Source organism: Maribacter sp. MAR_2009_72, from assembly GCF_007827235.1.
GTDB classification, from domain to species: domain Bacteria; phylum Bacteroidota; class Bacteroidia; order Flavobacteriales; family Flavobacteriaceae; genus Maribacter; species Maribacter sedimenticola.
This window is the reverse complement of the sequence record NZ_VISB01000001.1, coordinates 1-57671: the sequence shown is the minus strand read 5'-3', so window position 1 is coordinate 57671 and position 57671 is coordinate 1. Positions and strand designations below refer to the sequence as shown.

The following is a 57671-nucleotide window of genomic DNA, read 5'->3' as shown; positions in this document are numbered from 1 at the left end:
TATCAAGATCCGCATGAAACAGAAAGAAATTTTGTGCTTCATTATGGGGATATGACAGATAGTACTAACCTAATTAGACTTATACAGGAAATTCAGCCAGACGAGATTTATAATTTGGCAGCTATGAGCCATGTAGCAGTATCTTTTGAAACACCAGAATATACAGGTAATGCAGATGGTCTTGGAACACTAAGGATATTAGATGCCGTAAGGTTATTGGGATTAACTGAAAAAACTCGTATATACCAAGCTTCAACTTCTGAATTATATGGTAAGGTTCAGGAAGTACCACAAAGTGAAACAACACCATTTTACCCACGTAGTCCTTATGCAGTAGCAAAAATGTATGCCTATTGGATTACCGTGAATTATCGTGAGGCTTATGGAATGTATGCTTGTAACGGTATTTTATTCAATCATGAGTCACCTATTAGAGGAGAAACTTTCGTTACTCGTAAAATTACAAGAGCAACTTCTAGAATAGCATTGGGACTTCAAGATAAAATGTACCTAGGTAACTTAGATGCACAAAGAGATTGGGGACACGCAAAGGATTATGTTAGGATGATGTGGATGATATTGCAAGCAGATGAAGCAGAGGATTGGGTTATCGCTACAGGTAAAACTACACCAGTAAGGGATTTCGTAAGAATGTGCTTTAGCGAAGTTGGTATAGAATTGGAATTTAAGGGAACGGGAGTTGATGAAAAGGCATATGTTGCCAAATGTAACAACCCAGATTATCAATTAGAAATTGGTAAAGAAGTATTGGCCGTAGATCCTAAATATTTTAGGCCCACAGAGGTAGATCTATTGATTGGTGATCCTAGCAAAGCAAATAATAAGTTAGGTTGGAAACCAGAATATGATTTAGTAGACCTTGTTAAGGATATGATGCAAAGTGATGTAAAATTGATGCAGAAAGATCAATATTTAAAAGATGGTGGATACCGTATCCTAAATTATTTCGAATAGAGACGATGGAGAAAAACTCGAAAATTTATGTAGCAGGTCATCGAGGATTAGTTGGAAGTGCCTTAGTATTAAAGCTAAAGGAAAGTGGCTATACCAACTTAATTTTTCGTACGCATGCGGAACTTGATTTAACAAATACGGAAGCAGTAGCTGGTTTTTTCGCAAAGGAAAAACCAGACTACGTTTTTCTTGCCGCCGCAAAAGTGGGCGGCATTGTTGCAAATAATACGTATAGGGCAGATTTTATTTATGCGAATTTGATGATACAAAATAACGTTGTACATCAAAGTTACCTTAACAAGGTTAAAAAATTAATGTTTTTAGGTAGTACATGCATTTATCCAAAATCCTGTCCACAACCAATGGATGAATCGTACTTGCTTACTGATGTACTAGAGTATACCAATGAGCCATATGCTATAGCGAAAATTGCTGGGATTAAGTTATGTGAGAGCTATAACTTACAATACGGGACAAATTATATATCTGTAATGCCAACAAATCTTTATGGCCCCAACGATAATTTTGATTTAGAAAAATCGCATGTTTTACCGGCATTGATTAGAAAAATTCATTTGGGAAAGGCCTTGGAACAAAATGATTGGGCAACTATAGACAAGGATTTGGCCAACTTACCTATTGAGGGAGTTTCCTCTAATGATAGTATAGTGGACAAAACAGCCATACTTAACAAATATGGGATTTCAAAAAATGATTCTGGAGAAGTTACCGTAGAAATTTGGGGCAGCGGAAAACCTATGAGAGAATTCTTATGGTCGGAGGATATGGCAGATGCCTGTGTATTTTTAATGGAGAATAGAGATTTTGTTGACACGTATTCAATAGATTCCAAAGAAATTCGAAATACTCATATAAATATAGGTACAGGAAAAGATATCAGCATCCATGACTTGGCAAATACCATCAAAGAAAAAATCGGCTTTAATGGTAGTTTTTATTTTAATGCAAATAAGCCAGATGGAACTTTAAAAAAACTTACCAGTGTTAAAAAATTAAATGCTTTGGGCTGGAAACATAAAATAGAATTGGAAGAAGGTATACTTAATATTTACAATTGGTATTTAAGTAAAAACAGTTAAATAATTACTGTATAATTTTTGGCAATTATATGATTTTATAATTGTTCTACCTTTTCATGCTATTTAAATTTTAATAATGACCAAATCAAAATCAGCTGCATTTATATGGAATAGTATTGAAAAATTTGGTAATGAAGGTGTACAGTTTTGTATAGGCATAATTTTAGCAAGAATTTTAAGCCCCAGTGATTATGGTGTTGTCGGTATTTTATTAGTTTTTACTGCCATAGCCCAAATTTTAATTGACTCCGGATTTACAAAGGCTTTAATTCAAAAGAATGATAAGTCCAAAGATGATATAAGTACAGTTTTTACCTTTAATTTGGTAATAGCCTCAAGTATATATATAGTTTTATGGTTCTGTGCCCCTTATATTAGTTCATTTTATGGAGAACCTAGTTTGGTCTCTCTTCTAAGAGTTCTTTCTTTAGTCTTGATTTCAAATGCTTTATTTGCAATACCAAATACGTTACTAAGTATAGACTTAGATTTTAAAACTATTGCAAAAATTAATTCCAGTGCAATAATTTTAAGTGGCCTATTTGCTATTTTTTTAGCATATAACGGTTTTGGTGTATGGGCATTGGTATTTCAATACTTATCAAGATCAGTATTAATGTTGTTATTTTTTACTATAAGTAACACCTATAAATATAGAATATACTTTTCTAAATCATCTTTTAAAAATCTGTTTAAATTTGGCTCAAACCTAATGGTTTCCAACTTATTAAATGTTGTTGTAGGCAAATTTTCATCATTATTTATCGCTAAAGTGGTAAGTACTGCAGATTTAGGGTTTTATACACGGGGAATGCAATTTCCTGATGTTGCAATTGGTACGCTGGGTTCTGTTTTAGATAATGTTCTCCTGCCCTCTCTGGCTAAAAACAAGGATAACAAGAGTTTAAGGTCTGAATTTGAAAGGGTAATGAAACTATTGCATTTAATTACATTACCAATTACAATTATTCTTGCAGTTTTGGCAGAACCTATTGTGCTTTTATTATTGACAGATAAATGGATTGCGGTAGTGCCCATTTTACAACTTTTCTGTTTGTCTAGATATTTTAATAATTTAATAAGTGTCAACATTAATATTTTATATGTTCTTAATAAGACGAACTTGGTTCTTAGACAACATTACATTAAAATTATAATAAGAGTTGTTTTAATTATTGCCGCGTTACCTTTTGGTATTATTTACATTGCAGCTGCAGAGGCCGTTACTTCAATTATCCATTTTATAATCAATGCATATTATCCAGGTAAATTTTTAGGCTATGGAATTAAGAAACAACTATCGGGTCTATATACATATTTAATTATTGCTCTTGTTATTTTCTTAGCCTTGACATATATAAATTCCAATATTAATTCGTTATATTTTAAAATCATATTTGCCACGCTAGTAGGAACATTATCATTTTATTCCTTAGCCTATTTAACCAAAAAAAATGATTTTAATTATTTGAAGAATTTCATCATAAACAGATTGGGCAAAAAGTAAAGAATGGAAATTATATTAAAAATATTCAGGAAATTATATTCTTATTTTGCCAGTAATACGCAAGATTTCAAAATTGATTATGAGGGGCAAAATGCATCTGACCAAATTTATAATTTGTTATCCTCCAACAAACCCTTTTTAGTGGCAAGGATCGGTGCAGTAGAATTTGAATGTATCTCTGCGTTTTTAAACACCAATAAAGGAATAAGTAAATATTTTGATTATGTATTAGGAAGAACCAATAATCTTGAAATAAACAATAATGTAATTCAACAAGCACATGTAAATGCTGGTATATTTCCTGCATATAAGGAAACTATAGAAAATTTTGCAAAACAGGCGCTTATAGATATTGAGCAGATAGACATTTTAGGCGTGTGGCTAAAGGAACAACATCTGCTTAAAGAGACAATTAAAAACCGTATAAAAATTCCACTTAAGGACATTGAACCTTATTATCATGCTAATCCTTGGAGCAAAGCTCTTACAGGGAAAAAAGTTCTCGTAATCCATCCTTTTGAAGAAAGCATAATAAGTCAATATTCAAAGAATGATGAATTATTTGAAAACCCGGAAATATTACCAAATTTTGAATTAAAAACAATCAAAGCAGTCCAAACGATTGCAGGACAACCAAGTGAGTTCAATACTTGGTTTGAGGCATTGGATTACATGAAAGAGCAAATGGACCAAATTGACTATGATGTTGCCATTATTGGTTGTGGAGCATATGGTTTATCTCTTGGAGCACACGCCAAAAGAATGGGTAAACAAGCTATTCACATGGGGGGTGCAACCCAAATTTTATTTGGAATAAAAGGTTCCCGTTGGGATAATCATCCAGAAATTTCAAAACTATATAACAATCATTGGAGCCGTCCTTTAATAAGCGAGACCCCCGCTAAAAAAGATGCTGTCGAAGACGGTTGCTATTGGTAATTAATATGAATTATATTTTAAATATTTACTGGAAAATTTACGCATTAAAAAATCTTATTTTTAATAAGATAACTTTTAAACGTAAGGATATTATTTATACTGATTTTCCTAAAATATCCGGTATAATTTTAATTACAGGCCAGGGTAGATTGGAATTAGGAACCCAAGTAAAATTTAATTCATCAAGAAGATCGAACCCAATTGGTGGAGATACAAAAATGATTATTGATTTAGGAGTTACGGGAAATTTGAAAATCGGCAATTATACGGGAATATCGAATGCAACAATAATTGCACACGACAATGTAGTTATTGGAGAAAACGTAAAAATTGGAGGTAGTGTTAAAATATACGACACAGACTTTCATTCCTTACAGCCAACTTTAAGGAAAAAATCAGAAACAGATATTCCTAATACGAAGTCAATTCATATTAAAAATAATACCTTTATTGGAGCCCATAGTATTATACTAAAAGGTGTAACTATTGGTGAAAATTCAATAATTGGAGCAGGTTCAGTTGTAACCAAATCAATACCGGACAATGAAATATGGGGTGGTAACCCAGCAAAATTTATAAAGAAAATTGAATTATTACATACATAGATTAGGGTCTTCCTTGTACCAATTTTGGATGAAGAAATCTTTATCTAAAAAAAAGAACATTTACTTTGGTATAAATTGTGAATTTTCAAAAAATTCTATTTTTGAAGGTCACAACCTGCTATCTACCCGGGCCGCACTAATAAACAGTAAACTTGGGTTTGCCTCTTATTTAGGAAGGGATACCATTTTAATGAATGCAAAAATTGGAAAATTTTCTTCAATAGGACCAGATGTAAAATGTGTTTTTGGAAATCATCCAACACATACTTTTGTAAGCACCCATCCTTCTTTTTTTTCCACTAGGAAACAAGTTGGTTTCAGTTTTACCCAAAAACAATTGTTTCCTGAGTTCCCTACTCCAACTGAAGGAAATGAACCCTATACTATACTAATTGGAAACGATGTCTGGATCGGGGCTAACGTAACGCTTTTGGACGGCATTACAATTGGTGATGGAGCAATTATTGCCACCGGCGCAACCGTCACTAAAAATGTACCTCCTTATGCCATTGTAGGTGGCGTACCAGCCAAAATCATAAAATTTAGATTTCCTGAGCCACAAATTAAGTATTTATTAGACTTTAAATGGTGGAATAAGGATTTTGAATGGATAAAAGAGAACGCCCACTTATTTACGGATATTGATTATTTTATGAAAAAACTGAATTAAAAATTCAGCCATATAATTAATGCCTAAACAATAATTTCTTTTTTTCCTCCAATATCAGCTGCTGTTTGGCTAAATGAACTTTGGTGCGAACCATAAATCTTATTTGTCTTTGACAAACAGAACAAATCCACAACTGCATCCTGTATGGCCAATGAATTATTTCTATCATAAGAATTTACATCATTGGTAATTATCTTGTTAGGATATGCTTTGATAAAATCATCTTTAAATACAGGGTCATCTGTAGAAAGATAAAACTTTACGTCAGCATTATTTTCTATTTCAGCATCTACAACCTTTTTAAACTTATCATTGGAACTAATAGCTTTAGAGGCTACATGGTCAGTTCTACGAACATGTAGGCCTATCATGTTTTCTCCAAAATTTTTAGAAATGCTATTAATTTTATTACCAATACTGTCAATTGGCCTTAAATAATCATAATTGGATTTTAATTCCGCAACACGATAACAACAATTAATATATAATTTATTGCTGTTATTGACCGCATCTGAAATAATAGGGGTAATTCTATCTATAAAATTTTGGTCCAAAACCCTAATATTCGTTTCCAAACTGGAATTTTGAAGATAAACTTTATCCAAGTTTTCATTACGGATAACGGCGTTAAAACCCAACTTCTTTATCTCTGCTAAAATTTTCCTATGTTCTAGTGATAAATTTTTAGTGGTAATTAACTTCTTTATGTAATTTTTTACAGGATTACTGTTTTTATTTAAATCAATGGCAAAATCCCCAGTACTAGACTTGCCAATTTTCATCAAATTCCTCTCTGGAAATCCATCAGGGCAATTAATAATTGTCACCTTAATATCATTAAATGATATTGGATCAAACAGACTGTCAAACGTTGAATTAAGTGTTACGTCCGTTGTCCATAAAACTTCCAGATCAAAATTATATTTCTTGCATATCTCAAAAAATGAATCTAACGCCCTAAGTCGGTTACAAAGTCCGCCAACAGGTCTAAGAATTATTTTCTTTTTGATTTCCATTCGTTTTATTTTAAAATACCTAACTAAAAAAAAATCGTAATATTGTAAGCGTAAATATAAACTTCCCCTATAAATCTATTAGGTATATATGCATTTAATTAAAAAGATGGGTCTAGTCCCATTTATTCTACTTAGTGGTTACATGATAGACCCAATGCATTATGGTTTTATATTTGGGTATTTTCTTTTAATTTATCTAGTTTTTTTAGGCAAAGATATATTTCAACTAACCGATAAATCTAGTACAGTATTATTATTGTTTTCGTTAATCTACGCAACATTTTATGCTTTTGACCCAACTAGCGGTATTCAATATATAGGAATATATGCCGTATTCCCATTTTCTTTTTACCTTTTGGGAAAGCATATTTCATCAAAATTCAAAGATAGTAATGATCTTAGTAACCTTTTTTTAATTATTGCCGTTATTTATTCAAGTATTGCGCTAATATCCGTATTGTCAAACATAATTAACTATGGTTTTATAGCATTGGATAGGGATGTGCCCTCCATTTGGGGAAATACGCAAAATGCAACAGGTACCGCAGTGTATTTATTTGCTAATATGTGTATACCGGCAATATTATTATTTTCTTTTAAAACAAGAAAAAAGCTATATAACATTATACTTATTGCCATTTATATAGCCTCAATAGCTTGTGTTTTGCGATTAGGGAGTAGAACTCAAATTATAATAAGTTTACTTACCCTTATCGCTAGTATTTTATTTTTATTTACTTCAGTATCGGCAAAGAATAAAATATTGATTGTAATTGGGGTATTGGTAATTACAAATGTGATGATTTCATATTTAAACTTGGATTTCAATTCCGATCTTTTAAGTGCATATGCCGGTAGGATGGAAAGTAAAGAGTATGGGGCTGCCACGGCAGGTGGACGTACTCAAAGATGGGCATTATCCATAGAATATTTATTTAAAGAACCTTTAGGGTGGAATGTTAAAGAATTTGGATTATCTCATAATTTATGGTTAGATGTAGCCAGAACAGGAACAATAATTTCATTTATATTACTAATAATATATACAATAATATCCCTTAAAAACACATTTAGTCTATTACAGAATAAATTAGAAAATTTAGCGTTTAAAAATCAAGTTTTAGTTTACACCATGGGTTTTATGTTACAATTCTTCGTAGAACCAATTATGGAGGGTTCTTTAGAATTATTTACTTTTTTCTGTATGTTTCAAGGAGCTATAAATGGTAGAATCAAAACTTTGGAATCTATTACAACAGATGATCACACTATTTGATTTTTATGCAAAATATAGCAGTATTACTTACTTGTTTTAACAGGAAGGAAAAAACTCTAAAATCTTTAGAAGCCCTTTATACAGCCTATAACGGTTATGAACAAAAATTTTCTCTAAGTATATATTTAACGGACGATGGTTCCACAGATGGCACTGCGGAAAGTGTTAAAAGTAAATATCCAGAAGCTACTATTTTACTAGGCAATGGCCAATTATACTGGGCCGGCGGAATGAGAAATTCTTGGAACGAAGCATTAAAAAAAGATTATGATATATTTTTTCTTCTAAACGATGATACCATAGTTAATACAAAATTATTTAGCAATTTATTGGATACGCACCAAGAAGTAATTAATAAATATGGTATTGGAGGCATATATCTAGGGTCTACTATGGACCCACATACAAATAAACTCACGTATGGTGGAGCTAAATTGTTGAATAAGTTCATGTTAAAATATCAACATCTTATACCAAACGGCAATATACAGGAATGTGAATTGGGCAATGCAAATATTATGTTTGTTTCCAATAATGTAGTCAAGCAGATTGGCATTTTATCTACTGACTATATTCACGGTGTAGCAGATTATGATTATACTTTAAGGGCGGTCAAGAAAAAATTACCGGTAGTTATTATGCCAAATTTTTGTGGTGTTTGCGAGAATGAACATGTTTACCTTTATGAAGGCTTCGCGAAAATGTCATTTAAAAAGCGGTTAAGGCATCTGAACAATCCTACGGGTATAGACTCTAGGTCTAATTTAAATTTAATGAAAAATCATTTTCCAATACGAGTTCCCTTCTTTATTACTTCAAGTCTTATAAAATTAGTTTTTCCTGCATTGTACACAAAATTTCATAAAAGCAGGTAATTTTTAATCAATAAGGCTTTGAATATAAATTTTAGAAAGAAACAAATAAATGTTTCTCTGAAATTTGAACTTACTAGAAAATTTGATGCATTGAGGTATTAAAACAAAATTGCATTTCAAACGTTAAATCTTGAAACTAATCTATTTTGAAAAATAAAATAATTTCCACTTGGGTATATTTGGATAGTGAAGAAGAGAAATCTAAATATCCAAACAACAGTGTAAAAGCAGCAAGTAACTCGCCAGAATTTCAAGCCATTTATTGGCGATGCGTGATTGTTTTCTTTAAGACATCTTTGTTATTCCATAAAGAACACAAGCATATTTTGTTCACCAATACTGCCAATTTACCATTGGTTAATGGCTTTAATATTGAAACTTTTTTTCAAGAAAATAATATAGAGGTAGTTACAGTCAAAAATAAATATCCCCTGCCCAACGGTTACTTCAACACCTTTAGAAACCAATTTTTTGAATTTTCCATAATTGAGGAATTATCAAAAAGTATTGGTGATACGGATAATTTTTTAATGCTAGATTCTGATTGTATATTCCGCGAATCCTGTGATTTTTTATTTGAAAAATTGGACAAAAATGGAATGGCGCTAACCTATGTTGTCAATAGAGATTTAAAATATAGCATAAACGGTCTTAATGGATATCAATTAAAAGAATTATTCAATGAATTTGGAATTTCCAGCACTGAACCACCCTATTATTCTGGTGGTGAAGTATTATTGTGCAGCGGAAAATTCGTTAAAAAAGTAGCTCAAGATTTTCCGGCTTTGTTTCAACAATTAATTACAAGGTTCAAAAATGACGAACTTAGGTTTAATGAAGAAGCCCATGTACTGTCCTATTTTTATTACAAATACAAAGCATTAATAGGAGGTCTCGATGAACATATTAAACGTATGTGGACAAACCACAACTATTATAGAAATATAGATCCAAAAGATGTTCACAGAACGATTTGGCATTTACCTAATGAAAAAGGTTTAGGTTTTGAAAGAATGTTCAATGCAATTGTAAACAATAAATTTGAATTTGAAAATCATGAGGACTACGTTTCCTATGCTGAAAATATGATGCTAAACCCTAAAAATCATAAAACGGAATATATTAAAAAAATTAAGCAGAGCCTTTTAAGGGTTGCGACTAAAATTGGGGTTAAAAAATGATTGACCATTAACATTACCGAAACTAATTTTTAGCTAACAACCACAACTCATTTTACAAAATGAAAATTATACAGCAGAGTAATAGGGAAATCATTCATTTTGCAGAACAAGACACCTTAATCTCCTCCAGATACAGAACTATATATATAAAAACAGACGAAAAGGAAGTAAGCTTCAAACTACCTGAAAAAAATATTTTTAAAAGAGTTTTTGGGCTGTTTAGAATTACACGAAGACTGTTAAGACTGGATAAATGCAATGTTTTTTATCATAAGAACAACTTAATACTTATTAGACAAGGTGTTGTTTATCACTATAACAGTAGCACCAAAGCTTTAAGAGAAACCCTTAAATTAAGGAACTGTAGAAATGTAATGCACCAATCTATAAATAGTACTCCAGAAGGATATATCTATTTTGGCGAATATGGTGCAAATAATGAAAGGACAACGGTACCTGTTTACCGAAGTATTGATGGCGGGCTATCATGGAAAGAAATTTATACATTTCCAGAAAAAAGTATAAAACATGTACATGGCTGTTATTACGATGAGTATACTGACAAAATATGGGTTTGTACCGGAGATTTCAAGGATGAAAGTTGGCTGTTAGTAGCCAATAAAGATTTCACAGAAGTAAAAAAGATTGGTGACGGACAACAAAAATACAGAACATGTAGTATAATATTCACCAAGGAAAAGGTCCATTGGCTAATGGATAGTCCAATAGAACCGTCTCATCATATTATTTTCGACAGGAAGACAGAAACCATTGAAATTGGTCAAAAACTAATGGGACCCGCATGGTATACAAAAAAGATAGACGATACTACCTATCTTGCCACAACAACAAGAGAAATTGGCCCCGGTGTTCTGGATAATAATGCACACTTATATATTACAAAAGATTTAAAGAATTGGGTATCTATCAAACAATTTGAAAAAGACAATTGGACTATGAAATATTTCAAATTTGGAATCATTGGTTTTGCAGATGGAAAGCAATCTTTAGATGCCGTTCATATTTTTTTGGAAGCCGTAAAAAAATATGATGGTAAATCCCTATTGTGCGACCTAAGTTAACCTGCTTATTAAACACGGTAAGACTTACTTTTCAATCCTTAAAATAATTCATACTATTACTTAGGTTCATCCGTTTAGTATATAATTACGATCAAAATGCACTACATAACCAAACTAGAAGAATTACAAAATTACTGGGCGCAGTCCAAAAAAGCTCAATTAAGAAGTTTTGCCCGTAATGTAGCATTAAATATCATTTCTTTAAAAGAACGCAATGTAGATTTTGAGGAGGTATTTAAAACTCCAAGAGTACATTTTTTATACATACATCATATTTTTGAGGATGAGGAAACCAATTTTGACCAACTTTTAAAATTACTTTCAAAACAGCACACTTTTTTATCACATACTGATGCTATTAAAAAAGTACTTTCCGGCAATATTGACAAACCCTATATTTCCTTTAGCTCAGATGATGGTCTTAAAAGTAATTTGAAAGCTGCGGAAATTTTGAATAATTATGGAGCCAAAGCCTGTTTTTTCGTAAATCCCAATTCTATTGGCATTGATTCGGTAAGCAAGGCAGCTGAATTTTGCAAGACTAGATTGGATATGCCACCTGTAGAGTTTTTAAGTTGGAAAGACCTGGATACCCTATTGAAACAAGGTCATGAAATTGGAGCACATACAATGAACCATGAAGATGTTGCTAAATTGACTTTAAACGAATTCGAGGACAACTTAAACCAATGTAAATCTATATTGACCGCTTCTTGTGGAGACATCCCTCATTTTGCATATACCTACGGAGGGTTTTCCAACTTTACCAAAGATGCTTATGATATGGTATTTAAAACTGGATACCATTCTTGTTCATCTGGCGTAAGAGGTGCTCACATAAGTGATGGGAGTATTATAAAGGAAAATGAATTTATTCCACGGAGAGACCATATTATTGGTGGGTGGAAATTAAACCACATCAAACATTTTATGAAAAAAAGTATTGATGGGGCCAATGTTCAAAATAATTTCCTTCCAGCAATTTGGAAATAACTAGAAAATTATAGTTTCTAAGAAATGAATTCAAAACCTACCATACACTTTATAAATAACATAGCTCCGCATTATATGGAGCCTATGATATATCAATTATTAAAAAGTGAGGAGTTCAACTTGTTTTTTTCATGTGGGGAAAATCAAAATCTTGGAATTAAAACAGTAGATTTTAGTACTGAAAAATATAAGCCATACAAAAACCATATTGATGTTAACATAAAGAACATTTGGATAAAAAGTAAATACTTGGTTTGGCAAAAAGGTATTATTTCAAAATGCATGCTAAAAAAGAAACCCGATTTGATAGTTCTTTTGGGAGAATTTTTGATTATCTCTAATTGGATCGGTGCAATAATATGTAGGCTTAGAGGAATCCCGGTAGCTTTTAGAGGCCACGGCCTCTATGGAAATGAAGGAACAATTAAACGGTTTATAAGGGTATTGTTTTATAAGCTAGCCAATTCTCAATTAGTTTATGAAAGAAGATCCAAAGGTTTATTGATTAACAATGGACTAAAACCATCTACTATTCATGTACTATTTAATTCATTAACTTATGATTATCATAAAAGCCAGAGGGAGCAATTAAAAAATTTATCCAAAGAAGAAGTTTTTCCTTTTTTTAAATCTACCAAAATTCCCACATTAGTGTTTACCGGTAGACTTACAAAAATTAAAAGATTGGATACGTTGTTGACCACCGTTAAAAGGTTACAGCAAGAAATAGAATTAAATCTTTTAATAATCGGTGATGGTACAGAACGAGAAGATTTGGAAAATTTGGCCCAAAATATACTCAAAGATGGTACATATCATTTTTATGGTAGTTGCTATGATGAAAATATTATGGGTAGGTTGTTAAGCAAATCCGATCTTTGTGTTTCTCCTGGTAATGTTGGTTTAACCGCTATACATTCATTAAGTTATGGAACTCCTGTTTGTACCCATATGAATTACGCAAATCAAATGCCAGAAGCAGAAGCTATTGAAAATGGTATGAACGGGTGTTTGTTTGAAGAAAATAATCTTGATGATATGTATCTACAAATAAAAACTTGGTTAATTAAACATCCACTAAAAACAGATGAAATTGCAATTAATTGCTATAAAATTATAGATGAGTATTATAACCCATATTTTCAGGAAAAGGTGTTTTTAGACCTAGCCCAACAAAATGCGCCAATTGTTTAATTTATTTAAATGAAAAAAATTCTACAAATAAATACAACTATTGGTTATGCCTCTCCTGGTAAAATTGCCAATGATATTGGTGATTTAATAATGGAATCTGGCAATGAAAGCTATATTGCCTATGGCAGGCAGCCAGAAAGTAAAAGTAATTCATCGGTCATAAGAATTGGGAATAACCTAGATATTTATACCCATGTTTTATCAACACGGTTATTTGACGACCATTGCTTTTCCTCAAAAAAAGCGACTCAAAAATTAGTATCCCAAATCAAGGAAATTAAGCCCGATCTAATTCAAATACATAACCTTCATGGTTATTATATAAATATTGAGGTACTTTTTAGTTTTTTAAAAGATGCTGACATTCCCGTAGTATGGACATTTCATGATGCATGGGCAATAACGGGTCATTGTACGCATTTTGAACATGTGGGCTGCACCAAATGGTTAACGCAATGTCACTCGTGCCCACAAACCAACACATATCCCAATTCGGTTTTATTAGACCGATCAAAACAAAATTACAAGGATAAAAAAAGATTGTTCAATTATCCAAAAGACTTGACCATTGTTACTCCATCTAGTTGGTTGGCCAACTTGGTAAACCAATCATTTCTGAAGGAACACACGATTAAAGTAATTCCAAATGGAGTTTCCCAAGAAATATTTAAACCTAGAAAAAATCCGGAACTGGAAAAAACATTGAATTTAAAAAATAAATTCGTTGTTTTAGGAGTTTGTAGTGTGTGGGATAAAGGCAAAGGGTTTTGTGATTTCATAGATTTGGCAAAAATGCTTTCCAATGAGTATGCTATTGTAATGGTCGGTGTCACGAAAAAGCAGGCAGAAATGCTACCTGATAATGTGATTGCCATTCCTAGAACAAGCAATGTAGAGGAACTTGCAGAGTTATATACTTTGGCAGATGTCTATGTAAATTTAACATATGCCGATACCTTTCCTACCACAAATTTAGAGGCTTTGTCCTGTGGCACGCCAATTATAACCTATAAGACCGGAGGTAGCGTTGAATCCGTTACTCAACAAACAGGTATGGTCGTCGAACAAGGCAATCTCAAAGAAGCAGTAAGTGCTATAACACAGGTTAAGGATTTAGGTAAATCTCATTTTGAAGAACATTGTGTTACAATGGCGGTAGATAAATTTAATAAGCAAAAACAATATTTAGAATATATTAAACTATACCAACCCTTATTGGGCAATTAAAAATACTTTTATGTTTAAAGACAAAACTTTATTGATTACTGGTGGTACAGGTTCTTTTGGAAACGCTGTTCTAAACCGTTTTTTAGAAACCGATATTAAAGAAATTAGAATCTTTAGTAGAGATGAAAAAAAGCAGGATGATATGAGAAACACCCTTAAGAACAATAAAATAAAGTTCTATATAGGTGATGTAAGGGATTATAATAGTATTTATAACGCCATGAGCGGTGTAGACTATGTTTTTCATGCCGCTGCATTAAAACAGGTTCCTTCTTGTGAGTTTTTTCCACTTGAAGCTACAAAGACCAATGTATTTGGAACCCAAAATACTATTGATGCCGCAATAGCCCATAAAGTAAAACGCATTATTTGCTTAAGTACAGATAAAGCGGCATATCCAATCAACGCAATGGGTATCAGTAAGGCATTGATGGAAAAAGTTGCCGTTGCCGCATCTAGGAATATTCCAAATAACGAAACCATTGTTTGTCTTACAAGATATGGTAACGTAATGGCTTCAAGAGGTTCGGTCATTCCATTATTTGTAAAACAAATTGAAGAAAACCTGCCGCTGACCATTACAGACCCTAAAATGACACGTTTTCTAATGTCCCTTGAAGATGCCGTAGATTTGGTTCTTTTTGCGTTTACCAATGGTAATCAAGGTGATCTTTTTGTAAATAAGGCTCCTGCCAGTACGATCGGTGACTTGGCACAGTCCATAAAGGAAATATTCAATGCGGACAATCCAATAAAAATTATAGGTACTAGGCATGGTGAAAAATTATATGAAACCTTGTGTACCAGGGAAGAAATGCAGAAAGCGGAAGATATGGGAGAATTTTACAGGATTCCGGCAGATAACAGAGATCTAAATTACAGCAGATATTTCTCTGAAGGTGAAACCGATGTTAGTACTATTGAAGATTATCATTCACATAATACCGATCAATTGACCAATGATTCATTGAAAAACTTATTATTGAATCTTAGTTATATAAAAGAACAGTTATAGTTCATGGAACATACTATATATGATGGTGCAATACATACGGACGAAAGGGGAACCATAAAGTTCTTCAATAGTCTTGATATGGCAGAAATTGTCAGAATGTATGAAATTTGCCCAGCCTCAACAGAATTGATAAGGGCATGGCAAGGACATCAATTTGAAAAAAAATGGTTTTATTGCAATCAAGGTAGTTTTAACATCAACATTGTTAAAGTAGCTGATTTTAAGGCCTCTTCTCCCCTATTGGTACCTCAAAAAATAGTCTTGGAAAATAGTAAACCATGCTTTTTAGCTTTACCTGGTGGTTATGCAACAGGTATTAGGGCATTAGAGAAAAATTCCAAGATTACCGTATTTTCAAATTACAGTTTAGAGGATTCTAAAAATGACGATTATAGATTTCCGGTAGAACATTGGACATTTATAAATTAAAAGAGAGAAAATGAAGACAATTGGTATTACAGGTCAGAACGGATTTGTTGGAAATCATTTATTTACAACATTATCATTAAGTGACAAGATAAAATTAATTCCGTTTCAACGCTCCTATTTTGAAAACACAAAGGATTTAGAAAATTTTGTATCGCAATGTGATACTATTGTTCATTTATCCGCTATGAACCGTCATGACGACCAACAAGTAATTTATGATACCAATATAGAATTGGTTGAAAAGTTGATAGCCGCTTGCGTTAATACCGATCATGAGCCACATATTTTGTTTTCTTCATCTACGCAAGAATCCAAGGACAATCTTTATGGTAAATCCAAGAAAGAAGGCAAAAATAGACTAATGGAATGGGCCAATAAAGGTCAAGGAAAATTAACCTCGCTCACTATACCCAATGTATTTGGACCCTTTGGAAAACCAAATTACAATTCTGTAGTTGCTACTTTTTGTTATAAGGTAACACACGGGGAGCAACCACAAATAATAAATGATGGAGAGGTATCCTTAATTTATGTCAACGAATTAGTTCAAATTATAATAGACGGTATCCATTCTGATGAGAAAAAGAAAAAAATTGGTGCCAACAGTTATGAGCTGAACATTGAACCAACAAGCAAGAAAAAAGTTTCTGAACTACTATCCTTGATTACTGGTTTTAAGAACAACTATATGGAAAAAGGCATCTTTCCTAATTTGGAAGATGAATTTGAAAAAGCCTTGTTCAACACCTTTAGGTGCTATGTTCCTATAGATCATTATCCTGTAAAATATACAAAACATACCGATCCAAGGGGAAGTTTTGTGGAAATAGCAAAAACCAATACCAGCGGTCAATTTTCATTCTCCACTACCGTTCCCGGCATTACAAGGGGAAATCATTTTCACACAAGAAAGGCGGAACGCTTTGCGGTGATAAGTGGAAAAGCATTGATACAACTAAGAAAAATTGGCACGGATGAAGTTATTGATTACTATCTGGACGGAACAGAACCTGCTTATGTAGATATGCCCATTTGGTATACCCATAACATAAAAAATATAGGGGACGAAGAATTGATTACACTATTTTGGATCAATGAACCATATGACCCGGAAGATGCCGATACCTATTTTGAAAACGTTTAAAAATATAAACATACAATTTTGGAAAAACTAAAAGTACTTACCGTAGTAGGCACAAGACCTGAAATAATTAGACTAGCCTGTGTTTTGAATGCATTGGATGCTAGTGATGCCATTGAACATATTTTAGTTCATACCGGTCAAAATTATGATTACGAGTTAAATGAAATTTTCTTTGAAGACCTTGAAATTAGGAAACCTGATCATTTTTTGAATGCCGCTGGAAAAAATGCAACGGAAACGGTAGGTAATATCCTTATTAAGATCGACCCTTTGCTCGAAGAAATTAAACCAGATGCATTTTTGGTATTGGGAGATACCAACTCCTGCCTTTGTGCCATACCCGCCAAGAAAAGACAGATACCTGTCTTTCATATGGAAGCCGGCAATAGATGTTTTGACCAACGGGTACCGGAGGAAACCAATAGAAAGATCGTTGATCATGTTGCTGACGTAAACTTAACTTACAGTGACATTGCTAGAGAATATCTTTTAAGGGAAGGGCTTCCTGCAGATCGTATTATAAAGACCGGAAGTCCTATGTACGAGGTACTTACCCAATTTACACCCAAGATCGAAGCTTCCAAAGTATTGGAAAAACTTAAGCTTGAAAAAGATAAATATTTTGTGGTATCTGCGCATAGGGAAGAAAATATAAGTAACCCAAAGAATTTTGAGGGGTTAATTACTTCCTTGAATCAAATTGCGGAAAAATATCAATATCCCATCATAGTTTCTACCCACCCAAGGACTAGAAACATGTTAGACGCAAAACAATTGGAAACCCATAAACTTATTCAATTTTTAAAACCATTAGGATTTTCTGATTATAATGCTCTACAGTTGAACTCATACGCGGTTCTGTCTGATAGTGGAACCATTTCCGAAGAATCATCGATTTTGAATTTTAGGGCCCTTAATATTAGAGAGGCCCATGAAAGACCGGAAGCTATGGAAGAAGGTTCGGTAATGATGGTAGGCCTTGAGCCTAAACGAATTATGCAAGGCTTGGCCGCATTGAACAAACAACAACGTAATCCTAATAGAAATTTTAGACAGGTAAGTGATTATTCCATGCCCAATGTTTCGGAAAAAATGGTACGAATAATAATTTCATATACAGGTTATGTCAATAGAGTTGTCTGGTCAAAATAAACAACTATTTGTAGTTTCTGAGCTTTTTTACCCTGAAACAATATCTACAGGGTATATTATGACAGAAATTGCTAAGGAACTTGCCAAAACCAACAAGGTAACCGTAATAGCCGGTCCTGAATTCTATGAGGAAAAAGAATATAAGGCCACCGCGAATTTGGAAGATATTCAAATCATAAGGGGTAATTACGTTAACTATAACAAGAATAATTTTTTCTCTAGAATTTATGGTGTCTTTTCCACTAGTTGGAAAATGATGCGATTGATGAAAAAACATATTCCGGCCAATAGTGAAATATTAATGGTCACCAATCCTTTGATTCTCTTTGTTCTATCAAGTTTTTACATTAGAAAAAAATCATGGAACATTAAACTTTTGGTCCATGATGTTTTTCCTGAAAATTTAATCATTGCAGGGGTACTGAAATCAAATACATCTATTGTCTATAAGTTGTTAAGATCCATTTTTAAAAAAGCGTATTTAAAAATGGATACATTGATTGTTCTGGGCAGGGACATGAAAAAGTTATTTTTGGAAAAAACTAAAGGAGCTTCAAAAATTACAATAATTGAAAATTGGGCAGATACCGTTAATATCCAAAAAAATGATTTGCCAAATACAATTCCAAATTTTCTTTTTGCAGGTAATTTAGGAAGGTTACAAGGATTAGATGTACTGCTCAATGCACTATTGGCCACAAAAAACTATAATTACAGCTTTACATTTATAGGTTCGGGGGCTGTAGAAAAATCCATCGCGGATTTTATATCATCACACACGCTAAATCATGTTCGGAAATTGGGATGGCTACCTAGAGAGCAACAAAATGAGTTTATGGCAAAAGCTACAATTGGCGTTATATCATTAACGGAGCATATGTTTGGATTGGGTGTTCCTTCCAAATGCTATAACTTATTGGCAGCAGGAAAACCAATATTATATATTGGCGACCCTAATTCAGAAATTCACCAATTGATATCAGAACACAATATAGGTTGGTTTGCACAAGCGGGTAATACCAAGGAAATAGAACAAGTAATTATTGAAATAGTGAATAGCGGCACTGGAGATTATCAATTAAAAAGTGATAAAGCACGTATATTGGCAGAAGAACTTTATGCCAAGGAAATAATACTGAATAAATTCAGTAAACTTTTTTAATAGGAACGGTATGAATGTATTATTGACCGGAGCTACAGGATTTTTAGGTGCTAACATTTTGCAACATTTTACAAATATGGGCCACCATGTAGAAACAATAGGACGTTCTCAAGAAAATGACATAATTGCAGATTTGGCAACTTTCAATAAGCCTTTGAATACCAAATATGATCTTGTAATTCATGCCGCCGGTAAAGCCCATGTAATACCAAAAACTCACGCAGAAGAAAAGCTGTTCTATGATGTTAACCTTGAGGGCACAAAAAACCTTTTAAAAAATCTGGTTATGCCGCCAAAGAATCTAATTTTCATAAGTACGGTAGCTGTATACGGTCTTGACCATGGGCAGGGTATTGATGAAGACTATCCTTTAAAAGCCACTACACCTTATGGAAAAAGTAAGGTAATGGCAGAAAATGAAATACTTGCTTGGGCAAAGATAAACGAGGTAGGTGCCACCATACTGAGATTGCCATTAATTATAGGTAGAAATCCAAAGGGAAATTTAAAAAGTATGATTCATGGAATACAAAAAGGATTTTACTTTAATATAGGAAAAGGTAATGCTAAAAAATCTATGGTTTTGGTTGATGATATTTCAATGGCATTGCCCATATTAATAAAACAACCTAACATTTATCATTTAACTGATGGCCATGACCCGTCTTTTAAAGAACTTTCTGGAGTTATTGCAAAAGAATACGGAGTAAAAAAAATATACGCTATACCATATTACGTGATAAAACCCATTGCCTTATGCGGTGATATTATTAAAAAGTTATTTTCAATATCCCCGCCAATTGATAGTTTAAAACTGGATAAAATCAATAAAAGTTTAACCTTTAATGATTCAAAAGCTAGAACCGCTGGCTATAGTTCTAGACAAATTTTAGACAATAAACAGTATTGGCTTAACTAAGCTCAATTATAACACAGACCATGAATATAACCCCATACATAATCCTAGGAATAATTCTTCTTGCTTTAGAGTTGATATACCTTAAAATAGCGGACAAATTCAATATTGTTGATAAACCTAATAATAGAAGTTCCCATGTAACCCCTACCATAAGAGGTGGTGGTATAATTATATTTTTTGCGTTTATACTTTATGCCATTTGGTTTAAACAATTGAATCCGCCGTTTACATATGTATTGGCTGCCATTAGTTTGGTGGCTATTATTAGTTTTATAGATGACATGATCAGTCTGTCCTCTAAGGTGCGTATATTGGTCCATATTCTTGCTTTTAGCCTTGTCTTCTACTCGCTTGAACTTTTTAGTCTTTACTCCCTGCTTACCATTATAGGTGTATATATATTCTCAATAGGGTTTTTGAACATTTATAATTTTATGGATGGTATAAATGGAATTACTTTTTTAAATACATTGGTAACCTACGGTATACTTTTAATTCTGAATATCTTTTACATACCTTTTGTGCAAACGGAGTTACTAGTAATATTAAGCATAGCTACTCTAGTATTCGGTATTTTTAACTATAGAAAAAAACCTAAATGCTTTGCTGGTGATATAGGAAGTATAAGCATAGGACTTTCCATTATATATTTTGTTTTAAGTTTTTATCTTAAAACAAATAACCCACTCATATTCTTGATTTTAGCTATGTATATCATAGATGGTGGACTTACAATTATTGAACGATTGATAAGAAAGGAGAATATTTTTAAGCCTCATAAAAGACATTTATATCAAGTATTGGCCAATGACCACGGTATGAACCATTTAGTAGTTTCAACATCCTATTTTGTAATGCAATTGATTTTTAACTTAATAGCCTATCTATTGATATCAAATGGCTATTCATCTTTTCTTTTGTTTATGCTTCCGGTGGCAATAGTATCCATTATTTATATAATCGTTAAACAAAAATTAAACACGAAAGCTAAACACCTATAAATCTTGTTGTTATAGGGTTAAACATACTTATTAATACAGAACTTTTTTAGTCATTAAACTTTTGGTGAATGAGCTAATATTGTAATATCTTGCGGGTCCTTAATCACACAAGTAGATTATTGGTTTTTAATTATGATCCAAAACTTATAAGTGAGCGTATATATTACAACCCCCAACTAAGTTTAATGAAAAATTGTTTTTCAAGTTATATAGGAATTTTAGTTTTATTTTTTGTTGTTAAGATAAATGCTCAAGTTTCTTATCAAGAAGCTTTTACCAATCTAAATTTTAATTTTCCGGTAGAGATCCAGAACAGTAACGATGGTACAAATCGTTTATTTGTTGTGGAACAGCCGGGTATCATAAAAGTGTTCCCTAACAGGGCCAATGTATCCGCAGGCGAACTATCCACGTTTTTAGATGTCAGTTCCATTGTTACTTATAGTGTTGGTCAAGAAATAGGACTTTTAGGTCTTGCATTTCATCCAAATTATGCATCTAACGGATATATCTATATTTACTATATAGACCGTCCCAGCAATTATAGAATTAACATAGCACGCTATCAAGTCGATAGCTCCAACCCAAATAGAATTAATCCAAATTCAGGTTTGGTACTTGCCCAGTACACCAAAAATCAAGGTGATTCTAACCATAATGGAGGTAAAATTGCTTTTGGTCCTGACGGTTATCTTTATATTTCCGTTGGCGATGGTGGTGGCGCCGCTGATCCACAAGGAAACAGCCAGAATTTAAATTCTGCTTTTGGTAAAATATTGCGCATAGATGTTGATATAGATGGTAACAACACCCAATCTCCCAATGGTAGCTATGAGATACCCTCAAACAATCCAAGAGTAGGTCAATCAGGGTTAGATGAGCTCTATGCATGGGGTATACGGAATACATGGAAATTTTCATTTGATGATAACGGCAGATTATGGGGTGCGGATGTTGGTCAAAATTCCTATGAAGAGATAAATTTGATTACGAGTGGCGGCAATTATGGTTGGAACAAGTTTGAGGCCAATTCAGAACCAAGTTATGGAAGAACGACCACTTTATCCACATCACCAGATATTAAACCTATATTTTTCTACGACCATAGTGCCTCTGATGTTTCAATAACAGGAGGGTACGTGTATAATGGTTCACTAACAAGCGCAAGTCTTCAAAATAAATACATCTATGCCGATTATATTTCCGGAAGGGTTTGGGCACTAAGTTATAATGCTAGTAATGGGAGTACAAGTAATGAATTGTTGTTCCAGACCAGTGGACAATACATATCCAGTTTTGGAGAAGATGAAGCAGGTGAACTGTACTTTTCGGATTATGGATCCAGCGTAAAAGTTTATAAATTAACGGAAACGGTTACGGGACCTGTAACCACACCGGTTAATGGTATTGGCGAATGGAAATCAATCACCTCCGGTACAAACGGCATAGTGGAAACAATTGCAGAATCCCCAGCGGAAATGAAATATGTGGGAGGTAATTTTAGTACAGCAGGTGGAATTGGTGTTAATAACCTGGCCGTACTTAACGCTTCAGATGAATGGCAAGCATCCATAAATGGTAGTAACGGTATAATTTACTCCATAGATGTGGCACCGGATGGTACGGTTTATGCCGCTGGTGACTTTACGACAATAGGGGGAATATCCGCCAATAATATTGCCAGATGGAACGGTTCATCCTGGGCTGCGGTAGGAACGGGCACCAATGGACCTATCCTAAAAATAAAGACAGATGCAACAGGTGCCCTTTATGCAGGCGGTACCTTTACAGATGCTGGAGGACTTACCGCCAACAATATTGCCAAATGGGAAAATAATGTTTGGAGTACGTTGGTCGATGCTTCTACAGGTATTGCAGGAACCAATAATGAAATTAGGTCTATTACATTTGACGATAACAATATGATGTACGTTGGTGGTAATTTTGACACGGCCGGTGGGGTTTCTGCGGCAAGAATTGCCCAGTGGAATGGCACTAACTGGTCTGCTCTTGGTACGGGTACCAGTGGATTTGTGCAAGCAATCGAATCATCTGGCAATTATTTATATGTTGGTGGAAACTTTTCTATTGCTGGTGGTAATACGGTCAACAGAATTGCCAGGTACAATAAGACCAACCAATCTTGGGAAGCGCTTGGTAACGGTTTAAGCGGTAATGTTAATGCTATTGTATCCAATGGCTCCTATGTTTATGTAGGCGGAACTTTTGACACTGCAAGTGATAACGGAAACGTAGATAAAATAGTGAACAACCTCTCTAGATGGAGTGCAGCAAACGGGTGGGAAGCATTAGGACCCAATACCGATGTGGGTGTAGATGTTAGGGTAAATTCTTTGGCATTTACCAACAATGGCTCTGAGCTCATCGTTGGTGGAAATTTTGGCACGGCCGGAAATTTAAGTACCAACAATATTGCGATCTGGAGTGAGTATTTTTGTACTGAAGATAGTATTATACCTGAATATAGGGTAAACGGAGTGTTTGATAGTGGCAGCAATTCAATTACGGTCAATGAAGGCGATGAATTACTTTTAAGCATATTACCAAATGGTGTAAACTTCACCATTTTATTGCCAAATGGCACCACAGTTAATGGGGATTATGATTTAGGCTCTATGAACACTGCACTTTCCGGATCATATACCTTCGAGACCGAGCAAGGCTGTACGGAAAATTTAGAAATTATAGTTCAGGGCACAACGTCAAATGATACGGACAACGATGGTGTCATAGACGCAAATGACAATTGCCCCAATACACCAAATGGTGAAACCGTAAACGCCAATGGTTGTTCACAGAGCCAATTGGACGACGATAATGATGGGGTTGCCAATATTGATGATTTATGTTTAAATACCCCAGATGGTGAAGCTGTGGATGTCAATGGATGTTCTTCTAGTCAATTAGATAGTGATAATGATGGGGTGTTCAATAATGTAGATACGTGTCCTAATACCCCGGAAGGAAATACGGTAGATGAAAATGGATGCTCCTTAAACCAATTAGATAGTGATAATGATGGTGTAAATGATGCAAACGACGATTGCCCCAATACTCCATCCGGAGATGTAGTGGATGAAAATGGCTGCACCGTTCAAACTCCTTTAGATAGTGATAATGATGGTGTAATAGATGTCAATGATGGATGTCCGGATACCCCTGAAGGAGAACCAGTAGATTCTAATGGATGCCCAATACCGCCGCTTGATGGAGATAATGATGGCATTAATGACGATGTTGATCAATGTCCAAATACACCGGCAGGTGCAACGGTAGATGAAAACGGATGTTCGCTTTCCAACTATGACAACGATCAATTTAGAATAACTACCAATGGGGCCACCTGTATAGATTTAAATAACGGTTCCTTAATTATACAATCCAAAAACACAGATAATTTCATAGCCACCCTTACGGGTCCGGTAGAGGAAATAGTTCTGCCTTTTTCAGAAGAACTTACAATATCCAATTTAGCAAATGGTTCGTATGACTTATGTATCACATCCATTAATTTTCCAGATTATGTAAATTGTTCTAAGTTTACAATTGTAGAACCAGAACCGTTACAAGTGCAATTAGATGTTGATAACATAACCAATAGTGTAGCACTTAAAATGCGGGGTGGTAATGAATATACCGTTGAAGTAAATGGTAAGAGCATGGTAACCACCAACAGTGAAATTAATTTGCCGTTATATGAAGATGTCAATATAATTAAGGTAACCTCTAATCAACTATGTCAAGGTATTTTTGAAGAAACCGTTATTTTGGAAAATATGTTTCTCATATATCCTAATCCGGTAGAAGATGTACTTAACATTGATTTGAAATCATTAACTTCAGACACTATAGATATCGCAATATATACTGAAGCGGGGCAATTGATTTCTGTAGAAACATATCCGGTAGAATCAAAAATTATAACCTTGAATACAAGTAATTTGGTAACGGGAGTTTATTTTTTAAAATTAAAAAATGAACAATTGGATAAATCTTTCAAGCTTATTAAGTCATGAGAAAAAGCTTGTTTTTTTTATTGATCGCTACCTGTTTTTCCTGTGGAGTAGATTTAGATGTTCTGGATATACTGGGCACTGATCAGACCATAGCTTTAACCTTTCCAGAAAATGATTCGGAATGTACAGAGGGCACCATAGTCTCTGACACACAGAGCGAATTAGTTTTTAAATGGCTTGATGAAAATAATTCTAGTCCGTATACCGTTCATTTAACCAATGTCTTGGCCGCTAGTACAGAAACATACGATAGCAATGAGCAGGAATTGGCAATTATTTTAGATCGTGGAGTAGTTTACTCATGGTTCGTAACAGGTAAATTGAACACAAGCAGTGAAACCTGGAATTTTTATAATGCTGGCCCTGGCGTGGCATCTACCATTCCATTACCTGCCATAGCCATTTCACCTGTATCTGGCGCTACAATATCCCAAACGAGTACAACGGTTAATTTAATATGGCAATCGGAAGATGAGGATAATGACATTATTGGTCATGACCTTTATTTTGGGGAAACAGATGACCCAGAAATTTTTGCAGCAGATATTCTTGAAACAAGATTTGATGCCATTGAAGTTACTTCTGGTAAAGTGTATTACTGGAAAGTAGTTACCAAGGATAGTAATGGTAACGAATCAACTTCACCAATATTTACATTTACGGTAGCTTAAAAATGTATTAAAAAATTTATTTACCCCTTAATTAAACTACAATTTTTGAAAATAAAAAACCCCGCACATTTTATAATGAACGGGGTTTTTCTTTTTAATTATTTTTAAAATTCCACAACCTCAAATTCTGACCTTCTGTTGACCGCATGTTTCTCTGCTGGACAATATGTATTGTCATCACATTCATTCAACAAGCGTTGTTCTCCAAAAGCTTCTGTCATTATTCTTTCAGGTGCAACACCTTTACTTAATAAATATTCCTTTGTTCTAGTGACCCTACGCTCTGAAAGCCAATCATTATATGTAGAAGTACCTCTAGAGTCCGTATGAGATGTAACTTTTAATTTTAAAGTCGGTATTTCCTCAAAAATTTCCGCCATTGCATCTAAAACCTTCTTGGAATCATTGTTTACATATGAGGAGTTCAAATCAAAATAAACATTGCCCAATTGCTCTATTCTTGACTTTATAGCCTGCTTCTTACGATTAAGCTCGTCTAATCTTTCCCTCTCCGCAGCGGCAAGTGCATCTTCCTCTTTTTGCTTTTTCAATTGGGCTGCCAATAATGCCTCTTCCTTTAGTCTATTGACTTCATTGATAGAATCTCTTTGGCGTTGCTTTTCTTTTTCAATAGCGGCCATAAGCGCCAATTTTTCCTCACCGCGTTTAGAAAGCCCTTTTTCAATACCAAATTGGTAAACCACACCTGCGGCGTGCTGTATATGGTTGGTAACCTCATTACTGGTCGTCATGGCCCATTTACCAGTTGAGTTAAAATCTAGTCCCCAACGGTCAGAAAACCACGTTCTAAACCCAACAACGGCATTATAGGTTCCCCTACCCTCATTATTGGCATCGGTATAACCAACACCAACTCCAATATAGGGGTCAAACCATCCGGTCTGACCTATAATTTTATTTATATCATAGGTTACCCTACCATCAAAGGCATAATAAGGTATATCTTCTAGAATAATCTCCTCATCTATGGTATTCCCCTTCATATATCTGTTATACGATCCTATAGCTTCAACCCCTAGACCATTTTTAAAATATCTTCCAATGCTTACGCGAGAAGGATAAGGTACTATATTCCATTCCTGTCCAACATTGAAAATACCATCGAACACATTTCCTGAATCATCTACGGCATTTAAACCAACACCAACAATCCAAGAACTTTGAACAATGCTATCCTTGGAAGTAATTTGTAATTCATCTTGGGCAAAGGCAGAAAAACCAAAGCCTAGTAAAACCAAAAAAGTTAAAAGTTTTGAAGTTTTCATCATAATTAATTTGGGTTAAGGTGTAAAATTAAGAGAAAGAATTGAATTCTTTATAGAAGTACTATGAACAACATTATAAATCGATAGTATGTTGAAAATCCGCAATTTACCGGTGAAATCTTATTCTATGACAACAGATTCCGCATGAATTGGGAGTTTGTAGACGGTTACGGGTCTGGTTATTGCAGTCAATTCCGTATTCTTTTTAGACTTTGTCTTTCGCAAGATGAGATTCTTACCTGTACGTGATTTAATTTTTAAACCGGAATTTACATTTTCTTCCCCCGGGCTCCATACGATAACCAGCTCCTTACTAAAATCAATTTTTGGTATTGGCAGTCCTGGTTTCCTTGTTCTATTGAAAACTCCAAAAAACTCAGAGAGCGACCTTTGATCTTTGATGACCAAAAACTGTTCTGTGTTATGTCCACCATAATTATCCTTTACCAAAATCTCCATGGTTGTTGAATCCGTATTTGCAGTACTTTGTTGTGCTTTACAGGACAGCAAGAAGAAAAAAGCCAAACTGCCGGTAATCAATATAGATTTAAGCATTGTTAAACCGTCCTTTATAAGCTCTTTGATATACCTCCTCATATAAGGGCAAGACTTTTTGAATATCGAACTTATGGGCTTCTTTTACCGCATTGTTCTTAAATCTTTCCAACACTTCATCATCACTTAAAATAGTAAGTGCCTTAGAGGCCATATCTTCAATATCACCAACCTCACTAAGAAAACCGCTTACACCATCTTTATTGACTTCAGGTATACCACCGGCATTACTGGAAATTACCGGCACCTTATTGACCATGGCCTCCAATGCCGCAAGACCAAAACTTTCTGTTTCGGAAGGCAATAAAAACAAATCCGAAAAACATAAAATTTTATCTATCTCATTGCTATTGCCAAGGAATATAACCTTCTCCGCAATGCCCAGATCTTCACATAAACGTTCCGCTCCCTCTTTTTCCGGCCCTTCACCTACCATAATCAATTTAGCAGGTATGGATAGTTGAATCTTGCTAAATACCTTTACTACGTCTGCAATTCTTTTAACTTTTCTAAAATTACTGATATGGGTAATAATACGTTCATCATCATTGGCCATATTTGACCGTTGACAATCGGTAAAGGAAGTACTGTATTTTTTAGTGTCTATAAAATTAGGAATCACTTCAATTTCACCCTTAATATCAAAAATTTCCAAAGTGCCTTTCTTTAGACTTTCAGATACGGAGGTTACAACATCAGACTGATTAATACTAAAGGTTACGGCAGGTTTATAAAAAGGATGCTTGCCTACCAAGGTAATATCCGTGCCATGTAAGGTCGTAATCATAGGCACATAAATACCTTCTTCTTCTAACATCTTTTTAGCCATATAGCCCGCATAAGCATGCGGAATGGCATAATGCACATGCAACAAGTCTATTTTATGTAATTTAATAGTATCTACCAGTTTACTTGATAGCGCCAACTCATAGGGCTGGTAATGAAATAAAGGATACTCCGGTACATGGACCTCATGAAAGAAAATCCTATTGTTCAATAATTCTAAACGAACGGGTTGTTTATAGGTAACAAAATGGACTTCATGTCCCCTATTGGCCAGGGCAATTCCTAATTCTGTTGCTACAACGCCACTACCGCCAAAGGTAGGGTAACATACTATTGCTATTTTCATCATAGCAAAATTACCTTTTTAATTTAAAATTGAGTCGTAAATAACTTGTTGAATTCTAGTTCTTAACCCAGATTTAACTAAAAGGGTATTGGAAGCAGACGGATACGTTCTGTTCGATAAAAAAACATATACAATTTCCTCCTCTGGATCGGCCCATGTGTAAGTACCCGTAAAACCGCTATGTCCAAAGCTTTTTCTGGAAACACAGCCACATGTTGGGCCGCTATGCTCTAACTGTGGCTTGTCAAAACCTACGCCCCTACGCACGTTTTTATCGCAAAAATAACAGGTGTTGAATTTTTTAACGGTCCGGGAATCAAAAAACTTAACACCCCCGTAATAACCATCTTGTAAATACATCTGCATAATTTTTGCTACATCATTGGCATTGCTAAATAGCCCGGCATGACCACCAACCCCACCTTGCATGGCTGCTCCCATATCATGAACATAGCCTTGCACAGTTCCGTACCTATAGTAATTATCCTCCTCTGAAGGGACAATGGCTTGCTTATTAAACTTATCCAGAGGATTGTACGTTGTTTTGTTTGCCCCTAGGCGGCCGTAAAGAAAATTTTGCGTTAAAAAATTTAACGGTTGGCCATAGTTCTTTTCTATTACTTTTTTCATGACATAATAGGGAACATCACTATAGCGATATCTGTTGGGCTTAAGGTCTTGTCTCCCAATTCTATTATATATACTGTCTTGATAAGCATCTGTCAAATATAGCTGGTCGTATACTTTTGTAGAAAAACCCGGCATAGGTTCCGTTCTATAAAATTCAGAGGAAGGTTTCCTATCCTTGTCCAAGGTATCGATATAAAATGCAATCCAAGCGGGCAAACGTCCATAATGGGAAAGAGCCTTCAGAACGGTTACGTTCTTTATTTCCGTATCAGAATAGTTGGGGACTAATTCCTCAAAAGTATCATTAAGTTCAATAGCTCCCTCTTCTTCCATTTTCATGACCATGGGCAATGTTGCCAGTATCTTGGTCAATGAAGCTAGATCATATATATGTTCATTGGTAATATTTTCTTTACTATCATAAGTAGGTTTACCAAAACTTTTTTGATAGACGACCTTTCCTTTTCTGGCTACCAATATTTGCGCACCCGGGAACATTAAACTATCCAAACCATCCTGGACCATACGGTCTATATTGGCCAATCCTTTGGAACTTAACCCTACCCTTTCTGGCAAGCTATACCCTAGCCTACTCAGTGATGCGGTCTTAATACCTGTATTGACCGGAAACTCCCTATGTGACGAAACCGGCAATTTACCGGATGCACCAACCGCCCCAAACAACACTTCAGCTGTTTTCTCCTGAGCTATATCACTATTTTGATACGCCATGACAACGGCATCTACACTTGCTAAATTTGCAATAGCCGAAAGTGCATATGGTTTTGCAAATACACATAAAATTAAATTAGAGGTCCGTTCATTGGCTATCTCCTGTAAGTCCCGTAATTCCTTATCCGAAAATTTGTATGATTTCCATGGGCTTTCATTGCTTTTATGGTGGCCTACGATAACCAGATTAAATTCCTTTAGTTTTATTTTTAACTGATTAATGTCATTTGCCTCAACTACCGTTACTTCTGTAAATTTTTGAAGGGCTTTTAAAAAAGCATCGTTTTCCGCATCGCCAGATTTTACGTAAGCTATTTTTTTATTGTCCAAATTTTTAATGGCCACAAGGTTCATATTATTCTTTACCACGGTAATGGCATTTTCTATAGCTTCTTCATAAATGATATCGTTCTCCAGGCTGTTCAAATCCTCATACAGCCGATCTATGATCACGGGCCTGTAATTTTGTAGACCGGCCTTATATTTAGCCATAAGAATTTTTTTGACCGAATATGCCAAACGTTGTTCGGTTAACCTCCCTTTTTGATAAGCATTGGTTAATTTCTTCTTGGCACTTACAATATTTTCCGGCATTAACAACATATCGTTACCGGCCATAAAGGCTTTTAATTCTACCTCACCTTCCGCACCTTGGGTAGAAACACCTTTCATATTAAGGGCATCAGTAAATATCAGTCCTTCATACCCCAAATCCTCTTTCAATAGTCCCGAGATAATCTGTTCAGATATAGAGGAGGGCATACCCTTTTTCAGCTCCAAGGCAGGAACCTCAAGGTGTGCCACCATTATACTACTTAATCCTGAGGCTATTACCTTTTTAAATGGATAAAGCTCTAAACTATCCAAACGGTCTTTGTTAAAAGGTATTACCGGTAAATTATGGTGAGAATCTACAGCGGTATCACCGTGTCCGGGAAAATGTTTTCCATTTGCCAAGACCCCTGCACGCTCCATTCCTTTGATAAAAGCAATTCCTTTTTGGACAACATTATCACGATCCTCACCAAACGAACGGTTTCCAATGATAGGATTTTCAGGATTAGTATTAATATCCAGATCAGGAGCAAAATTAATATGGACCCCAAGCCTTTTGGCATGTTTACCGATTTGATACCCCACTTTCTCCACGATCGTACTGTCCTGAATTGCTCCTAAAGTCATATTCCATGGAAAAGCATATGTAGAATCCAATCTCATGGACAAACCCCACTCGGCATCCATCCCAATTAACAATGGGATATTTGCAACACGTTGATATTCATTGGTTAGTTTAGCTTGGCGAACTGATCCGCCCTTAGAAAAAATGACACCTCCTAAATGCTCTTTTTCTATAAGATCTTTAATTGCATTGGTTGACTGTTTGCTCTGATCTGAAGCAACACTTACCATAAACAACTGACCCAATTTTTGATCTAAACTCATTTGGGCATACTGCTCCTCTACCCAACGTTGCTGTGCAAGGCTGTCTACAGTGACCAAAGGATTTTGGGCATGGGCAACAAACCCATAAAAACAAGCAGTTAATATAACTAAAAATAAGCGCATAGTACGATGTGTAATGAGATAACTATAATAGAATTAAATTATTGTATTTCATCGATAAAACCCAATAAACAAAAGGAAAATGAAAGTAGTCGTCTATAAGAAACGGGCATGCCAACTTTCTGAAGCCGGCACTTCCCAAAACTCTTGGTATTCACCTTTATCGGTTACCAAATTATTGAAGACTATGGTATTCTTGGATATGGCTTTTTGTTTGGCCATTGCTTTAAAATCAAGCAAACTTTTATAGGCAATGAATTCACCTTGCTTATAAGACACATTCATTTTATCAAGTAACATTACATCATATTTTTTCTCCAGCTGCTGTATAAAATGTACAGAGGCATCTATGGAACAACCTGTGGCATTTTGTGCACTTTGATCTAAAGCAATGACGATAAAACGTCTATATCTTATTTCATAACCAGCGTTTAGATCATTGCCATGCGCCGTCCAACCCTGTAAAAAGGAATCCAAGTCCGTTTGTAACGAAACAAGTTCTTCTTGGGTGAAAGACCTGTTGCATTGATATATCCAAACTCTGGCGTTATCCGGTAATGTATTGAAATCTACTAACAAGTTATGTTATTTTAAAAGTTAAATTGGGACTTAGCATATTATAAATCTTCTGCAGTAGCTATTAACTCTGCGATATCCATAACGGCAACACTATTTTCTTTTTCTTTATTTTTTACTCCATCGGTCATCATGGTATTGCAAAAGGGACAACCTGCAGCAATGATTTCAGGTTGTGTTTCCAACGCCTGTTCTGTACGTTCAATGTTAACATCCTTATCTCCTTTTTCAGGTTCCTTGAACATTTGGGCACCACCAGCCCCACAACAAAGTCCGCGCTGCTTACAATTTTTCATTTCTACCAGTTCTGCATCTAATTTTCTGATTAGATCTCGTGGCGCTTCATATACGTCATTGGCCCTTCCTAAATAACAAGGGTCATGAAAGGTTATACGTTTACCCTTAAAGGTACCGCCCTCCATAGTAATTCTACCTTCGGAAAGAAGTTGTTTTAAAAATTGCGTGTGATGAACAACCTCATAGCTACCTCCAAGACCAGGGTATTCATTTTTAATGGTATTGAAACAATGCGGACATGCCGTAACTATTTTTTTTATCTCATAGGCATTCAGCACTTCAATATTGGTAACCGCCTGCATTTGAAATAAAAATTCGTTCCCTGCACGTTTAGCTGGATCTCCGGTACAACTTTCCTCAGTACCCAATACAGCAAAAGACACATTGGCCTTGTTCAGAATCTTAACGAAGGCTTTAGTGATTTTTTTTGCCCTATCATCAAAACTACCTGCACACCCTACCCAAAATAAAACTTCAGGTACTGTACCAGATGCAAAAAATTCTGCCATTGTAGGCACTTTTAATTCGTTTGCCATAATATACTTTAAGATTCCTTACTCCAGTTTAAGCGGTCCATTTGATTAAATGGCCAAGGTGCTCCATTATTTTCAATATTACCCATCATGTTATTCAAATCTGAAGGAGCCGCAGATTGTTCCATTACTAAATACTGCCTCATATCCATAATTATGGACAAAGGATCTATACTAATGGGGCAGGCTTGCACACATGCATTGCAAGAGGTACATGCCCATAATTCTTCTGGGGTAATATAATCATTCAATAATTGTTTGCCATCATCCACAAACTCCCCTTTGTTTTTATCCATAATGGCACCAACCTCCTCCAATCGATCACGCGTATCCATCATAATTTTTCGGGGTGATAATTTTTTACCCGTTTGGTTTGCAGGGCATTCACTGGTACACCTTCCACACTCCGTACAAGTATAAGCGTTTAAAAGCTGTACCCAACTTAAATCCTGAACATCAGAAGCACCAAACTTATCCGGTACCGCCGCATCCTCTACTGGTTCCGCATAAGGGTCTGCTTCTGGATCCATCATCATACGCACTTCATTGGTAACGGCATCCAAGTTTTTAAACTGTCCTTTGGAGGTCAATTTTCCATAATATGTATTTGGAAAAGCCAAAAGAATATGTAAGTGTTTGGAATAATAGAGGTAATTCAGAAAAAACAATATTCCCGCGATATGCAACCACCAAGCTGTTCGTTCAATTAGAATTAAGGTTGATACGGACATATTTTGAAAAAAAGGCGCTATATAACTACTTATCGGATATGAACCGGCATTTACATAATGCTCCGCACCCATTTGCTGTAATTGATAATCTGCCCCGTTCATGGTCAGAAAAAGTACCATTAACACAAGTTCAATATAAAGAATAAGGTTACCATCTTGCTTTGGCCAACCTTTCATTTCCGGTTTTAAAAAACGCTTGAGCTTTATAATATTTCTTCTTGCCCAAAATATAATCACCGCTACAATGACCAGAAATGCAAGAATTTCAAAAGATCCAATTAAAAAATCATACACCGGTCCTAAAACGGAAAAAAGCCTATGTGTTCCTAATATACCGTCAAGGATAATTTCAAGTACTTCAATATTGATTATAATGAAACCTACATAAACAATGATGTGCAATATTCCTGCTATTGGCCTAACGACCATTTTGGTTTGTCCCAAGGCTATCTTAGCCATGTTTGTCCAACGTTGTGCTTTGTTATCCGTAAGATCAGCATCCTTACCTAAGAAGATATTTCTCTTAAGTCTTGAAACATTTTTGACAAAAAAACCGATCCCAGCGACCAGTAATACGATAAAAATTATATTGGGGAGATACTGCATATATTTATTCTTCTATTTTCTCTGCGGGGTCATCTTCAGGAACCGTATATTCCTTTTGTTTTTTGCCGAAAACCGAAACGTTGACATAGCGTTTGGGGTTCAACCTAAAATCCTGTAAGAGCAAATCCAGCTCTTTACTGGAATTATTTAAATTATTGTAAAGTTCCTTGTCCGTCATTAACATGCCCAAAGTACCGTCACCGCTTTCTATTTTTTGTGTTACCTCGTTCAAGTTTGCCAAGGTAGCTTTTAAACTGGTTAACGTTTCACCCAATCCTGCCGCATTTAAAGAATCGGACAAGTTTGCGAAATTTGTGGTCAACTTCTCAAAATTTTGCAAAGAATTATCCAAACTTTCTTTATTGCCATTTAAAAGGGAATTTAATGAAGAAGCACTACCGTTTAAGCTAACGATAAGGTCATTTAACCCTACAATAACTTCTTTCAACTCTTTTTTTGTTTCTGTATCCAATACGGAATTTACGTTTACCAACACTGAATCCGCACCAGAGATTGCAGATTCAAATTTACGCACCAACGGGGTAAGTTTCTGTTGCGCCAAATCTGTAATACCAGGTCTTGTCTGTGTTGTAAGGGTATCTCCTGATTGCGCTTCTCCCGTAGCATCAAAAACCGGTTTGATCTGTAATCCTTTACCACCAATAATTCCGGTATCATACAGTTCTACCACACTATTCTTTGAAAATTTAAATTCGTTGCCAACCGTGAAAGTTACCAACAAGTTTCCCTGTGCATCTAAAAACTTAATATCATTGACCTTCCCTACATTAAAACCGTTAATAGAGACCGAGGTGCCCGGCTGTAAGCCTCCAACGTTAGCATATACTGCATAAAATGTTTTGCTATTGTCAAATATGGGAGATGATTTTAAGTAGCTAAACCCCATTATGAACAATAGAATTCCTCCTATAACAATAATACCCGTTTTTAATTCTCTAGATAGTTTCAAGCAAATATAATTTTAGTACTCTCAAAATTAGGAATAAAATTTACACTTTAAGGGGTTAAATCAGAAACCTGGTCAATTGCTTCTTGAATAGGAATTCTTTCCCCCAGTCTATATGCCACAATGTATGCGGTTTTGTACCCTTTATCAACCGCCCTGGACTGCATCATTTTGGCTTCCCTGTAAGATTGAGTTTCTCCGTACATATATCGGTACAAATTTTTAAAAGGTTCTTGTGACAAGTTGGTCAAACCCTTAAAATTAGCAGCATCAAGCGGCACATTTTTACTACTTGCCATTAATTGTATTTTAAAAACTATAGAAGACGCCACTTCCTTGGGAGTTATGGCCTCTTTTTTCTTTTTGACCTCTACTATTGGCTCATCGATGATTTTTTCAGGAATCTCATTTTTAGTAGTAGCTGGTGTAGTGGTGGTTTTGGCCACATCGTTTTCTTTTTGAACTGCCGGTTCTTCTTTTTTTACCACAACTACATCTTTCTTATCTTCTATTTTCTTGACCGCTTCATCCTTAATAGTATTTGCCTTTGTCTGCGCTACTGTAGTCTCAACAACACGCTCGGTAGGCTTGACCCCTTCCTTATAATTTAAGATAGCCTGGGCAATTGCCTTTCCCATTTCGGTCTGGCCTTTTTGTGAGTTCAGATAAGCACCCTCATCTTTATTGGTCAAAAAACCGGTTTCAACCAACACACTGGGCATAAAGGTTTGATGCAAAACAATGAACCCTGCTTGCTTTACCTTTCTATCCGTTCTTTTTAAGGATTTTGAAAAATTTTCCTGAATCATGGTAGCCAACGCCACACTCTGATCTAAAAATTCTTCCTGCATGATCGTAAGTCCTATTACGGATTCCGGCGAGTTGATGTCGTAATCCGCATACCGGTTCTCGTAGTTATCCTCTAAATAAATTACGGAGTTTTCTTTCTTGGCTATTTCAAAGTTCTGTTTGTTTGCGTGCAACCCAAGCACAAAAGTTCCCGCTCCATGGGCGTCTGATGTGTGGGAGTCACAATGAACGGAAACAAATAGGTCCGCGTTGGCCTTATTGGCTATTTCCCCTCGTACGAAAAGATCTACAAATGAGTCGTCCTTACGGGTATAGATCACCTTGATATCCTTGTTCTGTGATAACAAATCGCCCACCTTTAACACAATATTCAATGCAATTTTCTTTTCTAAATAACCATTGCCCAAGTTACCTGGATCATGACCTCCATGACCGGCATCGAGCACCACAATAAAGGGATCGTCAGATTTGATTTCTTCCACGGGAACAACAAATGATTGAAGCAGAAATGTCGTTGCCAAAACCAGTAATGTGCAAATAGCTTTTATTTTCATAAGTATTAGGGATTCTCTAGCCCCATATAATGGTTAAATTTATTGTAAGACCCTACATAGGGAATAAAAAATATATGTAAGTTTGGCATCTGAAACAATGGCTCATTGTACTGCCAAACCTTTACAAAAATAGGATATATAGCCTTGCAATCAAACAAACAACACTTACTTTTCCTATTAGCCATTATTATTGGCTCCTTTTATGTCCATGCACAAGAAGGTAAGGTTACACCGTTAAATATCAAAGTTCAGGGCGATAGCATCTCTGCACCACTGTTCCCTATTGAGCGTGTAAGGGACACCACCGTTACAGACTCGTTGGCCATAGATTCACTAAATCAAAAACCACCTTTGCTATTAGATAAAATAACCTATAAGGCAAAGGACTATGTAAAACTTAGCCAAAAGGAAAACAAAATATATCTCTATAACGAGGCTGAAATCTATTATCAGGATACCGAGTTAAAAGCCGGCATCATCATAATGGATTATATAAAGAATGAAGTCTATGCAGGTAGAATGAAAGATTCTTTGGGTAATTATAGTCAATTACCCTATTTTAAACAAGGTAGCAATATTGTCATCCCAGATTCAATACGGTTTAATTTTGACACTCAAAAAGCGTTGATCTGGAATTCACGCACAGAACAACAAGCCGCCGCCGGCGCACTAGGTAGTGATGTCATGAAGGTGTATGCGGAAATTACCAAAAAAGAAAACGATTCTGTTTATTTTTTAAGTGAAGGAAAGCTTACCACCTCTGCAGACACCATTAATCCAGATTATTATATTCGTATTAGAAAAGCCAAGTTTGTCCCCAAGAAAAAAGTAATTGCCGGATTCAGCAATCTTTATATTGCAGATGTACCTACACCTATTGCTATGCCTTTTGCCTATTTTCCCTTAACAGTAGGCAGGTCTGCAGGCGTGCTGATGCCCTCTTTTGGCAATGACCCCAATACGGGCTATTTCTTACAGGATATGGGGTATTATGTTCCTTTGGGCGATTATGCCGATGTTACCTTGTCCGGAGATTTTTACACCAATGGAAGCTATGCGTTCAGGAGCGCCTCGCAATATATTAAGCGCTATAAATTTAGGGGAAATGTTAATTTAAGGTTTGAGAATCAAGTAAGAAGCCAAAAAGGATTTAGCGATTACAGTCTATCACGTAATTACAATATTCAATTTTCACATTCGCAAGACCCAAAATCCAGTCCAAATTCAAGGTTCTCCGCATCCGTAAACTTAGGTAGTAGCGAATACTACCGCAACTCACTACAGCAACGTAACTTGCCTAATACGCAAAACAATACCTTATCCTCCTCTATTTCATATTCCAAGACGTTTCCCGCGTATCCGTCCGTAAATATGAGTTTAACGGCTACCCATTCGCAATTGACATCACCAACGGCAACGGCTTCGGACACGGACAATATCAATATGACCCTCCCTACTTTTCAAGCAAGCATGGAACGTATATATCCGTTTGCAAAAAGGGACGGAATTAAAAAAGGAATCATACAGAACATCAATTTCCAATATGACGTCAATGCACAGAACAGGTTGACCACCAATGATGAGGATTTTCTGACCGCTAGAATGTTCGATAATGCAAAAGTTGGGGCAAGACATCGCATTCCGTTAAACACCAACTTTAAGGTCGCAAAATTTTTTAGTGTCAGTGTAGGTGGTAGTTATGAGGATGTTTGGACCATGGAAACGTATAACAAAAGTTTTGATCCGGAGACTGAAACAGTTATAACCGATACCATAAGTGGGTTTGACAGGTTTAACAAATATAATTTTAGCAGTAGTGTAGGAACTACCTTGTACGGTACGTTTAATTTTGGGGAGGACAAAAAAATACAAGCTATACGCCATACTATGAGACCTTCCATAAGTTATGGGTATGCCCCATCATTTGATCAGTTTTATGATGAGTATATAGATGAAGATGGGGAAGTAGTACAGTTCAGCAGGTTTCAAGGTTCCCTTTATGGAGCGCCTTCTTTAGGTAAATCCAACAGTTTAGGGTTTTCGCTTGCCAATACGTTAGAAGCCAAAGTACGGGATAAGGACAGTACTAAATTAGAACCTAAAAAAGTATCGTTGTTAAGTAACTTCAACATCTCTACAGGGTATAATTTTGAATCTGACTCTTTACGTTTAAATCCGTTGAACATTAATGGCGGCACCAATATATTGGACAATAAAATGTCCATTAACTTCTCTGCAGCTTTGGATCCATACGCCATTGACAATAACGGTACAAGAATAGACACGTGGAATGCGGATAACGGTGGGAGCTTGTTTCGCCTTACCAGAGCCAATGCAAATATTTCTTATGCCATTAGTAGTGACATGTTCGGCAAAAAGGAAAAAGATGACAAAGAGGACGAGGAGGAAGACCCGTTTGACTACGTAGCCCAAAGCGGCGGAAGGGACGATGACCTATTTGGCAGGGCAGATAATTTTAATGACAATCCTATTGATAAAGATAAGGGGCAAGATGTGGAAAACCCTATTTATGGAACAAAAATACCGTGGAACTTAAGGTTGGCCTATTCCGCCAGCTATTCCAACTCTGCACGGCAGAACGAGTTTAGCAGCCACTCTTTAATGTTTACGGGAGATATTGAACTGGCGCCCCGCTGGAAAGTAGGTGGTTCATCCGGTTACGATTTTAAGAACAAAGGTTTTACGCTTACCCAATTAAGGTTTCAACGTGATCTTAAAAGTTTCTCCATGCGTTTTAACTGGACACCTTTTGGACAATACAAAAGATGGTATTTCTTTATTGGTATAGATGCTTCTATTCTAAAAGACCTTAAATGGGAAAACCGCAGTCAGCCCTTTAGTAATTAATATAAACGACCAAAATCATGAAACAAATTATAAACACCAAGAATGCCCCGGCACCAATTGGCCCATATAACCAAGCTGTATTAGCCAATAACACGTTATATATTTCCGGACAAATTCCACTTAATCCTGAAACAGGTGACCTGGTAACCGGTGATATTAAAAAGGAGACTGAACGGTCCATGGAAAATCTTAAGGCAATTTTAACTGAAGCAGGAATGACTTTTGAACATGTCGTAAAATCCTCTATTTTCTTGAGCGATATGAATCAATTCTCAGCGGTAAACGAGGTATATGGCTCCTATTTTAATGCAGAAACGGCCCCTGCTAGAGAGACCGTTGAAGTTGCGAACTTACCTAAGTTCGTAAATGTTGAAATTTCTATGATTGCCATAAAATAAGTGCTTACATATTTGCACGGTGAAATTCTACGAGACCCTCTATAGGTCTTTGGCGAATAACGCCTACGATCAAATCATTTCTTTGCAATACAGATGTAAGTTCAGCTTTTAAATAATGGGCAATACTACCAACAAAATTAATTGGCACCTTTGTAGCCAACTCAAACTGCATAACGTAGTTATTGATAAATTGCTGAAATCCTTTATCAATAACCCCTTTGGCATAAGGATGTTCCTTGTTTTCGATTAAAAAACGCGCAAAAGTTGCCAAATATGTATTGGGATTAGGTTGCTTATAAAGATTTTCCTTAATCACATCAGGATCAAGGTCATGCTGTTTTGCAAATTTGTGAGCCAAATCTGCCGGCATTTTATGAAAATAATAATCCCTGATCAATTTTCTGCCAAAGAAGTTGCCACTACCATCATCCATGGGAATATACCCTAAGGAAGTCACTTTTTGGAACAATTGGTTACCGTCGTAATAACTGCAATTGGAACCTGTACCCAGAATACAAACAATTCCTTGGTGGCCCACCTTTGTTGTGGCAAATATTGCGGCATAAGTATCCTCTTTAACTACTGCCTTTGCATTTGGAAAGAAATCTTTAAAAATACTTTTTAAAAAAATCTTCATACGGTCCGTTCCACAACCCGCACCATAAAAATATAGATGAGATACCTTTTCCCTATTTTTAGAAAGTTCAAAGTTGTTCGCCATGCGATCTTCAATAACATCTTTCGTTAAAACCTCTGGACTTAACCCTAAGGTCTGAGTCAAAAAAAGTTGCTCCCCATTATCATCCAGTGCGATCCAATCTGACTTGGTAGCACCACTATCTACTATTAAAATCATATACAGCTTGTCTTTAAAAAATAATCCTGAAAATAAGGAAAAAAAGCCTCATTTTCAGGAATTATCCTTGTTATACTAAAATGTTTGTTATAACGTATTTACATGCTGCATTAGGTCTACCATTTTATTGGAGAAACCAGCCTCATTATCATACCAGCAAATTAATTTAAAGAACTTGGAATTTAGCTCTATACCAGCTCCGGCATCAAAAACACTTGTATGGGATTCACCTATAAAATCTTGTGAAACCAAAGCTTCCTCGGTATAACCAAGAACACCTTTCAACTCCCCTTCAGAAGCAGATTTAAATGCTTTTTTGATTTCCTCGTAAGAAGTATCCTTTTGTAAACGTACGGTCAAATCCACAACGGAAACATCCGCAGTTGGAACTCTAAACGCCATACCGGTCAATTTCCCTTTTAAAGCAGGAATTACTTTGGTTACGGCAACTGCAGCTCCAGTAGAAGCAGGAATAATGTTCAACATTGCACTTCTACCACCTCTCCAATCTTTTCTTGAAGGACCATCAACGGTCATTTGAGTAGCCGTTGTTGCGTGAACCGTTGTCATCAAAGCTTCTTCAATACCGAACTTGTCATTTAAGACTTTGGCCATAGGTGCCAAACAGTTGGTCGTACAAGAAGCATTAGATACTATTGAATCAGAAGCTTTAACTTCTTTATGGTTAACACCCATTACAAACATTGGGGCATCCTTAGAAGGAGCGGAAATCACTACTTTTTTAGCACCACCGTCAATATGGTATTGAGCAGTTTCCAAAGTTGTGAATATACCTGTACATTCCGCTACGGTTGTTGCACCAACTTCATCCCATTTACAATTTTTTGGGTCTCTTTCCGCAGTAATACGTACTGTTTTACCATTAACTACCAAGTGACCGTCCTTAACCTCAACAGTACCATCAAAAGCACCATGAACCGAGTCATACTTAAGCAAATATGCCAAGTGCTCAACATCTAACAAATCATTGATGGCAACTACATCTACATCACCACGTTTTACCGTTGTTCTAAAGACCAATCTACCTATTCTTCCGAAACCGTTTATTCCTACTTTTAAATTTGACATTTTTTCTGTTTTAGTTTTTAAATTATGTTGTCATTATTTCAGAAACCCTAATGAGCTCCTTATCTATTTTCGTATGACCCTTGATCGCTTTTTCAATTGGAGTCAACGTAATTTGATTATCTTGAATACCGACCATTAAGCTTGTTTTACCTTCCAACAAAGCTTCTACGGCCTTTACGCCCATTCTACTTGCCAATACCCTATCATAACAGGACGGGGCACCGCCTCTTTGCATGTGGCCCAATACGGATACACGAACATCATATATTGGCAGATGCTCCTCTACATATTCCTTAAGTTCAAAGACATTTTTACCAGACTTATCACCCTCTGCCACAATCACGATACTTGATGATTTACCAGACTCCTTACTTCGCTTTAAGGACTCTAACAATCTGTCAAGACCCAAGTTTTCTTCCGGAATCAATATTTCTTCAGCACCAGCACCAACTCCTGCGTTCAGTGCAATATGGCCTACGTCCCTGCCCATTACCTCTACGAAGAAAAGCCTATTGTGAGAGCTTGCCGTATCACGTATCTTATCTATACATTCCACAACCGTATTCAAGGCCGTATCATACCCCAAAGTAAAGGTGGTTCCAAAAATATCGTTGTCGATCGTACCCGGAATTCCTATTATGGGAAAGTTATATTCCTTGTTAAAAATCATGGCACCGGTAAAACTACCGTCACCTCCTATTACCACAAATGCATCTATACCTGCCTTTACAAGTTGATCATGGGCTTTCTTCCTTCCTTCCGGAGTCCTGAAATCATTACAACGTGCAGATTTAAGTATAGTTCCGCCTTTGTTGATTATATTGTTTACACTACGGGCATCCATTACCTTGAAATCCCCTTCTATCATACCTTGGTAGCCCCTATAAATGGCGACACAATCTACCTTTAAGTAGGCACAGGTACGTACAACTGATCTTATGGCCGCGTTCATCCCTGGAGAATCGCCACCTGAAGTCAGCACCGCTATTTTTTTTATTACTGAAGACATGGAAAAATTTAAGCCAACGAAATTACAAAATCAAAATGCAATAAAGAAATATACTAGCTCTGCTTTTTAAAGGAAATATAAGAAAACGTTTTCGGTGTTATATTTAATTGTAAAATCTTGGAATTTTCTTTGTTTCCTAACAACTATTCTACAAAAATTTAGCGATAAATTGATTTAGGCTTATCATAGAATCTAATTAGGCTATCGTTACCCATAGTAGCGGTAGGAACAGGGTTAATTTCCTTAGGTGTTTCCTGTACCGGTTTCTTTGCCAATATTTTCTGAAAAAGTTCCTTAAAATTATTAAAATCCACCTCATAAGTTAAGCCGGCACCTTGTGTAGACCCTTGCTGATCGGACAGGTATGCCTGAATTTCACTTTGCCTACTAAAGAATATGGCGCTCAAGGTGCCCTCCTCGTTTAACAATACCTGAATCTCAAAATCTCCTGCAACCAATGTTTCACTCGATGCCCCAACCGGAACACCCACCTTACCATTGAATAATATCCTATCCGAAATTTGTGTAGAAACGGTGACCCCGATCCTATCATCTGTTTCAATGTCCGCAGACCTATCCAATATACCTTGCTCATAACTGAGGCCTAAATTGAATTTATCATTGCCCCCGCTCAAGATAGAATTTAATATTCCGGAAGCACTTTGAACCAAGTTTCCGGTAATGGCCTGTTGGTTAATACCACTTTGAGAATTTACAAAAGTGCCCTGTGCCAGCAGGAAAATTGCGTTTTTCTCCTCTACGGTTGGATCTTGAAGGCGATATTCCAATTCTGATTGTACAATAGAATTGGTTCCTGGAAAATCAATCCCAAAATCTATATCGGGACTTTGAAGTTCACCGGTAAGACGAATTATCACATCCGTAGGTATTCTTCTGGTAAAGCCGGGGTCGTCTAACAAAGGGGCCGGATTTGCATTTAGGGAATAGATGGCCTCCATATCCAACAAGGCCTCTAAAGGTTTTTGGTCCCAGTTTATGGTTCCGCCAGGTTCCACCTTAAATTTCTTATCTATAATGCCCCCAAATTTGTAATTATATTCCCCCGTAACCACTACGAAGTCACCATACATCTCAAACTTACCATTAGTATTTATTTGTATCAGGATAATACCTTCCCCCGTCCCTTTCAAGGAACTTCCGGTTTTGGTATCCGTAACGATTTCCACCTCTGCCTCTGGTGTGACATCAAGGTTAAACTCCAACTCTAACCCTTGATAATCCTTTAATTGTCTTTGGCGCTCAATGGTACGATTATCCTTTTTTTCTATAAAATTGATAAAGGAATAATCCCCTACACTGGCAACATCGCTCAAAGGAATCTTTAAAGAGGTACCTTCTGCCGTAGCACCGTCAACCGTAATGTTCAAAGCTGTTGTTGGTCCAAAAATTCGGCCTTTTCCATTGAGGTATCCGGTACCGTAGTAAAGGTCACCTTCCTTAAATTCAGTATTTAAAATTAAAAAACGTTCATTGTTCGTATTCACATCCAGATCCAATACCCAATTATCAAAATAACTATGTGTAATGGTACCATCTAAATTTGCTTTGGTTCCTTTTGCCACATCCTGTAAGGCAATTTGCTCAAAATTAAAGGTTTGGTTGGCAAGTACTACGCGGGACCTGGGGGCAAAACTATAATCTACATTAAGATACGGCACAGCAATACCCGCATTATCCAAGGTTAACAGGCCATCAAAATTTGGATTATCCACACTACCCGTAATCCTGACCCTACCGTCAATATCCCCCCTAATATGATCTATGACCCCCTCCCCCAATGGACTGAACGGTTCTAGGTCAAAGTTGTTAAAATTAGCGATTAAGTTAGCCTTAGGTATTGCTTCTTTATTTTCAATTTTACCTACCACACTGAACTTTTCCAGATTATTTTCAGAAAGTTGGGAATTCACTTGAAATTCCGTTAAATCCTTATTTCCTATTATATTGATGACGAGGTCGCCCAACGGTATATCATTAATACCAAAATCGCCTATATTAAGATTGGAGGATGGCAGATATATTCCGTCTTTCTGTAAAATATTCAAGGTACCATTGACCTCTCCTTGCAGTTTAAGACTATCTATTACCGGCGTAATCTTATCTAAAGACACAATTTTAAACTGTAGCTGAAGGTCTTTATAGGTAGAATCCGCAAGCTGCCCTTTTAACCTTATTTGCTCCTTTTCCTCATTGTTCATTACAATTTCCTGTATTGTAATACTGTCAAGAGCCCTGTTTAAAATAACTTTATTCTTACTATCTCCATCTTTATTGAGCACCCATTTATTTCCCTTGAAATTTACATCTGAAGTCTTGAGCCCTATTACGGATTTGTTCTGCTTATTAAAGGTGTGGTAAAAGTTTAGGTTATAGGAATCATCAAAATCACTACCGCCCTTAAACTCCGATCTAAAGAACAACGTATCTTTTAAGGTAGTGTTGATCAGATTAAAATCCTTAAAATTATAGTACGGGGTATCTAACTCTCCTACGGACACAAATGTATTGAATAGAGGGTTCTTATTATCTATCCGCACTTCTATTTGATCGGCCGCCGTACCAAAGGCCTCTATACTTGGAGATTCAAAATTCAATTTAAAATCACCTTCATCTGCAATAATATTACCTTTTATAAACGTATTGGGGTCAAACCTAACCTCTGGAAAAAACACATCTACGATCTTGTTGTAAATCTTGAAGTTAAAAGAAAGGTTTTGACCATCAGATATTTGAAAAGGTCTGTAATTGGTATAAATACTACCCAAAGAATTCTGGACTAACTTACCAAGTTCCCTTACCTTAAAATTACCTTTCATATACCCGGTAATGATATCGGGAGAATTTATTTGAATTGTTCTGGAATTTTCATTGTCAAAACTTGATGTTATGGCAAAATCATCAAAATAATAGGTGTCGTTTACATTTTGATAATTGGTTTTGGTAAACTGGATGTCCCCTACGATATTATCCAAAGAGGTACCCGTAATATTCATACTTACATTTCCTTTAAAAATACTGACACTATCATTTATGAAGTTCAATCTTTTTAAATCGGCATAATCAACAGAGGCTATAAAGTTGAAATTGTTTCTTGATTCGGCAACATTGGCCAACCCTTTAAAACTGAATTTCAAGTTTTCATCATTACTTACCAAGGAACCATCAAACAATTGATCCTTGACAATACCAGATACTCTTAAGTCTTGATAATTATACTTGTTAAACTCAATGGAATAAATTTGCCCAATAACTTCAGTGTTCAATTTTTCCTTTACAAACCCTTTTCCTTCAACATTAAAATCCAGGGTGGTCTTTCCCAAGTTTTTATTTTCGGCAAAATCCCCAAGGTCAAAATCGATCAAAGAGATGAACCCCTTATAAGTTGCATTATCAATATTATTAAAATTGCTTAATACTATATCTGCATAACTACTACCAATAGCCGTATTTAAGTTGACCTTTGCATCTATGGAAGAATTGGTTATGAACGCGTTTCCCCTAATGGTAAACTGCCCCAACTTACTAAATGTAGAAGGCAAGGAATTTCCAATTAAATTGGGCAGTAAGGCATTTAGCTGGTAATAACTGCTGGTTACGTTTTTCATGTCGGCATCCAGACTGAAAGGCTTTTGTTTGCTGAACAAATTCTTAAAATTAAAATCGCCCCTAATACCCGTATTGTCTGAAAACAAAAACAGGTTATCCGTATTTAAATCATTGAGAACACCATTGATATCTGCGCTGAAGGTGACTTCCTTACCTTTTCCAAATTCGTTGTAGAGTAAATTTACCTCATCAAAAGCCACTTTAGACTCCTTAAAATCTGCCACAACGTTTACCTTGTTCAAAAAATCACGAAAATCTTCCCGGTTATAATTAAATACCAAATTCCCGTCCAATTTGGAGAGCGGGGTATTGATTTTTAATGAATCAAACCGCATTTGCTGCTTGGTATATTTAAAATTGGTAGCCAATTTATTCAGTTTTAAGCCCCTATTGCTAAAAAGGGACATATCTTGGATATCTGCGGAAACCTCCGGTCCAAGAATCTGAAAATTACCGGCATTTATATTTAAGCTATCAAAATTAAGAATGGTCTCTTTCTCAAGGTTTTCATCCAGGTATTTAAATCTACTTTTTTGGATTTCCACATAGGAAGATGACAACTTAAAAGGGGGGGTACCCGGAGCCCTAGGCTTACCATCGTCCAATTTATCCACAAAAACCTCTAGGTTGGTATCTTGTTCGCCGTAATAGGTCTTTAACTTAAAATTGAGTTCATCTACCTCTATATCCCCAAATTCCAAATTACCCTGCGCAAGATTACCAATACTTAGGATAGAGGTTCTTAGTTCATTAACGTAAAACAATGTGTCTTTTTGATAGTCCTCAATAAACACACCTTCCAGAGCAGTATCCCAAGAAATCAAGGATAATTTTAAACGCTCAATATTGATATGGGTTCCATATTGGTTGTTGATTTTTTTGGTGGCATATTGAGCCAATAACGTTTGTACAAAAGGCAAAGAAAAAATTAGGGTACTAAAAACGCATATCAGTAGCAACACCAATACAATTCTTATCAATATTTTCCTAAGTTTTTTGATAGGGCTATATGTTTTACCTTTGTTATTCAAATTTTATTCCAAACATGCTGGAACACAAACCAATTTACATTCTTGCAATAGAGTCTTCCTGTGACGATACTTCTGCGGCAGTTTTAATGAACGATAAAGTGCTAAGCAACGTGGTGGCAACCCAAGCTATTCATGAGGAATATGGGGGGGTCGTACCAGAATTAGCATCTAGAGCGCATCAACAAAATATTGTTCCTGTTGTGGACCAAGCAATAGCCAGAGCAAATATCGATAAAAAACAATTATCCGCCATAGCATTTACACGTGGACCTGGTCTTATGGGATCATTGCTGGTAGGCACCTCTTTTGCAAAATCCTTATCATTAGGTTTAGACATTCCATTAATAGAGGTCAACCACATGAAGGCCCATATTCTGGCCCATTTTATAGCGGACGAAAAGATGACCTCGCCCAAATTTCCTTTTTTGGCCTTGACCATTAGCGGAGGCCATACCCAAGTTGTACAGGTAAACGATTATTTTGACATGAAAATAATTGGCCAGACCTTGGACGACGCCGTGGGAGAGGCTTTCGACAAAAGCGCAAAAATCTTGGGATTGCCTTATCCAGGGGGTCCATTAATAGATAAACATGCGGCCAATGGAAACCCACATAAATTTGAATTTCCTATACCAAAGGTTAAAGATTTAAATTTTAGTTTTAGTGGTTTAAAAACCAATATTCTTTATTTCATACAACGCAATACAAAGGACAACCCCAATTTCATAAACGAGAATTTAGAGGATATCTGTGCATCAATTCAATATACGATTATTGAAATTTTAATGCGTAAATTGAAAAAAGCCGTAAAACAGTCAGGTATTAAAGAAGTGGCCATTGGTGGAGGAGTGTCAGCAAATTCCGGGATACGTAAAGCATTGACAGATGCCCAGGAAAAGTACGGATGGAAAACCTATATACCCCAATTTCAATACTGCACGGATAATGCGGCCATGATAGGAATTGTTGGGTATCATAAGTTTAAAAATGAAATCTTTTCAAAGCAAGATATCACCGCACAAGCTAGATATGTAATATCTTGATGTTTAAATAGATTATATGCAATTATTCTACAATCCAAATCTGGAAGAAAAAGACACCGCGTTTACATTTGACAGCAGTGAGAGCAAGCATATTGTTAAGGTATTGAGGAAAAAAAATGGCGATGAACTAAACATTACCAATGGTAAAGGATTCTTGTTCACCGCCAAAATTATTTCAGACAATGTAAAAAAATGTGAAGTTGAAATTAATTCCTGCAATAGAACCTACCCAAAAGCATACAGACTACATTTGGCAGTGGCCCCCACTAAAATGAACGATCGTTATGAATGGTTCCTGGAAAAGGCCACTGAAATAGGGGTAGATGAAATTACCCCCTTGATTTGCAAACGTTCTGAACGCAAAATTGTAAAATTGGACCGTATGCAAAGGGTCATTGAAGCAGCTATGAAACAATCTTTACAGACCTATTTACCTAAAATAAACGAACCAATTGCCTTTTCTGAATTTATGGACCAACCTACCAATGGGTTAAAGTTCATAGCGCATTGTGAGGAAACCGAACGTCATGAACTAAAACGAAGAATAGCCGCCGATCAAGATGTTACCATATTAATTGGCCCCGAAGGAGATTTTACGTTAAGTGAAATAAAAAAGGCATACACCGTAGGATATCAACCCGTTGCCATGGGCAATACAAGGCTCCGTACAGAGACCGCAGCCATTGTAGCTTGTACTATTGTCGCCTCAATTAACAACGGATAAGGAAATAATTTCAATACTAGACAGGCCCAAAAGTTTTTCCATTACCTAATTTACTAAATTTGGGCATGAAAAAATTTGTGGTCTTAATAGCTATCATGCTTACATCCATTATACTGCATGGACAAGAAATTGCCATTTTAAAATATAATGGTGGTGGCGATTGGTATGCCAACCCAACGGCATTGCCTAATTTAATTAAGTTTTGCAATTCCAATATTGGCACCACGTTAAAAAATAAACCGGAAACGGTAGAAGTGGGTAGTACATCTATTTTTCAATACCCATTTTTACACATGACAGGCCACGGCAATGTTATATTATCCGATGATGAAATAGAAAATCTGCGTACATATCTTTTATCCGGTGGATTTTTACATATCGATGATAACTATGGTATGAAGCCGTATATTACAAGAGAAATAAAAAGGCTGTTTCCTAACAAACCTTTAGAGGAATTGGGATTGGACCATCCAATTTTCTCGATAGCATATAAATTTCCACAAGGGCTACCTAAAATCCATGAACATGACGGTGAACGTCCACAAGCTTTTTCCATTGTTCATAATAACAGGATTGTTCTATTGTTCACCTCCGAAAGTGATTTAGGTGATGGTTGGGAAGACCCTACCGTGCATAATGACCCAGATGAAATAAGACAAATTGCCTTGAAAATGGGAGCCAATATCATCTCCTATGCTTTTAAAAATTAACTATGACCGCAAAAACCATTTCTAAAGGAATATTAAGTGCTGTTGGCGTAATGGTGGGTATTGTACTCCTACTCTATTTTCTTTATACAATTAGGTCCGTATTGGCCTATTTGACCATTGCGGCCGTGGTGGCACTTATTGGCAGCCCTTTGGTCAGGTTTTTTAGGCTTAGGCTAAAACTTCCAAATATTTTGGCCGTAATAATCACCATGCTTTTAATGGTCGGTATTTTAGCCGGTATTTTTGCCTTGTTCATACCCCTACTCTCGGAACAAAGTAAAAACCTATCTCTTTTAGATATAGATGGTTTACAAAAAAGCATTAACACCCTTTACCATCAGATTACCAATTATTTGGGGCTGTCATCCAATATGGTGGAAAATGTCATTGATGATGTTAAATTGGAAAGGAATATTTTAGAAGGTCTTGATATTGGGTTTATTCCCAACTTTTTAAACTCATTTCTAACAGTTTTAAGTTCGGCAAGCATTGGCTTGTTTTCTGTACTCTTTATTTCTTTTTTCTTTTTAAAGGATAGAAAACTTTTTGAATATGGATTGCTCATATTTGTCCCAAAGGATAAAAAACAAGGCACTACAAATTCCATTGAAAAAATAAATGGATTGTTATCAAGATATTTTGTTGGATTATTGTTACAGATTTTTATTCTATTTATAATCTACACCATAGTATTGCTCATTGTAGGTATAGAAAATGCGGTGGTCATTGCCTTTCTTTGCGCATTGTTTAATATCATTCCATATATTGGCCCAATTATAGGTGGGGTAATGATGTTGACCTTGACTATGACCAGTAACTTGGGACAAGATTTTAGTGAAATCATCTTACCAAAGACAGGCTATGTGTTAATAGGATTGGTGTTTGGGCAGCTAGTTGATAATTTTTTCTCCCAACCTTTTATTTTTTCCAACAGTGTAAAATCCCATCCATTGGAAATATTCTTGATCATCATTATTGCAGGTCTTTTATTTGGTGTAGTAGGTATGATTGTTGCCATACCGGGATATACCGCAATTAAGGTGATTTTAAAAGAATTTTTATCGGACAATCAAATAGTAAAATCACTCACGCAAAATCTATAAACTTTAGTGAATCCTGCAGTTTTAAGTGATGAAGTTCAACAGTTCATTAATGAACATCTATCAACTGACGTTCATAAATTACTGTTGAAAAAATCCCCTTTTGTAGAGATTACATCCAAAGAATTGGTGGAGCAAATAGAATCCAAGGCAAAAGCAAAGCATAAGTTACCTACTTGGTTCAATACGGAAAAAATCTATTACCCCAATAAACTAAACCTTTCCCAAACGTCATCAGAAATTACGGCCGCTTATAAAGCTTCATTATTGCATGGCTCTTCATTAATTGATTTAACAGGTGGTTTTGGAGTAGATACATATGCTTTTGCCAAAATAATGCAACAGGTAGTCCATATTGAAAAAAATATGATGCTTTCAAAAATTGCAGCCCACAATTTTGAACAATTGGGTATAGCTAATATTGACTTTCATATTGAAGATGGAATAGCTTTTTTAAGGGCCAATGACCTTATATATGATTGGATTTTTATTGACCCCTCTAGAAGAGATAAGGATAACAAAAAAGTCTTCTATTTAAAAGACTGCGAACCTAATATAACTGAACAGTTTGATTTTCTTTTTAGCAAGGCCAACAACATCATGGTAAAAACAGGTCCTTTATTGGACATTAATAATGGTCTTACCCAAATGGCCCATGTAAAGGAAATTCATATTATTGCCGTGTCCAATGATGTAAAGGAGCTGCTATGGATTTTAAACAAGGACTATACCGGTGAGCCACACATTAAAACAATAAATTTCAAAGACGCCAACCCACAACTATTTGACTTTATTCTAAGCGATGAAAAAAATGCACTCGCTAATTATTCATTACCTAGACAATACCTCTATGAACCTAATGCTTCTATTTTAAAATCCGGAGCCTTTCAACATATAGCAAATGCTTTTTCCCTTTATAAACTACATTTACATTCCCATATATATACCTCGGATAAATTAATTACTTTTCCAGGTAGGCGATTTATAATTTTGGAAACTCTGGATTATTCCAAAAAATCCATAAAGCAATTAAAATTGAACAAGGCCAATTTAACTACCAGAAATTTTCCAGATAACGTTAAGGAAATAAGGAAAAAACTCAAATTAAAGGAAGGCGGATACAATTATCTCTTTTGTACCACCACCTATGATGAAAGATTAAAAATCCTAATTTGCGAGCAAATCTTTTAAAAAGAAATAGGCCTTATTTATATTTTTTTTTAACTATAAGTTTTCTTAAAAATATAGGGAAAAACTATTCTCTACACACCACTATAACGTTTTAGAAAGCCCAACTACAACGTTATATTTTTAAAAAATTACATACAATTATCAGTTATAATGTTAAAATTTTAACATTTATAAATATAAATTCTACTTGGCTTTATTTTTTAAAAATTCAATAAATACAGGCAGTTCAAGAGTTTTCGTGTAGTTGTTTTTTAAAATTGCCAATTATGGACTCCATAATTTTCATAAATGATTTATGCCTATTTGACATTTAATTGCTATTATTATATCGGATTTTGATTTTTTTAACATTTGATAGCTCAATCAATTAAACAACAAATCAACTTGCCGAAATTTATTTAAACTAACAAACAACAACGATTATGAATCAAAAACGTGATTTCAGGTCGGTAAAGTTCCAAAAAAGGTCTTCCTTTTTTAAATCTGGAATTTTATCGGCACTCATCTGTCTTGGAGCCCAAATGGCACAGGCAAATGAGAAAACAAAAGCTTCAACAGAATTTGAAGTTAACACAGTACAATCTACAGTTACGGGTACGGTAACAGATGAACTTGGAACGCCACTCCCAGGAACCAATGTGGTAGAAAAAGGTACTACGAACGGTACCCAAACAGATTTTGACGGTAACTTTACACTAAATGTTCAACCAGGAGCAACATTAGTGTTTAGTTATATAGGGTTTCAAGCTAAGGAAGTAGCGGTAAATGGTCAATCCGTCATAAACACTTCCTTATCTGAAGATGCAGCGGCCTTGGATGAAGTTGTAGTAACAGGATATCAAGTACAGACCAAAAGGGAAACAACAGCTGCAGTTTCTATAGTAGCAGCTGAAGATTTAGCAGCGGTACCTTCTGGAAACATAGAACAACAATTACAAGGTAGGGTTGCCGGTGTTACCGTATTGACAAATGGTCAACCGGGTACTACAAGTCAAATTAGGGTTAGGGGTTTTAACTCATTTGGTAACAATGCACCGTTATATGTAGTTGATGGAGTCCCAACGCGAAATGTGGACTTTATAAATCCAGATGACGTACAAACCGCAACTGTACTTAAAGATGCGGCCGCCGCCTCTATTTATGGTGCAAGAGCGGCAAACGGGGTAATAGTATATACCACCAAACAAGGATCAAGATCAAAAAGAAAAACTACGATGACATTAAATGTCAACAGTGGTGTTGTTGACCCAAATGTTGCCGGTGCCCCACAAATGCTAAGTCCGTTAGAAATGGCAAGGTATACGCATATAGGATATGAGAACAATGCAGCCGCCAATGGTACTGCTGTTCAATATACACATCCGCAATATGGTACCAATGCTACGCCAACAATTCCAGACTACTTACATGCAAATGGCCAGAACGGAGTAAGTGCTGCAAATGTAGATTTAGCCGCTGTAAGAGCAGCATATGAATCTGATCCAGATAACACGTTCTTGATCAGACCTAATTTACAAGGTACCAACTGGTATAAGGAAATTACGCGTATAGCACCCCAGAGCAGGGTTTCTTTAGGATTTGATGGAGGAACGGAAAATGGTCGTTTTTACATGGGTATTTCAGCACAAAACCAAGACGGTATAGTTCTGGCCCAGGAATTTTCTCGTTACGCAGCCCGTTTTAATTCTGAATGGGACGTTACGCCTTGGTTGAGCGTTGGTGAAAACTTTCAGGTTACTTACAGATCTGCTATTGGTATTGCCGGTGGAGCCGGTGGTGTAGAAGTAGCGGATGATGAATCTGAAGTTCTTTCCGCTTTTAGAATGCCTACCATAATTCCGGTAAGGGATGAATTTGGCAGCTATGCCAGTACGAAAGCAGCTGGTTTCAACAACCCAAGAAACCCTGTAAGAAGATTAAAGCTTAACAATGGTGATGACAAATCATACAACATTGGTGGATTTGGAAATGTTTATGCATTGATTAAACCTTTAGAAGGTTTAACCTTACGTTCCAGTCTTGGTGGTAGTTATGGTAATTACCATTATGTAGATTACAACTACAGATATTTAGGGGATTCTGAGCCAGAAGCCAGTAACTCATTCGGCGAAGGTAGTGGCTATGGTTTTTCATGGACGTTTACAAATACCTTTAGCTATGAAAAACTTTTTGGGCAACATAAGCTGACCGCTTTTGGTGGTATAGAGGCATTGAATACCGGAAGAGGTAGAAATATTTCAGGTTTTGGTATCAATCCATTTTCTACAGATTTGGATTTTCAAAGCTTAAGTGTTGTGCAGAGTCCTGTAGTCCAAAGTAACCAGTTTAAGGGATCAACCTACTTTTCTACTTTTGGAAAGTTAGATTATAACTTTAACGAAAAGTATTATTTAACAGGTGTACTTCGTCGTGATGGTTCATCTCGTTTTGGTGAAAACAAAAGATATGGTGTTTTCCCTGCAGTTTCAGCTGCTTGGAGGGTTATTGACGAACCGTTTATGCAAAACCAAGATATCATTTCTGATTTAAAAATTAGAGGTGGTTGGGGTGAAATGGGTAGTGATTCCAACGTATCGCCCAATAACCAATACTCTTTATTTGCTTCTGATCGTGGCAATACGTTTTATCCAATTGATGGTCAAAACAGTGGTGCCAACGAAGGATTTGCGGCAAGTAGAATTGGAAATCCAAATGCACAATGGGAAACCTCTGAAACAACGAACATAGGTTTTGACCTTTCCTTGTTCAATAATAAATTGGAATTTATCCTGGATTGGTGGAAAAAAGATACTAGAGACCTTCTTTACCAAGTGCCGTTACCAGGTGTAGCAGGTAATTACGCCGCTTCACCATCAGTTAACATTGGTGGTATGAGCAACAAAGGGGTAGATTTCCAGATAATTGGTAGAGGTAATATTACCGAAGACCTTTCTTTTGAAGTAACCAGTACAAATTCATTCCTTAAGAATGAAATTACCGCTTTGGCTCCAGGTATTGATGCTTTTGGTGATAACATTGCCTATAGAGGTATAGCACCAATACGTAATTCCGTAGGAGAATCCATTTCTACGTTCTTCGGTTATAATGTAATAGGATACTTCAACTCAGCTGAAGAAGTTGCAAATTCACCAGATCAAGCGGATAAGGCCCTAGGTCGTTTTAGATATGAGGACGTAAACGGTGATGGCGCCATTACTCCGGACGATAGAACGGTTATTGGTAGTGCTGTACCGGATTTTACCGGTGGTTTGGATTTAATCTTACGTTATAAGAACTTAGAGTTCCAGACCTATTGGTATGGTTCCGTAGGTAATGAAATTTTCAACCAATCCAAATGGTTTACTGATTTCTTTGGTACGTTTGAAGGTTCTGCAAAAGGTGTGGCCGCTTATGGTTCATGGACACCGGAATTAGGTAACAATGCAACTGCCCCAATTTGGGAAAGTGCCTCTAACTTAAGTACGAGTGGAGCATCTAACTCCTGGTATGTAGAAGACGGTAGCTACTTAAGGTTGGTTCAACTGAGAATAGGTTATAATTTCGATGCAGACTTAGTTGAAAGCATGGGACTTAGCAAGTTTTCCGTAGGATTATCCGCAAACAACATTTGGACAATTACGGATTACAGTGGACTTGATCCACAAGTTGCAGGACCAGATACCAACTTTGGTATAGATGTAGGTAACTTCCCAGTAACTCCAAGCTACGCAATTACCTTAGAAATAGGCATTTAAGAGTTAAAACATAAAATTAACAATACAATATTTAGTAACTTTAAGAAAAAGTAAACTATGAAAACATTTAAATTAAAAAAAAACGTCGTTACTCTTAGGCGCGTTGCTTCTAGCATCGATGTCATGTAGCGATGAATTTTTGCAGGTAGCCCCAACGGACTCCCTTGCAGATTCACAGGTAAGTACCAAGGCAGGTATTGACGGTTTATTGATCGGTACATATTCTGCCCTGAACGGAGTTTTTGGAAATAGATTCGAAGGTCCTAACCACTGGGCCACAGGATCAGTTGTTGGTGGAGATGCCAACAAAGGAACAGATGCAGGGGATTATAGCTCCCTTAATCCCATTCAACGTTATGAGGCCAGTCCCGTAGACCCTAACAATGATTTTAACAATCTTTGGAGAGGCAGGTATGAAGGGGTAAGCCGTGCCAATAAGGTGTTATCGGCCATTGCCAATTCAACTGAATTGACGCGCTGGGGATGGGGATTTTATATTGTTGTTGGGGGGAAAGTATTCAAAAGGCCAAATTTATACCAAACAAAAATTGGTGAAGCCAAGGACTTGTTTGACGATGTAATTGAAAATGGTGTAACATCCAACGGTCTTAAGTATGATCTGTTAGATGATTACGCGCAAATTTACAATGCAGAAAATGACAACCATGCAGAAGCTGTTTTTGATGTGGAATCTGCAAACAATACGGGTAACGTACAAAATGCAAATGCCTTTGACGACTTGAACTACCCTTATAATACCGGTCCTGATGGTCCTGGTAACTGCTGTGGATTCTTTCAACCAAGTTTTGAAATGGCAAATTCATATAGAACAGGTGCAGACGGACTTCCTCTATTGGATAAATCATATAACAACCCAGAAAATGTGGTGAAAAATGATTTTGGTCTGGAAGCGGATGAACCGTTCGTTGAAGATGATGGTCCGTTAGATCCTAGAATTGATCATGCTATAGGAAGAAGAGGTATTCCTTATTTAGATTGGATAGAACACCCAGGTAAAGCTTGGATTCGTAGCCAACCTTATGCCGGTCCTTATTCCCCTAAAAAGTATATCTATTACAGAAGTCAGGAAAATAGCTTTACGGATGGTAGTTCTTGGACACGTGGTTATGCAACAATGAACTATACCAT

Annotated in this window: 45 protein-coding genes (1 of these 45 running past the window's edge); 31 read left to right on the top strand and 14 right to left on the bottom strand. The window is 36.0% G+C overall.

The window, feature by feature from the left end:
- The 6 genes from gmd to JM81_RS00200 all read left to right on the top strand — a co-directional run.
- On the top strand, positions 1-975 hold the 3' portion of the coding sequence (gene gmd / locus JM81_RS00225; RefSeq protein ID WP_144800222.1) for a GDP-mannose 4,6-dehydratase. Its footprint begins 141 nt before the window's first position; only the last 975 of its 1116 coding nucleotides appear in the window; its start codon lies beyond the left edge, outside the window; the stop codon is at positions 973-975.
- 5 nt (positions 976-980) lie between these two features.
- A complete protein-coding gene (locus JM81_RS00220) occupies positions 981-2075 on the top strand; it encodes a GDP-L-fucose synthase family protein (RefSeq protein ID WP_144800221.1) in 1095 nt (364 codons plus the stop codon).
- A 76-nt stretch (positions 2076-2151) separates the two neighbouring features.
- A complete protein-coding gene (locus JM81_RS00215) occupies positions 2152-3582 on the top strand; it encodes a lipopolysaccharide biosynthesis protein (protein WP_144800220.1) in 1431 nt (476 codons plus the stop codon).
- Positions 3583-3585: 3 nt separating this feature from the next.
- Complete coding sequence (locus JM81_RS00210) at positions 3586-4521, top strand: hypothetical protein (protein WP_144800219.1); 936 nt, start codon at positions 3586-3588, stop codon at positions 4519-4521.
- A gap of 5 nt (positions 4522-4526) precedes the next feature.
- Entirely contained in the window at positions 4527-5126 is a 600-nt protein-coding gene (locus tag JM81_RS00205; protein WP_144800218.1) for an acyltransferase, read from the top strand.
- Positions 5127-5154: 28 nt separating this feature from the next.
- Positions 5155-5796, top strand: a complete 642-nt coding sequence (locus JM81_RS00200) for a CatB-related O-acetyltransferase (RefSeq protein WP_261374913.1) — start codon at positions 5155-5157, stop codon at positions 5794-5796.
- A gap of 23 nt (positions 5797-5819) precedes the next feature.
- Here the strand turns inward: JM81_RS00200 and JM81_RS00195 are convergent, their stop codons facing one another.
- Positions 5820-6812: a hypothetical protein gene (locus JM81_RS00195; protein WP_144800217.1), complete on the bottom strand. Its 993-nt coding sequence runs from the start codon at positions 6810-6812 to the stop codon at positions 5820-5822.
- A gap of 142 nt (positions 6813-6954) precedes the next feature.
- On the opposite strand from JM81_RS00195, the gene JM81_RS00190 reads away from it, so the two are divergent.
- The 16 genes from JM81_RS00190 (at position 6955) to JM81_RS00115 (ending at position 26170) form a co-directional block, all read left to right on the top strand.
- Positions 6955-8088, top strand: a complete 1134-nt coding sequence (locus JM81_RS00190; protein WP_222430278.1) for an O-antigen ligase family protein — start codon at positions 6955-6957, stop codon at positions 8086-8088.
- Positions 8089-8093: 5 nt separating this feature from the next.
- On the top strand, positions 8094-8963 hold the full coding sequence (locus JM81_RS00185) for a glycosyltransferase family 2 protein (protein ID WP_144800215.1): 870 nt from the start codon (positions 8094-8096) through the stop codon (positions 8961-8963).
- Positions 8964-9109: 146 nt separating this feature from the next.
- Positions 9110-10144: a hypothetical protein gene (locus tag JM81_RS00180; RefSeq protein WP_144800214.1), complete on the top strand. Its 1035-nt coding sequence runs from the start codon at positions 9110-9112 to the stop codon at positions 10142-10144.
- 59 nt (positions 10145-10203) lie between these two features.
- On the top strand, positions 10204-11226 hold the full coding sequence (locus JM81_RS00175) for a hypothetical protein (RefSeq protein WP_144800213.1): 1023 nt from the start codon (positions 10204-10206) through the stop codon (positions 11224-11226).
- Positions 11227-11322: 96 nt separating this feature from the next.
- Positions 11323-12219 (top strand): polysaccharide deacetylase family protein, encoded by an 897-nt coding sequence (locus JM81_RS00170; RefSeq protein ID WP_144800212.1) that lies wholly within the window; start codon positions 11323-11325, stop codon positions 12217-12219.
- A gap of 24 nt (positions 12220-12243) precedes the next feature.
- Positions 12244-13413 carry a glycosyltransferase gene (locus JM81_RS00165; protein WP_144800211.1) on the top strand — a complete coding sequence of 390 codons (1170 nt, stop codon included), beginning with the start codon at positions 12244-12246 and terminating at the stop codon, positions 13411-13413.
- Positions 13414-13422: 9 nt separating this feature from the next.
- Positions 13423-14640 carry a glycosyltransferase gene (locus JM81_RS00160; RefSeq protein ID WP_144800210.1) on the top strand — a complete coding sequence of 406 codons (1218 nt, stop codon included), beginning with the start codon at positions 13423-13425 and terminating at the stop codon, positions 14638-14640.
- Between the two features lie 10 nt (positions 14641-14650).
- Positions 14651-15655: a polysaccharide biosynthesis protein gene (locus tag JM81_RS00155; RefSeq protein WP_144800209.1), complete on the top strand. Its 1005-nt coding sequence runs from the start codon at positions 14651-14653 to the stop codon at positions 15653-15655.
- Positions 15656-15658: 3 nt separating this feature from the next.
- Positions 15659-16084, top strand: a complete 426-nt coding sequence (locus JM81_RS00150) for a hypothetical protein (RefSeq protein ID WP_144800208.1) — start codon at positions 15659-15661, stop codon at positions 16082-16084.
- 10 nt (positions 16085-16094) lie between these two features.
- Positions 16095-17228: an NAD-dependent epimerase/dehydratase family protein gene (locus tag JM81_RS00145; RefSeq protein WP_144800207.1), complete on the top strand. Its 1134-nt coding sequence runs from the start codon at positions 16095-16097 to the stop codon at positions 17226-17228.
- An 18-nt stretch (positions 17229-17246) separates the two neighbouring features.
- Positions 17247-18380, top strand: coding sequence for a non-hydrolyzing UDP-N-acetylglucosamine 2-epimerase (gene wecB / locus JM81_RS00140; RefSeq protein ID WP_144800206.1), 1134 nt, complete (start codon positions 17247-17249; stop codon positions 18378-18380).
- A complete protein-coding gene (locus JM81_RS00135; protein WP_144800205.1) occupies positions 18352-19542 on the top strand; it encodes a glycosyltransferase family 4 protein in 1191 nt (396 codons plus the stop codon). Before wecB ends, JM81_RS00135 begins: the two co-directional genes overlap by 29 nt.
- A 10-nt stretch (positions 19543-19552) precedes the next feature.
- Complete coding sequence (locus tag JM81_RS00130) at positions 19553-20461, top strand: NAD-dependent epimerase/dehydratase family protein (protein ID WP_144800204.1); 909 nt, start codon at positions 19553-19555, stop codon at positions 20459-20461.
- A 20-nt stretch (positions 20462-20481) separates the two neighbouring features.
- Positions 20482-21462, top strand: a complete 981-nt coding sequence (locus JM81_RS00125) for an MraY family glycosyltransferase (protein ID WP_144800203.1) — start codon at positions 20482-20484, stop codon at positions 21460-21462.
- Between the two features lie 185 nt (positions 21463-21647).
- Positions 21648-25499, top strand: a complete 3852-nt coding sequence (locus JM81_RS00120; RefSeq protein WP_144800202.1) for a PQQ-dependent sugar dehydrogenase — start codon at positions 21648-21650, stop codon at positions 25497-25499.
- On the top strand, positions 25496-26170 hold the full coding sequence (locus tag JM81_RS00115) for a hypothetical protein (protein ID WP_144800201.1): 675 nt from the start codon (positions 25496-25498) through the stop codon (positions 26168-26170). Before JM81_RS00120 ends, JM81_RS00115 begins: the two co-directional genes overlap by 4 nt.
- Positions 26171-26274: 104 nt before the next feature.
- Here JM81_RS00115 and JM81_RS00110 read toward each other — a convergent pair whose 3' ends face one another.
- The 9 genes from JM81_RS00110 to JM81_RS00070 form a co-directional block, all read right to left on the bottom strand.
- Positions 26275-27459 carry an OmpA family protein gene (locus JM81_RS00110; protein ID WP_261374912.1) on the bottom strand — a complete coding sequence of 395 codons (1185 nt, stop codon included), beginning with the start codon at positions 27457-27459 and terminating at the stop codon, positions 26275-26277.
- Between the two features lie 117 nt (positions 27460-27576).
- Entirely contained in the window at positions 27577-28011 is a 435-nt protein-coding gene (locus tag JM81_RS00105; protein ID WP_144800200.1) for a hypothetical protein, read from the bottom strand.
- Positions 28004-29143: an N-acetyl-alpha-D-glucosaminyl L-malate synthase BshA gene (bshA, locus tag JM81_RS00100; RefSeq protein ID WP_089261701.1), complete on the bottom strand. Its 1140-nt coding sequence runs from the start codon at positions 29141-29143 to the stop codon at positions 28004-28006. Before bshA ends, JM81_RS00105 begins: the two co-directional genes overlap by 8 nt.
- An 18-nt stretch (positions 29144-29161) precedes the next feature.
- Positions 29162-32071, bottom strand: a complete 2910-nt coding sequence (locus JM81_RS00095) for a glycoside hydrolase family 3 N-terminal domain-containing protein (RefSeq protein WP_144800199.1) — start codon at positions 32069-32071, stop codon at positions 29162-29164.
- 93 nt (positions 32072-32164) lie between these two features.
- The gene (locus JM81_RS00090) at positions 32165-32647 is read right to left on the bottom strand and encodes an ABC transporter ATPase (protein WP_089261705.1); all 483 of its coding nucleotides are present in this window, start codon (positions 32645-32647) and stop codon (positions 32165-32167) included.
- A 38-nt stretch (positions 32648-32685) separates the two neighbouring features.
- Positions 32686-33477: a (Fe-S)-binding protein gene (locus JM81_RS00085; protein ID WP_089261707.1), complete on the bottom strand. Its 792-nt coding sequence runs from the start codon at positions 33475-33477 to the stop codon at positions 32686-32688.
- Positions 33478-33485: 8 nt separating this feature from the next.
- Entirely contained in the window at positions 33486-34811 is a 1326-nt protein-coding gene (locus JM81_RS00080; protein WP_144800198.1) for a (Fe-S)-binding protein, read from the bottom strand.
- A 4-nt stretch (positions 34812-34815) separates the two neighbouring features.
- The gene (locus JM81_RS00075) at positions 34816-35781 is read right to left on the bottom strand and encodes an MlaD family protein (protein WP_089261711.1); all 966 of its coding nucleotides are present in this window, start codon (positions 35779-35781) and stop codon (positions 34816-34818) included.
- A 47-nt stretch (positions 35782-35828) separates the two neighbouring features.
- Positions 35829-37142, bottom strand: a complete 1314-nt coding sequence (locus JM81_RS00070) for an N-acetylmuramoyl-L-alanine amidase (RefSeq protein ID WP_144800197.1) — start codon at positions 37140-37142, stop codon at positions 35829-35831.
- 144 nt (positions 37143-37286) lie between these two features.
- Here JM81_RS00070 and JM81_RS00065 point away from each other — a divergent pair, with 144 nt between their 5' ends.
- Positions 37287-40010, top strand: a complete 2724-nt coding sequence (locus JM81_RS00065) for a putative LPS assembly protein LptD (RefSeq protein WP_144800196.1) — start codon at positions 37287-37289, stop codon at positions 40008-40010.
- A gap of 17 nt (positions 40011-40027) precedes the next feature.
- On the top strand, positions 40028-40408 hold the full coding sequence (locus tag JM81_RS00060; RefSeq protein ID WP_144800195.1) for a RidA family protein: 381 nt from the start codon (positions 40028-40030) through the stop codon (positions 40406-40408).
- Positions 40409-40412: 4 nt separating this feature from the next.
- On the opposite strand, the gene JM81_RS00055 is transcribed toward JM81_RS00060, so the two are convergent.
- From JM81_RS00055 to JM81_RS00040, 4 genes are all read right to left on the bottom strand, one after another.
- Positions 40413-41264, bottom strand: a complete 852-nt coding sequence (locus JM81_RS00055) for an N-acetylglucosamine kinase (protein WP_089261717.1) — start codon at positions 41262-41264, stop codon at positions 40413-40415.
- A gap of 87 nt (positions 41265-41351) precedes the next feature.
- Positions 41352-42353 (bottom strand): type I glyceraldehyde-3-phosphate dehydrogenase, encoded by a 1002-nt coding sequence (gap, locus tag JM81_RS00050; RefSeq protein ID WP_089261719.1) that lies wholly within the window; start codon positions 42351-42353, stop codon positions 41352-41354.
- A 22-nt stretch (positions 42354-42375) separates the two neighbouring features.
- A complete protein-coding gene (gene pfkA, locus JM81_RS00045) occupies positions 42376-43362 on the bottom strand; it encodes a 6-phosphofructokinase (protein WP_144800194.1) in 987 nt (328 codons plus the stop codon).
- A gap of 158 nt (positions 43363-43520) precedes the next feature.
- Complete coding sequence (locus tag JM81_RS00040; RefSeq protein WP_144800193.1) at positions 43521-47909, bottom strand: translocation/assembly module TamB domain-containing protein; 4389 nt, start codon at positions 47907-47909, stop codon at positions 43521-43523.
- Between the two features lie 125 nt (positions 47910-48034).
- Between JM81_RS00040 and tsaD the strand changes: the two genes are divergently transcribed.
- The 7 genes from tsaD to JM81_RS00005 all read left to right on the top strand — a co-directional run.
- Complete coding sequence (tsaD, locus tag JM81_RS00035; RefSeq protein ID WP_409994640.1) at positions 48035-49063, top strand: tRNA (adenosine(37)-N6)-threonylcarbamoyltransferase complex transferase subunit TsaD; 1029 nt, start codon at positions 48035-48037, stop codon at positions 49061-49063.
- Positions 49064-49079: 16 nt separating this feature from the next.
- Positions 49080-49787: a 16S rRNA (uracil(1498)-N(3))-methyltransferase gene (locus tag JM81_RS00030; protein WP_089261723.1), complete on the top strand. Its 708-nt coding sequence runs from the start codon at positions 49080-49082 to the stop codon at positions 49785-49787.
- Positions 49788-49852: 65 nt separating this feature from the next.
- Positions 49853-50497 (top strand): DUF4159 domain-containing protein, encoded by a 645-nt coding sequence (locus JM81_RS00025; RefSeq protein ID WP_089261725.1) that lies wholly within the window; start codon positions 49853-49855, stop codon positions 50495-50497.
- A 2-nt stretch (positions 50498-50499) separates the two neighbouring features.
- Positions 50500-51600, top strand: a complete 1101-nt coding sequence (locus JM81_RS00020; RefSeq protein WP_144800192.1) for an AI-2E family transporter — start codon at positions 50500-50502, stop codon at positions 51598-51600.
- 6 nt (positions 51601-51606) lie between these two features.
- Positions 51607-52788 carry a class I SAM-dependent methyltransferase gene (locus tag JM81_RS00015; protein WP_144800191.1) on the top strand — a complete coding sequence of 394 codons (1182 nt, stop codon included), beginning with the start codon at positions 51607-51609 and terminating at the stop codon, positions 52786-52788.
- Between the two features lie 422 nt (positions 52789-53210).
- Positions 53211-56522, top strand: coding sequence for a SusC/RagA family TonB-linked outer membrane protein (locus JM81_RS00010; RefSeq protein WP_144800190.1), 3312 nt, complete (start codon positions 53211-53213; stop codon positions 56520-56522).
- 103 nt (positions 56523-56625) lie between these two features.
- Positions 56626-57671, top strand: a 1046-nt coding sequence (locus JM81_RS00005; RefSeq protein WP_409994639.1) for a RagB/SusD family nutrient uptake outer membrane protein, incomplete at its 3' end; no start/stop codon positions are given.

Excerpts from the sequence above, each read along its gene's own strand:
- JM81_RS00170 (WP_144800212.1), top strand. The coding sequence starts at position 11,323 with ATGCACTACATAACCAAACTAGAAGAATTACAAAATTACTGGGCGCAG.
- JM81_RS00160 (WP_144800210.1), top strand. The coding sequence starts at position 13,423 with ATGAAAAAAATTCTACAAATAAATACAACTATTGGTTATGCCTCTCCT.
- JM81_RS00010 (WP_144800190.1), top strand. The coding sequence starts at position 53,211 with ATGAATCAAAAACGTGATTTCAGGTCGGTAAAGTTCCAAAAAAGGTCT.
- JM81_RS00020 (WP_144800192.1), top strand. The coding sequence starts at position 50,500 with ATGACCGCAAAAACCATTTCTAAAGGAATATTAAGTGCTGTTGGCGTA.
- JM81_RS00070 (WP_144800197.1), bottom strand. The coding sequence starts at position 37,142 with ATGAAAATAAAAGCTATTTGCACATTACTGGTTTTGGCAACGACATTT.
- JM81_RS00125 (WP_144800203.1), top strand. The coding sequence starts at position 20,482 with ATGAATATAACCCCATACATAATCCTAGGAATAATTCTTCTTGCTTTA.
- JM81_RS00190 (WP_222430278.1), top strand. The coding sequence starts at position 6,955 with ATGATAGACCCAATGCATTATGGTTTTATATTTGGGTATTTTCTTTTA.
- JM81_RS00030 (WP_089261723.1), top strand. The coding sequence starts at position 49,080 with ATGCAATTATTCTACAATCCAAATCTGGAAGAAAAAGACACCGCGTTT.
- JM81_RS00135 (WP_144800205.1), top strand. The coding sequence starts at position 18,352 with ATGTCAATAGAGTTGTCTGGTCAAAATAAACAACTATTTGTAGTTTCT.
- JM81_RS00210 (WP_144800219.1), top strand. The coding sequence starts at position 3,586 with ATGGAAATTATATTAAAAATATTCAGGAAATTATATTCTTATTTTGCC.
- JM81_RS00200 (WP_261374913.1), top strand. The coding sequence starts at position 5,155 with ATGAAGAAATCTTTATCTAAAAAAAAGAACATTTACTTTGGTATAAAT.
- JM81_RS00155 (WP_144800209.1), top strand. The coding sequence starts at position 14,651 with ATGTTTAAAGACAAAACTTTATTGATTACTGGTGGTACAGGTTCTTTT.
- JM81_RS00185 (WP_144800215.1), top strand. The coding sequence starts at position 8,094 with ATGCAAAATATAGCAGTATTACTTACTTGTTTTAACAGGAAGGAAAAA.
- JM81_RS00195 (WP_144800217.1), bottom strand. The coding sequence starts at position 6,812 with ATGGAAATCAAAAAGAAAATAATTCTTAGACCTGTTGGCGGACTTTGT.
- gap (WP_089261719.1), bottom strand. The coding sequence starts at position 42,353 with ATGTCAAATTTAAAAGTAGGAATAAACGGTTTCGGAAGAATAGGTAGA.
- JM81_RS00025 (WP_089261725.1), top strand. The coding sequence starts at position 49,853 with ATGAAAAAATTTGTGGTCTTAATAGCTATCATGCTTACATCCATTATA.
- JM81_RS00095 (WP_144800199.1), bottom strand. The coding sequence starts at position 32,071 with ATGCGCTTATTTTTAGTTATATTAACTGCTTGTTTTTATGGGTTTGTT.
- JM81_RS00055 (WP_089261717.1), bottom strand. The coding sequence starts at position 41,264 with ATGATTTTAATAGTAGATAGTGGTGCTACCAAGTCAGATTGGATCGCA.
- JM81_RS00080 (WP_144800198.1), bottom strand. The coding sequence starts at position 34,811 with ATGCAGTATCTCCCCAATATAATTTTTATCGTATTACTGGTCGCTGGG.
- JM81_RS00120 (WP_144800202.1), top strand. The coding sequence starts at position 21,648 with ATGAAAAATTGTTTTTCAAGTTATATAGGAATTTTAGTTTTATTTTTT.
- JM81_RS00165 (WP_144800211.1), top strand. The coding sequence starts at position 12,244 with ATGAATTCAAAACCTACCATACACTTTATAAATAACATAGCTCCGCAT.
- JM81_RS00060 (WP_144800195.1), top strand. The coding sequence starts at position 40,028 with ATGAAACAAATTATAAACACCAAGAATGCCCCGGCACCAATTGGCCCA.
- JM81_RS00145 (WP_144800207.1), top strand. The coding sequence starts at position 16,095 with ATGAAGACAATTGGTATTACAGGTCAGAACGGATTTGTTGGAAATCAT.
- JM81_RS00110 (WP_261374912.1), bottom strand. The coding sequence starts at position 27,459 with ATGATGAAAACTTCAAAACTTTTAACTTTTTTGGTTTTACTAGGCTTT.
- JM81_RS00175 (WP_144800213.1), top strand. The coding sequence starts at position 10,204 with ATGAAAATTATACAGCAGAGTAATAGGGAAATCATTCATTTTGCAGAA.
- JM81_RS00220 (WP_144800221.1), top strand. The coding sequence starts at position 981 with ATGGAGAAAAACTCGAAAATTTATGTAGCAGGTCATCGAGGATTAGTT.
- JM81_RS00130 (WP_144800204.1), top strand. The coding sequence starts at position 19,553 with ATGAATGTATTATTGACCGGAGCTACAGGATTTTTAGGTGCTAACATT.
- pfkA (WP_144800194.1), bottom strand. The coding sequence starts at position 43,362 with ATGTCTTCAGTAATAAAAAAAATAGCGGTGCTGACTTCAGGTGGCGAT.
- JM81_RS00150 (WP_144800208.1), top strand. The coding sequence starts at position 15,659 with ATGGAACATACTATATATGATGGTGCAATACATACGGACGAAAGGGGA.
- tsaD (WP_409994640.1), top strand. The coding sequence starts at position 48,035 with ATGCTGGAACACAAACCAATTTACATTCTTGCAATAGAGTCTTCCTGT.
- JM81_RS00115 (WP_144800201.1), top strand. The coding sequence starts at position 25,496 with ATGAGAAAAAGCTTGTTTTTTTTATTGATCGCTACCTGTTTTTCCTGT.
- JM81_RS00215 (WP_144800220.1), top strand. The coding sequence starts at position 2,152 with ATGACCAAATCAAAATCAGCTGCATTTATATGGAATAGTATTGAAAAA.
- JM81_RS00205 (WP_144800218.1), top strand. The coding sequence starts at position 4,527 with ATGAATTATATTTTAAATATTTACTGGAAAATTTACGCATTAAAAAAT.
- JM81_RS00085 (WP_089261707.1), bottom strand. The coding sequence starts at position 33,477 with ATGGCAAACGAATTAAAAGTGCCTACAATGGCAGAATTTTTTGCATCT.
- JM81_RS00105 (WP_144800200.1), bottom strand. The coding sequence starts at position 28,011 with ATGCTTAAATCTATATTGATTACCGGCAGTTTGGCTTTTTTCTTCTTG.
- bshA (WP_089261701.1), bottom strand. The coding sequence starts at position 29,143 with ATGAAAATAGCAATAGTATGTTACCCTACCTTTGGCGGTAGTGGCGTT.